Source organism: Bacillus sp. AY2-1 (assembly GCF_008368965.1).
Lineage (GTDB): Bacteria > Bacillota > Bacilli > Bacillales > Bacillaceae_G > Bacillus_A > Bacillus_A thuringiensis_S.
The window spans coordinates 1-46,804 of sequence record NZ_QPEL01000037.1 but is presented as its reverse complement, the minus strand read 5'-3'; the positions used below and the strand labels follow the sequence as shown (position 1 = coordinate 46,804).

Genomic DNA, 46,804 nt, shown 5'->3' with positions numbered 1-46,804 from the left:
ATTTCACACTGTATTGCACGAAAAAAATCTCATGAATATGTCTAACATTCACATAACAAAAAAACATGCTTTCATGATGAGAGCATGTTTTGTGATATTCTTCACATTGTTTCGTTAAAAAATTATCTTTTTATTTACCATGATGTAACATTAAATCACTAAGTTCTTCTTCAATGTGATTTAATTTCGCAACGCTTTCTTTCCATTTATGAATATAACGTGAAACCCCAACAAAAAACAAAACAATAATTGTGGAAAGAATAATACCATATACGATTGCTACAGTACTCATAGTTACACTTCCTTATAATTAGTAATGTGGTTATTAGTTATATTTTTATTATAAACCTTTTTCTTTTAAAATACTTCAATTTCAACTTTTTGTAACAAAATTGATTTTTCTAATATTTCATTCGTAAAAATGGCATATTTTTCACAAATTATACAAAACTTCACCATATGTACTATTACCATATGAGTTATATTATTAAATAGAATAAAGGGGATGATTACTATGACGACTTGGTTTATTGTAATGTTAGTTGTATTTGGGGCATTTAAAATTATCGTTTCTAGCCTTCCTAACACTGTTATTGAATCCATTATTAGCAAGTACGAAACACATCCAAAACTTGAAGAAGAGAATGTGACTATTACAATTCACGGAAATAACGTAGAAGGCGAACAGAAATCAAAAATTATTCATGATTTTAACGAAGGTTTATTTTTAGATCGCTATTATGCACCACCCCATAATGAAGGCACTCCTTTAATTATCAATGCAAAACGTGGTAAAAAAGATTTCACATTTTATATTTACAGTCATGAAGAGCATGTTGATGTTGTAAAACAATATAAAAAGAAGGTAGTTGCTTATAGTTTACGCTCTAAAAATCTTCAAAATAGTGACATGTTCGTGTCAGCTGATTTGTATAGTGATAATAAAGTTATTGAATTTTGACTAAAAAAGATAAGAGGCTTACTACATTCTATATGCAGCAAGCCTCTTTAAAGTTGTTTCAAATTATATCCATCTGCTTATGTAATGCTTAAAAAATGAATAATACAGTTGTTTACTTCTTATTGAACTAACGCCCCCGTTAGTTTAAGTGTAACTCTTCACAATTATTTCATATTATATAGGTAAATAGAAAGATAAATTAGAATTTAGTTTATAGTTATAAAAATAAGTTATTTATATCCTTATAATTCTTCAAAAAGGAGAGTGTATGAAAAAGACTATTGTTTTTGTATTAACGATATTTATATTATTCCCAGGATTCGCAACACAAAGTTATGCGTTGTCAGATTCGAAATCTGAGGCAATACAAGCATTGCTAGATGATGCCTGTCGTACATCAGGTGTGCCTGGAATGTCAATCTCAATACTTGCTGATGGTGAAGTGTTCTACTTTTCTTCTGGGTATGCAGATCTTGAAAAGGGATTGTCTGCAAGTGAAAATACACTCTATGAGTTGGCCTCGGTGAGTAAAGCATTTACTGGTATGGGGATTTTGCTATTGGAAGAGCAAGGGCTGCTATCAATGACTGACCCTATCCAAAAATATTTACCTTGGTTTACGTTAAAGTATCAAGGTAAACCTGTTGATATGCAAAACCTTACACTAAATAACTTTCTTCACCATACCAGCGGCCTAACAAATATTAGACATATTCAAAATATTCCACAAGGTAATACGCCTGATATGTTGCAAAAGACCGTGGAAACGCTGGTAGATGCAGAATTGGCGTTCTCTCCCGGTGAACAATATAACTATGGAACCGTTAATTATGACGTATTGGGTTTGGTTATTGAGATTGTATCACGACAAAGCTATGAAGACTTTATGAAGGAACAGGTATTTATACCCTTAGGTCTTCACCAGACGTATGTTTATAAAGAAGATGCTCAAGCCACTGGACAGTTAGCACAGGGCTACCGTTCTTCCTTTTTTATAACAACTCCATTTAACGCTCCGGATTATGCTGGGAATAAACCTGCCGGCTATATCATTTCTAATACAAAAGATATGGCGCGTTGGATGGGCATACAGATGGGTATTGTGCAGGACATACCCGAAATATTTCACAGGGCTATCGAAAAATCACATAGGGGTGATATGTCTGTTTCGGCTGTCAATGATATGTATTATGCGGCAGGTTGGTCGGTAAACGCCGAACAAACGTTTATAGAACACACTGGGGGTAATCCAAATTTTAGTACCGAAGTAGCCATACTGCCAAATGAAAGAACAGCCATCTGCTTACTGAGCAACGGCGCAAATACCAATATAAACCTGGTACTAAAAGTTAAAAATATATTAAACGGCAATCTAACTCAGTCATATGAGATAAGCGGTACACAGCTTTTGGACATCATTTTGTCGTCTACCACAATTATTCTTTGCCTATTAGCCGTTCTGTTATTTTTCTTAGGATTAAGAAAAAGGAAAACGAATGAGCAGCAGCCAATGACAAAAAAGAGAACAATCGTAACAATTATTTTCCTAATCGCTACGATTGCCCAGTGTATAATGTTTTTTGCCTTCGATTGGTCAACGATACTTATTTGGCAAACATATAGTGTTCTTACAGCTTTAATTTCGTCAACATTATTAACATCAAGCATTACTTGGTTTGTATATACTCACCGATTAGATGCCTCGGTCCGAAAATAAGTATAATGTTAAGTAAATAAATCCTAATTTATCGATATTTTTAATTTAAAAAACAGAAGACACTTCTCCTAGTTAAACCCACTTGCTATTTCTTCCACTAACCTGCCTCGTTAGTAGAAGAAGGATTTTTAAACAACTATATTATTTTTTAAATGACTTTATTGTAAATTAAACAACTTTATTATCTCTGTACATGATTTAGCTTAACACTCATATATAAAAAGGAATCCATGGCATATGGATTCCTTTTTACTATTTACTGAAAAATAAGCTCTGTCTTCAAACTATCTTTCGGTAACAACCAGCCTTTTTTCTCTAAACTCGCCATTAATAATTCCCTTTGTTTTGTCGCAATACTTTCTTCATTTGTTTTAAATGACACTTCTATTACGAAGTCATCTTCTAATTTTCCGGTATTACTTAATGGCCAAATTTCAATATTTGCTTTTATGTTTTCAAACTCTCCTGTATATCGTTTCATTAATACAGGACCGTAAATACGGGAATTCTTTAACATCTCTTCTCCCCAATTTGTATACAACCATCTGTTCATTTTCCCTGGTAATTTTTCCATTAACATATTTTGAGCAGCTTGTTCATTTGGTAAATCAAGTATTCCATATCCTTTAGCACTGTAACTTTTCTTATTTGAAATGCTTAATGTTTTCTTCTCAAATCCCCAATCTATTTCCGCCTCATAACTATCCGTATTACTATCGAATCCTTCTTTTTTAGCTACTTCTAGTGCATCTTGAATTACACCATTTTGAATAGGATATCTTTTTTTATATGTTAGTTCAAAATCTTTACTAAATTCTTTCTTTCGAATTCTAGCAAACCAACCTTCATCACTTAAACTTTTATTTGCAGTATCTAAAAATTGTACTTGTATTCTTTCATATTTTGTACCAGCCTGGAAATGTTCTAGCACCTCTTGCTTCATCTCTTTGTTATAACCTAATACTTGTTCTGGCTTCAATAATAACTTTACTTCAAAACTAGGTTTCATTGGACTAGCAGCAAACCCTTCCTTAACGTTATAAAGAAAACAACAAAAGAAAATACTTACGAATACAAATACTTTTTTCATATACCTATCCCCTTTACATTTTAAATGACTTCTATACGTTCCATTGCAAGTGAATATACATTTTCATATCCTGCTGTACTTAGCTTTTGTTGTAATCGATCCGTATCCTCTTTCAAAGCATGCACTAGCACCGTATGTTCTGGTAATAATGTATTTAACATCTCTTTAACGTCTTTTATACTTTGGTGAACTTTATACGGAACTCGCTTCACCCTACATGTACTCCTTACATGTTCTTTCATAACTCTTTCTGCAAAACTCCCTTTCGCAATATGCCCAGTAAAAATAACGGAATTACGTTTTTCATTCCGAAGCTGTTCATAGCATAACTGTGCTCGTTTCGTTTGCATATTCGCATCACTCATTACAACTATTCCATAACTATTTTGCATACTAATGTCATTATCCATCACTATTATGTTTCTTTTTAAACTCTCCATAATCCATTTAAGTTCTTCATTATTTTTTATCCAATCTTTATATATGAACATCTCTTCAAATCCAGCCAAAATTTCTTTATCTACTATAAGCGGAAATTCTTTATATCGTTCATATAAATACAATACTATATCTTGCGCCCTACCAAGTTGTGGCAGCGGTAGCAATGCTATTCCTTTATTCTGCATAACTCGCTCAATTTCTGCACATAGATCATCTAATCTTTCATTTTGCGAAACATCATCTGTGTGGTAAGCGGCATCTACAATTGCAACTTTTATATTGTGGCCCAATTTCTCAGGTAAATTAGCTCGTAGTATATTAGACTCTGCTGAATAATCGCCGGAATAGAACACGTATGTATTACACAAATCAACTAAAAACCAAACAGCTCCTAATACATGCCCACTATATCCCCACTGAAACCGCAATGTAGGAGTAATTTGTATCCATTCATTTGGATTACTAATCTCATCAATACATACATAATTTAAATCTTTTATGTGTTGGTCGCTATAAGGTAAATTCCACCCTTGCATCACATTATAGTTTCTCCATTTTTCATAATATAACGGCAGTTGCTCCTTCGTATAACGAGTCGTCCAAATTTTTTTCTTATATCCATACTTCGCTAATAAAGGTAAACCCATCGTATGATCTTCATGAATATGTGATAAAAATACCGCATCTAAAAATGGAACAGCTTCTCTCTCTATTTCTGGATAACTCTTCTCATATGATCGATTAATACCACAATCAAATAATATTTTCGTCTCTTTATTTTTTACAAAATAGCAGGAGCGACCGTATTCTCCTGCCCCACCCCATACTTCTATCCTCATCATGCTACCCCTTTTCGCTTTTGCTCCATATGTTGTAGCAGTAATAAGCACATTGTTGTAAGTCCAACAGAAACAACGGCCATCGCCATGCCTATAGATACTTCACCCTGTTCAAATTGAGCAAAAATAAACGTTGCTGACGTTTCTACTGATGGAGGTAATACGAGAAGCGATGCTACTAACTCTCTTATCGAAATTGTAAATGTCATCGCCCATCCAGCAAGAATGCCTGGGATAATAAGAGGCAATATTATTTTTCTAAAAATATAAATATAATTTCCCGAAAAAACACTTCCTGCCTGCATGAGAGAATCATCAATTTGTCCGAGTGATGATTTTACATATTGCACCGTGTAAGGTAAAAACAGCACAACATACGTTACGATAACCATGACTGGTGTATTGTAAATTGACAGGGGCATATATGGTGAATTCCAAAATAGAATAAGACCTACAACCATAACGATTCCTGGTACCATATTGGGTAACATACCGCACATATCGAGCCATTTTTCAGAGTTTTTTTTCCCCTTTCGAATCATAAGTGCCAAAAAGACTCCAATCATTACCGCAATAATCGCTGTTACGAGTGAAAAAAGAAAACTATTCCATAAAGCCTCTAATCCCGGAGATCCCATTGTAAACAATGCCTCATAATGGCTTGTTGTAAAGTTATTTACATGTAAACCGCCGCCTCTTAATTTTGACAAAGAAGCAATCAGTATAGAAAAGTATGGAATTCCAATTGATACGATTAATAAACCAATTACATACATCCATGCTACAACGCGCGTAAATATAGACAAAGTATATCTTTTAGATTTCACACCTTTTCCACTAACCATTGCATATGAATACTTTCGATTCAATACATTTTGCATATACCAAATGAGCATACAAGCACTAAGTAATAAAGAAGATAATGCTGTTGCACTACTAAAATCAATTGGCCAACTCGAAATAAATTTATGGATTTCTGATGTTAACACGTGGAATCCTATTCTACGTCCGAATGTAGCCGGTGTTCCAAATTCAGCAATCGTCTTTACGAAAATGAGTAAAGCACCCATTACATAACTTGATACTAATAACGGCAATATTATTTTTCTTAAACGATAGAGAAAACTTCCGCCATGAACTGCTGCAGCTTCTTCTTTACTACTCCCAATCTGAAGTAACGTGTTTTTCAGCATGAAATAAAGGAATGGGAATAAATGCAGACTCATAATTAAGACCATACCTCCTAAACTAAAAAACGATGATGAAACTGTCTTTAGCATCGGAAAAAATTGTTCAAAATAGCCGTTAGGTTGCATGAACAAAATCCAGCCCATTGATCCAATATACGGCGGTGTCATAAATGGAATCATAAAAACAATATCTAACTTACTATACTTTCCTACATCTGTTTTGCTCATAATAAACGCCAATGGAAATGCAAATATTGTAGCTCCTATTGCAACGAGTACACCTAGAAGCATCGAGTTTAGAAAAATCCCAGCTAATCCACCACTCTGCATCACTTCAAAAGGCTTTAAAAAGTTCCAGCTGCTATTTTCATATATACTAGAAAATAAAATGAGAAAAAGCGGAATGACGATTAACATCGCCACAAGTAATAACGCTACCGTCATTCCAACTTGTCTTACTGATATGAATCGATTTACCATGGAATCACCATCTTATTGAAATACTTTCTTAAATTGTTTTCCTATTTCATCTTGCTCTTTCTCAACTGTTTTCCAATCAATATTTAATACTGGAATCTCTTCTACATTCGGTCTATTTTCAGCTTTTATATCTGTTCTACCTGGCAATAAATACGCTTTAGCAACTTGTTTTTGCACATCATCTGATAATAAATAATCAATAAACTCTTTTGCACCCTCTACATTTTTACTATCCTTCATAATCCCCGCTGCACGTGGGCTAATAACTGTTCCGCTTTTTGGATATACAATATCAACAGGTTCACCCTTTGCTTTTGCGCTATACGTCATATAATCAACACCCGCAATGACCATATCTTTCGCACCTGTTACAACTGGGTCTAACGCTTCCTGATTTGCTCCTGCTACTGTAACTTCATTTTTCTTAAGCTGCTCAAATAAATTCCATCCATCTTGTCCATTCTTTTTCACGTATCCTGTTACAAAGTCTAAAGCTGAACCTGAAAGTGCTGGATCTGGAAGATTCACTTTTCCTTTCCATTCCCCTTTCGTTATATCGCTCCAATCTTCAGGCGCTGTCTTCACATTTTTTGTATTGTACACAATCCCTAATGCTGAAGCACTATACCCGAAATAATGTCCTTTATCATCTGACCATTCAGAACGCAGCTTATCAGCTTGTTTCGCTTCTTTATAAGCTAACGTTTGACCCTCTTTCTTTAATCCTTCCATCGCTGGTAATGATGCAAGTACGACTACATCAACGACTGGATTTTTCTTTTCAGCTTCCATTCTCGCTAAAATCTTACCTGTTGTTCCTTGAAACATTTCTACTTTTATACCTGTTTTCTTTTCAAAGTCTTTTTGAATTTTTTCTGCTAACCCTTTTGGCCCTGCACTATATACAACAATTTTCTTTTCATTCGTATTTTTACTTTTTGCATCTGCATTGCCTGTCTTTGAACTACACCCTGTTACTACAGCCGAAAATAATAAAGTACATACAAATAAAGACTTAAGCGAACTGAATTTCTTCATACGATTCTCCCCCTATATGATGAATACATTTTTTTGGCACATATAACGATACTGGTTTACCGATGCTTAATTTACTATTGTGATAAGCTGTCCATATTCCGAGTGCCCCCATGTTTACTTTTATTTCATACCGTTCTCCTACATATGTAACGTGCTTAATTTCACCTGTATACATTTCGCACACTTCATTTTTCGTCCAGTTCACATGCTCTGGACGAACCATTTTTTTACCCTCTACAAGCCAATTCGCCTTACCAACAAATTTGGCAACAAATTCATGAGACGGTTTCACATAAATATCTTCCGGTGTTCCTTTTTGTAATACTTCTCCTTGTTTCATGACAATAATTTGGTCTGACATTGACATTGCTTCTGTTTGATCGTGAGTGACATACAGTGCAGTTAAACCAATGGAATGAACGATATCCATAAGCTCTATTCTCATTTCTTCTCGCAAAATTGCATCGAGTGCACTTAGCGGTTCATCAAATAAAATAAAATGAGGTTTTGTTACAATTGCTCTAGCGAATGCGACACGTTGTTGCTGTCCACCAGAAAGTTCGTGTGGATATCTTTTCTCCATACCTTGCAGGCGAACTCGCTTTATCGCATCTTCTACTTTTTCTCGTAAATGATTTGTTTGCTTTGTAGCCCTTAAACCAAATGCAACATTGTCAAAAACAGTCATGTGCGGCCATAAAGCAAAATCTTGAAATACCATACCGATATTCCGTTCATGAGGAGATGTCTTTATCTTTTTTGCAGCAGAATACATGCACTGGTCTCCAAAATATATTTCTCCCTTATCCGGTTCTTCAAGCCCTGCTATCATTCTAAGTAAAGTCGTTTTCCCACACCCCGAAGGTCCTAAAAGTGTAGTGAATTCACCTTGTTTCATTACAATCTGCAACGGCTTTAACGCCTGTGTTTTTCCAAATGTCTTTTCTAATCCACTAATTGTAATATCCATTGCTTCACCTCTCTCCCCTCATTCTTAACCTGCTTTCATTCTATATGGAAGATTTATACTGAATGTTAATGTACTGTAAAGATTAAATTAAAAAACTTCTAATAAACTATTTATTTCTATAGATTTTTTCTATAGTTAAAATAAAAAAGGCGGCAATTCATAATGAATCTCTTAAAATTAGAAATTGTAGTACTTATTAAGAAATACAAAAAGCTTACAATTGTTGCAGAAAAACTTGGCGTTAAACAACCAACTATTACATTTCATATAAAAAGCTTAGAAGAAGAACTCGGTGTGTCTTTATTCGAATTACGTTCTGGAAGGTATTTCTTAACAGAGGCTGGTGAGGCTTTGCACCATTATGCTTCTAAAATAGATGCACTTATGAAAGAAGCTAGACGTGTCACGCAAGAGTTTAAAGATTTTAATAAAGGTGCTATAACAATCGGCGCTAGTTATGTACCAGCGACTTATCTTTTGCCAGAAGTCGTTCATGAATTTCAATGTGAATTTCCCAATATAAAAATAACGCTACTAGTTAAAACAGCCCCTGAAATTCGAATGATGCTACAAAATCACGAAATCGATCTTGGGATAATTTCCGCTGCTCCATTTGATGAACCACTTTTAAAACAAACGAATATAATACCTGATACACTTGTTCTTGCCTTTTCCAAAGAACATCATTTTTCAAAGAAAGAAAATGTATCGTTACAAAATATCGAAAAGGAACGCATACTATTGCATCGTAATCCATCTACAACGAGAGATTTACTTACAAAATGGATGTCAGTTCATAACATTACATTCCAATCAGAAATTGAATTAGACTCATTAGAAACAATGAAACAAATTTTAAAATATGGTAATGGAATTGCCTTTATTTCTAAACTTGCTATTGAGCAAGAAATACAACGAAATGAGCTATGCTATATACCAATCCCAGAATTTGAATTTCAGCGTAATATTTATACGATTCATCATGAGGACAGATGGAATTCTAAAATCATTTCTTTTTTACTACAGAGCATCCATTCATTTGCAACAAAAAATTAAAAGGCTGTCGTTATGCACGACAGCCTTTTACACTATAAATCTATTTATTTTTCTTTGCCTCAATTTTTGCTTGCGCCTCTTCAGCCTTATCTAATGCTTCTGATACTTTCTTCTCTTTTTCTTTCACTTCATCTATACTATCGACAGCTTTAATAATTTTATCGATTCCTTCTTCTTCTACCTTTCTACGCTTTGCTACTCTTTCATTCACTTTCTCTTCTACATCTTTTGCTTTTTGAAGCATATTCTCTGCATTTGATGTTACAGCTTTTTCAAGTGCATCATCTTTTTTCTTTTGTAACACTTCATTTGCAATGTCTTTCGCTTCTAAATACTTACCGTCTTTTAATACTGTTGCCCCGTGATCCATTTTCTCAGCAACTTCTTTATATGATTTCGCTTCATTTCCTGATTTCTCTTTTTCTGCTTTTTCGAACCACATTGTTGCATCACTATACTTTTCATCTTTCAATGATTGCATACCTGTTTCAATATATGTGTCATAATTGCTACATCCAGCCATTACGATTAATAGAAAAAGCATAACAAAACTTAATTTTTTCATGCTGTTGTCTCCTTTTCTTTGCAAGCTCACTTTACTTTAACATACATGAAAAAGAGTTTCAAAAACTAAAATACTAATTTAGTCATTTTTATAATGATAAGTCAAATTTTTATTATTTTTAAGCGGACACATCTACTTGTTTTTTCGCCATATGTTGCTTTACTCCAACTAATACAACTAACAATAACCCTCCGCCTATTGTCATCATAACAATGCTAGTTGGCAACATATCTAATAGTAGTCCATATACAATCATACCAAGTGGTGCGATTGCAGTCGCAATTGTTTCAAGTAGGCCAAACACACGCCCTAGGTAGCTCGGACCTGTCGTTTTTTGCATATGTACTTGCATTGGAATGTTTACAATCATAATTGCTATACCAGTTAACATCATAAAAGCAATATAGTAAATAAAACTTGCTACTTTTGGAATGACAACTAACAACGGAAAGACTGTACATAAACTTAAACCTGCAAACAAAAACAGTCCAGTATAAATAGAACGAAACGGATTATTCAATTCTTTACGCACTGATAAAGCAATCGCTCCCATTAGCATCCCGACTGCTAACATTCCCTCTACAGTACCGAGTTGCTTTGAAGATAAATGCAATGTATGGACGATAATGTACGGAAGTGCAACTGTTAGACCACACGCAAAAAAGTTTACCCACAATGCTATTTTCATTAAACCATATATTTCACGTTGTCTTTTTACATATAAAAAACCTTCTTTTATACTCGTCAAGAAATGCTCTGTACTTTCAGCCACTTCTTTTTTATATAAATCAAATACGATAAATAATTGCAAAATAACCGCTAAAAAGAACGTAATGCTATTTAATAGGAAAAACGATTTAATTGAAAAGAAACCATATACAACTCCGCCAATAATCGGTCCTAAAATATTTGATAAAGAAGCCGCCGTTTGATTTAAAGCACTCGCTTTTTGAATACGTCCTTCATCTACTAAACTCGGAATAGACGAAGTTAATGCAACAGAATAAAAACTTGCACAAATTGATAATAATGCTGCTGAAATATAAATAAAAAGAAGTGATGACCCAAATATAGTAGCAAGAATAAACATACTAAGCATCGTTAAACTACTTAATAAATCAGTACCAATGACAAGCCATTTTCGATTCACACGGTCTGCTACAGCACCAGCAATTGGGCCACAGATCATCCTTGGAAGTGATCCGCAAACGAGCGTAATTGCAAACCCCATCCCTGAACCAGTAGTCTTTAATACATATAACCCCATTGCGAACGTATAAATACCTGCGCCTAATAAAGACGTCATTTTTCCAATCATCATTAAAATGATATTTCTAGTTGCAATCTTCATTCTTGAATCATGTTGTCCTATACTTATATCTCCCATTTTTGACTCTCTCCCCTTAAAAGTTAAATTGTGTTAAACTTATTATATAATCAACTTTCCAATTTTCACAACAAAAAGTTAAATACAATTAAACTTTTTAAATATAAAGGAGCAATTATATGGCAACTCTCGGTGAAAAAATTAAAGCATTACGAAAAGAAAAAAAGCTTACGCAAACAGCACTGGCAGGTTCGGAACTGACAAAAAGTATGCTTAGTCAAATTGAAAATGGAAAAGCTACACCTTCTATGAAAACATTACAATATATTGCGGAAAAACTTGAATGTGAAACGAGCTTTTTATTAGAAGAAGATGAAGAAGAAATTGTGGAACTCATTCAAAAAATGGAGCCATTAATAAAATCAAATAAATGCGATGAAGTATACAAGACTTTACTACCTATCGTTCAAAAAGAACTACCCCTTACTTTAAACACAGCACGTTTATATAAACAGTTCATAACTGGAGCGGCCATTATGAACGATTACAATATTGAATATTACGTTGAAACAGCTGTTTCTATATTTGAAAAATATACTTTGTATCGTGAAAGTACTGAAACGAAACTACTGTTTTACTATATGCTCTACAAACGGAAAAAATATAAAGAATGTTTACAGTTGATTAGCAGAATTCGCGATGAATATAAAACGAAGAATTTAGAAATGGATCTTATTACACATATACAATTATATTTAAAAGAAGCAATTATTTTACTCGCATATGGTAATTATGAAAAATGTGAAAAAATCATTTTAGATGCACTTGCATTTTCAAAAAAACATCAAGTGTATTATAAAACAGATGAATTTTACCGTATTTTATCTTATCAAAAAATCATTACAACCGATAAAGAACGATATTTATATTACATAAAAAAATCGGAGCAATTTGCCATTTTTACAGAAGATACTTTATCCGCTGCAAATATAGATATATTAAAAGCTTATTACTACAATACCGTTACGAATGAATATACAATTGCATTAGAACATTTAGAACAATTCCGAGAAAAACTAAAAGATGTACCGATTTTTCAAGACGATGGATTGTATTATCTTGAAAAAGGAAAATCTCTGTATGGTTTAAAACGTTACGAGGAAGCTTTGGAAACATTAAAACGTGCTAACATTCCAGATTATATGAGTCATCCACTTGATCAGTCATGGTTATTAACAGCTGGATCATATCGTGCCCTGTGTCATATAGAACTTCAAGATAAAACGGCTGCTCTGAAAGAAGCAAAAGAAGCAGTTCAAACGATGGATGGTTATCCTAATTCCATCTTTTCTTCATTTATTAAAGAAACATTACAAATAATACAAAAACTTTAAGAATGTCTCAAAATGGTATATTATTCCTCTTTTTTAGCAAAGATAATAATGATGGGAGGAATATAAATGAATATACAACGTGCAATAGAGCTTTCTGTGTCAGCGGAACAAGCCAATGTCAGTTTTCAAGGCATGCCTGTTATGATTCAACACGTCGATGAAAGCAATGAAACCGCCCGCATATATGAAGTAAAAAACCCAGGACGCGAATTAACTGTTCCAGTTAATAGCTTAGAGGAAATATAAGAAATGCCACTTCTCTTTTGAAGTGGCATTTTTCTTATGAATCAAAAATACAACTATTATTTCTTCTAATTTTTTAAGCTTATAATAAGAAAATGTAAATTTTATACTCTAACCCTATATTTTGTGATATTTTATACTCTGGAAATAATTAAATCTTTATAGATGAATAATATAAATTTTTTTCTATTTCCCACTCTATACATAAAGGAGGAATTGTATGAGCCTCTCTATATACGAAGGTTTAGGTATTATTTTTTTCGTAATCATTATTACTTACGCCCTTGCACACAAATATTTATGGTCAAAAAAATTACTTATTATTCTATTTCTCATTTGTAATGCTATTTATCTTATTTGGCGAACTTTTTATTCGTTACCAACTATTAATCTCATAAGTATTATCGCTGGTATTATATTGTTAATTACAGAATGGGCTGGTTACTTACAATCTATCGTTTTTAGCATTGTTTCATGGAAACCATATAAACGGAAAGAAGTACCATTATCCACTTTTGAAAAACTACCTACTGTCGACATATTTATTGCCACTTACAATGAACCGATCGATTTGTTAAAACGTACTGTAGCTGGTTGTACGTTGATTACTTATCCGAAAGAGTTACTAAACATTTATATTTGTGACGACGGGCGCCGTGAAAGTGTAAAGCAACTTGCGGCAGATTTTTCTGTTCATCACATAACTCGCACCGAAAACAAGCATGCAAAAGCTGGAAATTTAAATCATGCGATGCTTCATTCAAAAGGTGATATTATCGTAACAATGGATGCCGATATGATACCACGAGCTAACTTTTTAGAGCGAACGATTGGATATTTTTCTAAAAATAATGTTGTATTCGTTCAAGCACCACAAGTTTTTTATAATGCTGATCCTTTCCAATATAATTTGTTTTTTGAAGATAACATCGCCAATGAACAAGATTTCTTTATGCGCCAGTTAGAAGAAGGGAAAGATCGCTTTAATGCTACGATGTATGTTGGTAGTAACGCCCTATTTCGCCGCACCGCGCTTGAAGAAATTGGAGGATTTGCGACTGGAGTTATTACTGAAGATATGGCAACTGGTATGCTACTACAAGCTAACAAATGGGAGACTATATTTGTCAATGAAACACTAGCTGTTGGATTATCCCCAGAAACATTTAGTGATTTATTAAAACAACGGGACCGCTGGTGTAGAGGGAACATTCAAGTCGTAAAAAAATGGAATCCTTTCACTATAAAAGGATTATCTTTTATGCAGCGTCTTTTATATGCAGATGGAATTCATTATTGGTTTTTCGGTGTTTATAAAATGATATTTTTATTAGCACCGCTATTATTTTTAGTATTTGATATTTATAGTTTAGAAATTAATTTCATGCACTTATTTATGTTCTGGGCACCTGCCTTTTTAACATCACAGCTTATTTTCAAAGCTGTTTCTAATAAAAAACGAACAACTACGTGGAGTCATGTGTACGAAGTTGCTATGGCTCCTTATATGGGATTTGCTATTTTATCAGAAATTTTCTTACGTAAAAAGTTTCAATTTCATGTGACAAGAAAGGGAGTTCAAAATAATACAAGGCATTTTTTATGGATTGCAAGCATCCCTCATCTCATATTACTCATTTTAACAATTATTGCACTTATTCGAGCAACACTTATGCTCTTATACCCTGAGCAATATTATATTGAAAGAGAGAGCTTATATATTAACATTTTCTGGTTACTATACAACGGGATAGCTATTGTCACTTCACTATTTGTAGCATTTGAAAGACCGCGTTTTCGAAATTCAGAACGTTTCGTAGTAAATTTACCAGGTACTTTATATGCCGAAGATATGATCATTTCTTGCAATATCCTTGATATTAGTGAAACGGGGGCACGTTTTGAATTAGATTCCTCCATTCCATTTGAAACTTTATCAAGTCTATCTTCCTATATGCTATCTTTTGGCGAGGTAGAAAAGATTTATAGTACAAAAAAATGGATTCGGAGACAAGAAAGTTCTGTACAAGTTGGTGTATCATTTGATGATGTATCCCATGAGCAATATTGTAAACTCATTCTTCATCTATTTAGTAAACCGGTTAATGACCGGGTGGAAAAGGTGTACGATAAAGCATTTCTTACACTAGCAATTGCATCTTTCATAAAAAACACAAAAAAAGCACCAAGACAATTTCGCAGGCAACATATACGTGAGCAACTGATGTCTCCTGGAACATTGCATATGAATGGGATGCCGATTGAAGCGACCATTATCGACTATAGTACAGGTGGGTGCCAAGTACAAACGAACATCCCTCTTGTGATTGACCAAATTATACAAGTAACAATGGAAGAACGTAATATTCAAAAGAAAAAGGCACAAGTGTGTTGGATTCAAAAAAAGGGTCGTAAAATATATGCTGGATTAAAATTCACAGCGTAAAAAAGAAAAGAAGCGTCGTGCTTCTTTTCTTTTTTACATGCTAAAATACTTATTAAAGGGGGGAATGTATATGAAAAATACTTCACAAAAAATGAGTCATTATTATGCCGTGATATTCACTTCTAATTTATCAAATGATACAACAGACTATAATACCGTTGCCGAAACAATGGAGGAACTTGCAAAGCAACAACCTGGATTTTTAGGTGTAGAAAGTGCACGAGGTAATTCTGGGCTCGGAATAACAATTTCTTATTGGGAATCACTTGATGCAATTGAAAATTGGAAGAAGAACGCCTTACATAAAGAAGCGAAAAAAAGAGGTCGTGAGCAATGGTATGAAAACTTCCATCTGCGTATTTGCCTTGTTGAGAAAGAATTTAAGTTTCAAAGAGGCACAATATAACTATGAAGGAAAAATTAGCTCTCGTTATTGTTCATGAAATATATGGTGTGAACGACCATATGCATCACGTTACCGAGCAATTTACTTCATCTCATATTGACGTATTCTGTCCTAATCTTCTGCACTTACAACACGCATTTCATTATCGTGATGAAGAAAAAGCATATGAACATTTTGTAAATCATATTGGATTTAATGATGGAAAAGACCAAATTGAAGCATTCATCAATACCCTTTCAAGCAATTATACACATATTGGACTTATCGGCTTTAGTGTTGGAGCTACCATCTCATGGCTATGTAGTAACAATCCGAAAATAGATTTTATCATCGGATGTTACGGTTCTCGTATACGCGACTATGTTCACATAAAGCCTACATGCGCTACACTACTTATATTTCCTGAAAAAGAAGCTAGTTTTTCAGTATCCTCTTTAATTCAAACATTGCAGCAACAAAAAAATCCTTTACTAGAAATACAACAACTACACGGTGAACATGGATTTCTAAATCCGTACACTGAAAAATATAACGGGCACTCTACAAAACAAGCATACAATGTAATAGATTCATTTCTTGTAAAGTGAAACTTTATTAGTTCTTTATTTGGGTTATTGTTGTTAGTTATTTCGGGGATGTAATAGAAGAAGGAAGAAAAGCCAACATTCAACTTTTCTTCCTTCTATCTTTACCTTTAGCTTTCACTGTCACTGATTCACAAGGTGTATAATATATTTGAGGTGTCGCCTTATCAACAAACATCATAAACGTAATAAAGCCGATAATAAAGAAAATAAACAACGTTAACAAAATTGCTCCTATCGTTAAAAGTATCATAACACCACCCCTATATTTTTCATGTTATTACACCTTTCGCTATTATATGAGCGTAATCCTTTTTAGAAAAAGAAACGTAACAAAATAATCACAACCACTCCCGTTAATACTGTACCTAATAAACTACGAGTATATATCGCTACAAGAAATGTGGGAATTGCTGCGATAAGGTAATCCCACTGCATCGTCTCATGCATAAATAAAACTTGTGCTAAAAGCGCTGCTAATATCGCAATTGGTATGTAATTTAACCATTTTAAACCCCAGTCAGGAATTTGTAGTTTGCTAAATACGAGTAGAGGTAAAATACGTGGCACGAGTGTAACAGCTCCTGCTGCTAGTAAAAGTAATAATACATCTAATCTCATTTCCATTTTTCAATCACCACTCCAATCGTCGCAGCTAGTAAGGTTGCGATAATAACCGCTATACTATCTGGCATAAATAGGTGTGAAACGTATGCGATGATAATCGCTACAATTGCAACACTTAAATGAATTGCTAGTTTTGGTTTACTACTTATGAGCTGAAGAACAAATAATCCAATAAACATCGCTGGTAATGCATAATCCATCCCGTATGTATGTGGATCTGGTATCCACTCACCAAACAGTCCACCAATAATAGTAGCAAGAATCCAATTTAAATACGCTGTTACGTTAAGCCCGATCATCCATCTTTCACCTAAATATCCTTTTTGCGCCGCGTGTTGCACTGCAACGCCGAAAGTTTCATCTGTAATTTGCGAACCGATGATTAAGTTTTTAAATAGAGGAATTTTCGTAAAGTACGGCGCGAGTGCAGCACTCATAAGAAGGTGGCGCAAGTTAACAAAAAATACAGTAAAAATAATTGCGGAAGCAGGAGCACCGGCTGCATACATACCAGCTAATATAAATTGGGCAGAACCTGCATAAATTAAAGTGGACATAAATGCAATTTCAATGATAGAAAAACCTGCTGTTTTTGCAATTACACCAGCTGCTATACCGATGCTCAAGTAACCAAATACAGTTGGTAAACAATCTTTTACTCCTTGCTGAAATGTATCATCGCTCTGCAAAGCTACATGTGCCTGAGCTTTACTCATCTCTATCATCCTCCATTCCTTCTAAAGTTCGTTTTCCTGTTACGACATGAACTAAATCTATATTTTCACGCCATAACGTATCTAACTTATCAGCTCCAAATTCCTTCGTGATTTCTTCAACCATAATATCGTGCCGCACATACTCTGTAGCAACGAGAACTAGCGCTGGGTCATACGTTGTAACGGCCCATGAAGTGCTATCATTTGAGAAGTTCGCAATTAATACTTCCTCTCCATCACGCGCAATAACAGTTAAATGACCACCCATTCTCTTTTCAACAACGTGAGGCGTCATATAATTATGGTGAAACGTCGCTCCTATTTTTGTTTCTGGAGCTCCAAATAAGATTGAAAATATATGTACGCCTTCCTCTTCCTTTTGATAAATGTATGGCTCAATTTCATGCACTTGATCTTCCCATACAGAAATCCATAATTCTTCCTTTGCCCTATTAATTATATTGCATATTTCTTTTAAAACACGATCATTTGAGCGAATATGCGAAATTACATCTATTTGTCGCTCTTGTTCTAAACAATTTAATTTCTCATCTAAAAATTCAAAGGACTTTTCAAAGTCTTTTCGCATTCGATTCATTAATTCGGTAGCTGGTACTGGTACATATTTAACTGGTTCAGAAGGTACAATATGCACTGCTCCTTTATCCATTAACTTACCGAGTACCTCGTAAATCATAGAACGAGGTACTCCTGTTTGTTTACTCACTTCATAGCCAGTTACTGGGGAATGTTTTAACAATCCAATATACGCTTTACATTCATATTGGGAAAATCCTAACTTTTGTAATTCCTTTATAATTTCATCCATCGGTAACCCCTCACAATCTAAATCGCTCTTACTTCAAAACGGCGATTTTGCTTCCCTTTACTTTTTACTTTATCAATAACAAGTGTTCCTATTTCACTCGTATTTTTCACATGTGTGCCTCCACAAGCTTGTTCGTCTAAGTTTTCAATTGTAACAATGCGGATTTCTTGGATAGTAGTTGGCAGGAGATTTATTGCTGTTTTAATCATTCCTACAGCATTTTCTGCTTCTTCGCGGCTCATATAACGAGTGGAAATTTCTTTATTTTGCTTAATAAGTTTATTCACTTCCTCAACAATTTCTTCTACTTCCACGCTCGATAACTCTTGTAACTCATTAAAATCGATACGTGCTTTATCAGGATAAATTTGATTTCCGGTGCATAGAGCTCCATACTTTTCATAAACTACAGCTCCGATAAGATGCAGTAAAGAGTGATGACGCATTAAATTATGACGTCTTTCCCAATTAATCTCTAATTTAACTGGACCTAATTTTACTTGAGCTTCATCTTTTATATAGTGAACTATTTCTCCCTGCTCCTTCTTTACTTTTTCAACTTCAAATACAGACCCATCTTGTACAATGACACCCGTATCACATTCCTGTCCTCCACCAGTTGGATAAAAAACTGTTTCTTTTACAAATACTTTATTCCCTTCCACTCTTATCACTTCTGTCTCGCAACTCGTTTTGTATGCATCTTCTAAATATAATGCCGTTTTCATACTCTCACCTCTTTAGTAGTTATAGTTATACCTACTAATATAAAAAATAATATTCATACAGTCAACTTATATTTCAGAATTTTTAATTTTAAATAAAAAAAGCCTTTTATAATAAGGCTTTTTTCTACATGCTATTATTTATTTTAACTGTAAAGTATTTAACATGTTTCCCGCCAAATGCTCCCGTAAAGTAGAACCTGTATACTCTTCCCTAAATACTCCCGCCTTCACAAATAAAGGAATGACTTCACTAAAGAATAGATTTAGTGACTTGGGAGGTCCTCCTGGAATAGCAATAAATCCATCTAACGCTCCGGCCTCAAACCTATCCATAATTTGCTTCGCAACGTCTTTTGGTGTACCAACCGCAACCCAATGAGCCGATCCAACAACTTCTGGTCGCTCTAGTATTTGTTCAACTGTTGGTTCATTTTTAATAATGAAATGCCGTAATAATTCTGCATGTGTTTTACTACGTACAGTTTGATCCCGACTTGGCAGCATCTCTTCGGTAATTTTACTTTCTAGCGGAATCCCTCTCGCATCTAATCCGAGAACCATTTCAAGTAACGCATATCTCTTCTCTTTTGTGAGATGTTGATGAGCTTGTCTATGCATTTCTAGCGCCTCTTCATATGTATCACCTATAAAGAAATATAATCCAGGTAATACGCGTATAGCATCTTGCTTCCGGCCATGCTGTTCTGCTCTTCTTCTTAAATCTTGACGAAGTTCAATACCTGACTCTACATCTGGCGTTGCAGCAAAAATTGCATCTGCAACAGAAGCAGCAAAATTCCGACCAGACTCTGAAGCACCGGCTTGAAATAATGGCATTTCTCCTGATATATGCTGTGGGATATTCAGCGGACCTTTTACCTCAAAATATTCACCACTATGTTCAATTGGCTTGGCCATCTCTCTAATAACTTCAGTGTTATCTATTTTCAACACTTCATAAGGATGACTCCTCCAAAGTTTTCTTACTAACTCTGTACATTCTGCTGCTTTCGCATATCTCTCCTCAGATGATGGCATCCCTTCCTCACCAAAGTTTTCAGCACCGTCAATTGATGTAACAATATTCCACCCTACTCGGCCGTTACTAATCCAGTGTAACGATTGTAATTGCCTTGCTAATATATATGGTGGATAAAATGAAGTTGAAGCGGTTGTAACGACTCCAATTTTTTCAGTTGCGTACGCAATAGCAGTAAACAATAATGTTGGGTCTAAAATTACATTCCCTTTATTTCTAGCAATTAAATCTGGGTGGGCCACTAAATAATCGGCTTTAAAAACAAAATCTAACTTAGCCTTTTCTGCCTGTAGTGCCAACTCTACTTGCTCATCAATTCCGGAATTAAACTCATTCTCTTGTTCTTTCTTTCTAGAAATTAAACATAATCCAATGCAAAGTTGATTCTTTTTAGACATCTTCACACCATCCCCTTATTTTTAATTCACTTAGTTAAACAAATGTTGCTGTCATTATGAAATTCTATTCTTATGAAAATAGATAAAATGATATTGATAATCATTATCATTTTATGATGTAACTGTAATAAAAGCAATAACAAAAAAGACTCCCACTTTTGGAAGTCTTTTATCTCAATATTTCATTCGCTTCTTTTTCATAAATTTTATCAAATGACGTCATAACACGCTGTGATGCTTGAATCATTTTTTGATCCGTCATAAGATCTGCCATCTCTTTCGTCATATCAACATTTGAATTTTCTAGCATATGATTTTTTACTATTCCTGTTCCGTTCGGTAAATTAGCAATGTTTCCTTCTGCTAGTGTAAAGCTTTTGTTCTCACGTTGCACGAGACGAGCATTCGTTTCGGCATCTACTGTTTTTGTTTGTAAACGAGCAATATTATTTTGTGTTACTTCATCATATAATGTACCGTCTGCTTGTACAGCAACCTTTGCTCCTTCTGGAATACGAATACGCTCATTATTCTCTCCCATTACGAAAGCACCTGAAGATGTTTGTAAATAACGATCACTATTTAATGTGAAACTACCATCTCTCGTTAAAAACGTTTCATCATTTTTAGAAGTAACGAAAAATGATGTTGTGCCGGCCGCGCCGTCATCTAAAAAGAAATCTGTAGCACTATTTGTCATTTGTATATTTCCTTGTACTAAATTCACATGTGTTGCAGCTGGTACTACAGCGTAATCGACCGAACCGATATTTGTTACCGCCCCATCTCCTCGGCGATATGTGTCTTGTACATCAAATACTTTAGACGTCATATTTTCTGCTTTAAATCCTGTCGTTTGAGCATTTGCAACGTTATTCGAATGAACATTAATACGCTGCATGTAATTCATCATACCCATAGAACCTATATAAAGACCGTTCATATTCGTTTGAATAAGGCAAGCGCCTTATTCTTCACCTCTTTTCTACGATGTTTGTAACATTTGTTTCGCTAAATGTTCAGCTGTAGCGATATGTATATTTTTCCTTATGTCTTGGCCATCTGTCATTAATACAATAGGAGCTGATGATACTGCTGGAATTTTCAACAATTCGCCACTACTTGCTGTTTCATCAAATTTTGTAAACACAATACCATCTATATGAATATCTTTAAAGTTTGTAATGATTTCAATCATATCTTTACTTTTCATCGAAGCTGATAACGTTAAACAAATATAATCTGGTTCTACTTGTCCCATCGTTTCAATCATTTCTTCCACTGTTTCTGACGTACGATAATTTTTTCCGGCTGTATCAATTAAAATATAATCGACGCGTGCTTCTTCTTTAAAATACGTAAGCGCTCTTGTCATTGCAGCTTCATCACGCACAGCAATTACTTCCGATCCAATTGTCTTTACGTTATCTTGCAATTGCTGCACTGTCCCTATGCGAGAATGATCTGTCGTTATAAAACCAACTGTTTTGTTCTTACCGTGAAATTGCCATGCCATTTTCGCGAGTGTCGTCGTTTTACCAACGCCAGTTGGACCGATTAATGCGATTGTTTGTACTTCTTTTTCAAAGACGTTTTCCGTATTAAAATGAGATTTCATATCTTCCAATATGTACCTGATAACTTCTTCTTCTGTAATCATCGTTGCATTTTCAAACTTTATTTTTAACTTTTCAGCATATGCATAAATGAAATATTGTTCTACATCGTTTTGTTCTAGCATCCGAATTACTTTTTGAATAATAAACGGTACAGATTCTTGATTTTCTTTCTTTGGAACTACTTCTTCTTTCTTTACCGGAACGACTTGTTTCACAACTTTTTTCTTTTTCGGTACTTCCGTTTCTTTCGTCTGTTTCACAACGACAATTCCTTTTTCAAACAGCTTTAATAGTTTTTCTTTTTTTCTTGCCCATTCTTCACTATTTCCTGTTTGCATCGCCGCGTATGACATAGAAGTCGTTACGTTTTCTAAATTGTGCAGTACTGATTGAATTCCATTCGCCTTCACAATTTGTTCTGAAGGATCATTCACAACATCCATTAACTGTTCATGAAATTGAGCTGTACCTTCATTCACTTCTTCCTGTTTTTCTTCTGGAAAAGCAACTAACATTTCATAATCCTTTTTCCAGAAAAACGGTATATTTCGTTTTACACTTTCATCGACAACGTAATAATAATCTGTACCATATTGGTCAAATAACTTTCGATACAATTCATTTTTCGAAGCTGCTTTTATTCGCATTAACGCTTCTTTCTTTTCTGTACTTTCCATTACTTCACCCCCTACTATTCAATATAGGCAATTTGATCCACAACAATTTCTGGTGCTAATTCGCTAATACAAAGTACTTGTGCTTCCACTTGATAACGTTCTAGCAGTCTTACGATCGCAAATCTAAAATCTTTTCTACGTGTTAATAACACTGGTTCTCTTCCCATTAAACGTGCTTGCTTAAAGACGCGCTGCACTTGCTCAACGACACGTGTTTCTAAATCTAAATCCCAGTTTAATAAGTAACCTTGATATGAATTATTCACAACATCCGCATCTAACTCAATTGAATCAGAGAAGAGCGCTGCATATATTTTTCCGTCCGGATTTTTCGCATTTTCACAAATAACTTTTGAAATACATTCACGAACAAATGATGTCACACCGTCAACGTGGTTTTGATAAATTTCTTTGCCGTCAATAATACCTTCAATAATTGTTGGTAAATCACGAATAGAAATACCTTCTTTTAGAAGTTGTTTAATAACATTTTGAACGAGTGATAAATCAATTTCTTTCTTCTTAATCTCTTCTAATAGAACGCCATTATCATTTTCAAGCGAGTTAATTAAGTCTTTTACATGTTGACGCTGAATTAATTCATGAAGATTACGTCTAACGACAACATCTAAATGTGTAATTAATATGCTAAGTGGCTCTAACACTTGATAGCCTTTCATTTGTGCATCTTGCACCATATGCTCTAAAATCCAATATCCATCTTCACCGAAAATTGGATCTTTAGCTGGCTCTGCATCTAAATCAGCCATTACGTTCGGTGTTTTCAATGCTAATAAATAACCTGATTTTAAAACACCTTCAGCTGCCTTAGCACCTTTAATTCGAATAATGTAACGTCCGCGTGGTCTAAAGCTCGTATTATCTTTAAAGTTAATTCCAGGAACGTTAATACCAAGGTCAGTAATAATCGACTTCCGCATAAGAACAACTTTATCACGAGCTGTTTCCCCGTTAATTTTCTGCTTTACAAGTGCTGCTAAATCTAAACCGAGTTCTACAATAATCGGATATTTATCCGTAAATACTCCGAATGAATCTTCCACTTGTTGCAGTTGCTCATCTTCGCCTTGAATCATTTCTAATTCTTTTTGAAGCTCGTCTTCTTTTTCTTTCTTTATTCGATTTTTATTACGAATGCCTAAGAAGATAATCGTTCCACCAACGAGTGCGAATGGTAGAAACGGTAGCGGAGTAAAAATACCCATTGAGATAAATAAACCACCTAGTGCATATACAACGACTTCATGCGCTAATAACTCTTTAAAGATACCTTCTGTTACTGTATCCGGTGAGCCGTCAAATACACGCGTTACGATAATACCTGTTGAAATTGCAAGCATTAATGAACCGATTTGGTTTACGATTCCGTCACCGACAGTTAACTGTGTATAATGAAGAGCTGCATCTGCAAAGCTCATTCCTTGCTGCATCATGCCGACAATTAAACCGAAAATAATGTTTACGAATAAAATGACAATCCCGAAAATAACGTCCCCTTTAATGAACTTTCCGGCACCATCCATCGCCCCGTAAAACTCTGTTTCCATATTTAATTTTTTTCGTTTTGCCTGTGCATCTTTTTCTGAAATAATACGCTGGTTTAAATCAGCATCGATAGACATTTGTTTCCCCGGTAAAGAATCAAGTGTAAAACGAGCTGCTACTTCAGCTGTACGAGATGCACCGTTTGCAACGATAAACTGGAATATGATTAATACTGTAAAAATAACGATACCAATTAATAAGTTTCCGCCAATTACGAACTGGCCGAACTCTTCAATAACATGACCTGCATTTCCATCTGTCAAAATCGCTCGCGTCGTCGAAACGTTAATCGATACGCGGAAAATCCCGATTAATAACAACATCGTTGGAAATGACTTTAATTCATCCCACTCGTTAATACTTGTCGCTCGCATATAAATAAGCACTGACATACTTAGTAGAAAAACGATAATGATATCAAGTATAAATGGTGGAAGTGGAATTAAGAGCGCCACTACGAATGACGCTGCTAAAAAGATAGAAAAATAGGTTCTTGCAGACTCTATCTTAAACAAAGAGATCTCCTCCAAACGCGCTATTACACTTCAAGTTCGTTCGTCTGAATTAAATAGCGCATAACTTCAATTACAGCTACGTATAAATCTTCTGGAATCGTCTCATCTTCCTCGACCTGATAATATAAAGAACGAGCAAGCGGACGGTTTTCCACCATTGGTATTTCTTGTTCACGGGCAAGCGTTCGTATATATAATGCGAGCTCATCTTCCCCTTTTGCAACGACAATTGGTGCTGCATCAACGTGTTTATTGTAACGAAGTACAACCGAAATATGCGTCGGGTTGTTCACAATAAACGTTGCACCATCCATCTTCTTCGCGATTGTCCCTTGCAAGATGGCATGCATAAAGTTTTTTCGTTTCCCCTTTACTTGCGGGTCCCCTTCATTATCTTTATGCTCCCTTTTTACTTCTTCTTTTTTCATCTTAATATCTTGCTCGTACTCCCATCTTTGATAAATGAAATCGATAATAGAAAGAACGATTAAAATAATTAAAATGGCTAAAAAGATAAATTTAATTTGGCTAATAATTTCAGTAAGTGACGCTGTCCAGTTAAATCCAATCATACTAACAATCTTCTCTAAATTCTTTTTAAAGAGAACGTACGAAACGTAACCGATTAATCCCATATAAAACAGTGATTTCAAAATATCTACTAAACTTTTACGACTAAACAATCTCGTAAAATAGTTTTTCGGATTAATACGTGACGCTTTCGGTTTAATGACTTTAGAAGAAAATAGGAAGCCGACTTGAATCATATAATTGAATAAATGAAAAGCATATACGAGTATTAATATCGGAGCTGATACTTTTAGTAGTAGCATCCCCATTAAATAAAAATACTCGGTTGAATCTGTATTTTTTCCAATTTGATCAAACAGCACCGCTACGGAATTTGCAATCTCATAACCTAGCCAATCTCCGAAGAAATAAACGACAACTGCTAATACGAGAATGGAAAATAAATTATTTAAATCTTTACTCCGGGCAATATTCCCTTCTTCACGCGATTTTTTACGCTTCTGCGGGGTGGCCTTTTCTGTTTTATTATCCTTTGCCATGCGCGTCCCCCTACTTCGTTAAGAAAAAGTTAAATAGTTTCGTATATTCTTCAAGTAATACATCCGTCATATTTTTAAACACATAACCGAGCATCGGTACACTCATCGCAATAAACAAAATACCACATGTAATTTTAATTACGTATGCATTCATAAAAACGTTTAATTGCGGAGCATTTTTTGCAATTAAAATTAGAACAAAGTTAATGATGAATAAACTTCCCATAAGCGGCAGAGCAATTTCAACCGCTGATGTGATCGCAAATAATAACGTTGCGAGTAGACTATCTAAAAAACTAGTCGTCAACAATTTTGAAATCGCCTCTGTATATTGAAACGACTTTAAAATAGTGGCAACGAAATAGTTAATGCCGCCAAGTGAAATAAAAATAATAAGAAAAAATATATCAAAAATTGTTGATAGCAAAGTGGACTGTGACCCTGCATTTACATCAAACAAACTTGCTTGTGATAAACCAATATCAAAGTCTAAAATATGCCCTGCCATTTTCGGAATGTTCCACAGCATTTCTACAATTTTTGAAAGTGATAATCCAATTACAATTTGCGTTCCTGCATAAGCTGCAACGTCCCAAACTGTCTTGATGTGAGAGACATCCACTTGATCGGCCATTGTAATTGAAAGAGCAAGTCCAAATGTAACCTTTGCCATCGCTGGAATGGATCGGCCTGAGAAAAACGGTAAAAAATATAAAAATGAAGTAATGCGGCAAAACGCAAAAAACGTCGCCGCCCATAATTCCATATTCATTTCAGTTCACCTATCTTAGTACGAACGCAATAGCGATGGGATTTTATCAAATAAATCTAAAATAAGCATCGTTAACTCTTGAAACATCCACGGACCTAAAATGATAATAACGAGCACAATACTCGCCATTTTCGGTAAAAACGTCAGCGTTTGCTCTTGAATTTGCATCATTGCCATAATAACCGCGATAATAATAACGACAATCAGACTTACAACGGCAATCGGCATTAAAATCATAACCCCTTTATAAAAAAAGGTTTGGAAAATATCTATAATTGGTGACGTATTCATTTATATGACTCCTATCACATAGCATCAAACGCTTCAGGCGACCGTCTTAAACATAATATCGACAATTTTTGTATATCCACCTAAATATACGAAAACGAGTATTTTAAACGGTAAACTTAAAATCATCGGCGGTACCATCATCATCCCGAGGTACATTAAAAGTGTACTAATAATCAAATCTATAAATACAAACGCTAAATAAATGAACATCCCTGTTAGTAAACCTTTTTGAATTTGCGTTAACGTAAAGGATGGTACAAGTGTAAATAAGGAAAGATCTTTCAAATCTTTCGGCAACTCTTCTCCGCGTACTTTCAGCATCATTTTCAAATCATGCTTATACGTATGCTTTGACATATATTCTTTCATAATAGGAGCTGTCGTTTCCGCAGCTTGGCTTACTGTTATTTTCTCTTTCGTCATCGGATCCCACACATCGCTCTTCAGTTGCCCGAGTACAGGCTGCATCGTAAAGAGTGATAAAAATAATGCAAGTCCAACAAGCACTTGGTTTGGTGGTAAATTCATTACCCCAAGTCCTTGACGTGTAATCCCAAGAACGATCATAAAATAAGTAAAATGTGTAAATAATAGAACGATAGAAGAAGATAATGATAAAAGGGTAACGAGCGCAAATAGTTGTACACTTGAATTACTCGTAAACTCTTTTCCATTTTCGAAATTAATAAAACCGTTCGGGGCCGCATACGCTGGATTTACAAAAATAATTGAAAAAACGATAGAAAATACGAAAATAACGGCTAATAATGATAACTGTTTCTTTATTCTCATGATGGATCCTCTACTTTTTTCGTTTCAGTCTTCACCGCGTCTTCTAGTGCTTGTTGAAACTGATTTCCTGTTCCGGTTAATTGCACAGACTGCACACCGTTATTACTAATAACAGTGAACACTTGCTTTCCGTCCACTTCAAATAAAAAGGCACTCGTTTGATGATTTAAATACACGCCGTCTTTTACTTGAATATGGCCATTTTCACCCTGCTTAAAAAACTGCTGTTTGCGCGTCTTTTTTGTCATATAATATGCACCGTAACCGAGCGCACCAAACAGTAAAACGACTTGAAATAAGGTCGTCATATACGACATATGACTCCTCCTCTACTCTTTATCTTGCATTTGACTTTGCGCTTTCATAAGCGCCGCTTGTTTCTTGTCAGCTTCAATTTCAGAAATGATAATACCGAATTTCTCGTCCATTACGATTGCTTCACCGATGCCGACTTTCATATTACTTAAATACACATCTACTTTATGTCCTAAGTTTTTCTCTACTTCAAGAACATCGCCAACTTTTAACTGCTTTACATCACCAAGCGTAATAGATGACTTTCCAAGCTTTACACCAAGTTCAATCGAAATATCTGAAACAGTATCGATATGTGCTTTGCCTGCTTCATTTCGCTTTCCTGCAAAATCTTCTAATCCCATTAATGACACAGGAGATACTTCATGCTTCATATGGATCCTCCTACTCTACAAAACTTTTAAATAGGAGCGCCTTACGCGTTCCATCTTTTCCAATAAAACAATTAAATTTATGCTTTCCATCTACATAACCAAGTAATTCATCCGAAACTTTCGTATGAAGCGGAATAATATCGCCTTCTTCAATTTGTTCAATCTCACTCATTGTCATTTTCTGCTCACCAATCGCAACGTGAACAGGTTTGTACACTTGATTTACTTTCACTTCCACTTCAGACGTGTACTTCCTACGTTTATCCGAAGAATGTTCGACAATATTTTCAGACGTTAACTTATCCATAATTTCTTCAACAGATAAGAACGGAATCCCGATACGCACCGTCGTATTCCAAAAATCTGTTTTCATATTTACATTAAGTAATGAAATGATATCGCTCGCTGTCGTAATCTTTAGTGCATTCGGATCTGTTTCCGTCGTTACAAATTTCGGTTCAATCGCAACAACACTTTCGAATGATTGCTCCAAATTTTTACAAAGAAGCAAGAATATATTATCAAGCGTTAAAAACTCAAATGCTGTTAACGGTCTGCGCATCGTAAAGTTACGCTTACTATCTCCGCCAAGCCAACATTCATGAATATAAATAACGAATGCTAAATCAATCTCAATAACAATTTCTCCAAGCTCTGGTAAACCGAGATCAATTACGCAATATAAATAATAATCTTTCGGCATTTTCTCCACATACTCACTCGTAAATGGAACTTGCTCAACTGTTGAAGGCTCTAGTTCAATTGGAATACGCATACGCGCTGATAACGTCTGTGACGTCTGTTTTCCAAACGTAGAAGCAATCGCTTGCAAACTACGTAAATGCTCAACACCGAACTTCTCTGGTCTATTAAAATCATACTCTTGAAATTTCTCTTGCTTTCCTGCTTCTTGTGCGAAAGCTGGCATTTCCTCGCCTTCATTTACCGCCTTCAGCAGGGCATCAATTTGCTCTTGGCTTAATTTTTCGCCACTCATGACAATCCCCTTCCCTACCTTTTCAATTCAACGATTTCAACGTACATCTTCCCATTCTTCGTCAAAATCTTTCCGGTTCCAATCTCTTCATTCTCAAGCATAAGACGCACCGTATTTTTCGTTGAATTTTCAAGACGATACAATGTACCTTTCGTAATATGAAGCAGATCTTCAATTTTCTTTTTCGTATTTCCGATTTCAAAATAAATTGTTAACGGAATATCATCTTGTAATTTCAAATCTAGCCAACTCCCATATCATGTTCACGAAAATTTCATGTTCTCTCTATATGAAACTTCTTATTTTGAAACGTCGATATTTAATATTTTTTTAATATATCCTTGCGTTTCTTTAAATGGCGGTACGCCTCCGTACTTTCTCACATTGCCAGGACCAGCATTATAAGAAGCAAGTGCCAATACTAAGTCGCCGTTATTTTTCTTTAAATAACCGCTTAACTCTTTCACGCCACCTTCAATACTTTCAGCTGGTGAAAAGGGATTCTTCACACCCATCTCCTTCACATTCGCTGGCATAAGCTGCATAAGACCCATCGCACCGGCATGTGACACCGTTTTCGGATTAAAATTAGACTCTACTTCAATCATTTTTTGAATTAACGTTTTTGGAATTCCATATGTACGACTTACGCGATCAATAATATCCTCATACTTCCCTTCATTGGAAGAACGTATTTTTTGAATATTATACTTCTTCGTTAATTCCCACGTATCAGCAGCCTCATTTTTCGTTTCTGGGAAACGTCGTTCAAACTCTTTTTGCGCAACTTGCACTTCATCTGCTTTCTTCGTTTCAGCCTTTTCTTCAGGCTTACTCGCTTCCTCTACTTTATTAATAGTTTCTACGGGTTTATTAACAACCGCTTCTATTTTCGTAGATTGTACCGGCTGACTCATATCTTCTACTTTTGCCGGCTGCGTAGTTTCTTTCGTCTCCTTCGCAGGCTCACTCTGCAACTTCTCTTGAAAACGACTACTAACAAATGCTTGTGGACTACTTAGCTTTTGCTGAATTTGTCCTTTCTTATATGCAAGCACTTCTTTTACTATATTTCCAACTATCATAATATCACCTTTTCGGTAAACAAAGATAATCTAATATTAGAGTTTTTTTTTAAAGTTTGCAATAATCCTTTTAATAATTATGTAATAAAAAAATGAATATATTGTTAAACTGTTATTTTTTTATATTTATTAATTCGAATTTTTAGTTGACACCCGTTGTAGCAAGGATTACAATAAATCTCGAAATTGATTTTTTCGCATATTACCGTTTTTCAATTTGCAGAAAAGTCAATATAAAAAAATGGGGGTTTCTTAACATGAGAATTAATACAAACATTAACAGCATGCGTACTCAAGAGTACATGCGCCAAAACCAAGCTAAAATGAGCAACGCTATGGACCGTTTATCAAGCGGTAAACGTATCAACAACGCTTCTGACGATGCAGCAGGTCTTGCAATCGCAACTCGTATGCGTGCACGTGAAAGCGGATTAGGTGTTGCAGCTAACAACACACAAGACGGTATGTCTTTAATCCGTACAGCTGACTCAGCTTTAAACTCTGTATCTAACATCTTACTTCGTATGCGTGACATCGCTAACCAATCTGCGAACGGTACGAACACTGGCGATAACCAAAAAGCATTAGATAAAGAATTTTCTGCATTAAAAGAACAAATCGATTACATTTCTAAAAACACAGAGTTTAACGATAAGAAATTATTAAATGGTGATAACAAATCTATTGCTATTCAAACTCTAGATAACGCTGATACAGCTAAACAAATCAATATCAATCTAGCTGATTCATCTACTAAAGCTTTAAATATTGATACATTATCAATTGCAGGAACTACTGATAAAACAATCACTATTACAGCAAAAGACCTTACTGACAATAAAGCAACCCTTGATGCTTTAAAAACAGCTAAAGCTGACTTAGCTAAATTAGATGATAAATCTGATCAAGCTACTATTGACAAAGCGGTTGATGCGTTTAAAACAGCATTTAATAACGTTGATAAAAACTTACTGTCTGACAAGGCAATCGAAGGTATTACAGACAAAATGACTGCTTTTGATGGTACACATACAGCGGCTGCGGCAATCGGAACTGCTTATACTGAACCCACTGCAGGTGATATTACAAAATCTGCACCAAACGCTTCTGGCGCAATCAAATCAATTGATGCTGCATTAGAAACAATCGCTTCTAACCGTGCAACTCTAGGTGCTACATTAAACCGTCTTGACTTTAACGTAAACAACCTGAAGAGCCAATCTTCTTCTATGGCTTCAGCTGCTTCTCAAATCGAAGACGCTGACATGGCGAAAGAAATGTCTGAAATGACTAAGTTCAAAATCTTGAACGAAGCTGGTATCAGCATGCTTTCTCAAGCAAACCAAACTCCACAAATGGTTTCTAAATTATTACAATAAGCCATTTGAGTTAGTTTCCTGAATAAACCTCTCTGCTTGCGGAGAGGTTTATTTTTTTCTATATAGATGAATTATTATTTGTAAGATCTTTCTTTTTTAGGTAGGAGAGAGCATCCGCGTGGCGTAGAAGCGGTTAGTGCTTATCTTGATCCCCTCTTATTCTAAAACACAAATAGCAAATAAGCATAAGTCTTTTTTTCTTTTCATAACCGTTTATTAGCTTTAGAACACTAACTATATTAATCTATAAGGAGTGTCTATTATGCGTATTGGTACGTATGTTTTAAGTATAAATGCTAGGCAGTCGTTGTATGAGAATGAGAGGCATATGAATGTTGCAGTGAAGCATTTGGCGACTGGTACGAAGTTGAACAACGCTTCGGATAATCCCGCTAATATTGCAATTGTGACTCGTATGCATGCGAGAGAAAGTGGTATGCGCGTGGCGATTCGTAATAATGAGGATGCAATATCGATGCTTCGCACAGCCGAAGCTGCACTTCAAACTGTGATGAATATTTTGCAGCGCATGCGTGATTTAGCCATTCAATCCGCAAACAGTACAAATTCAAATAAAAACCGTGATTCACTGAATAAAGAGTTTCAATCTTTAACAGAACAAATTAGCTATATTGGCGAGACGACTGAGTTTAATGATTTATCCGTATTTGACGGTCAAAACCGCCCTGTTACATTAGACGATATCGGTCATACGGTACATATATCAAAGTCTATTCCACCACCTTCCCCTACACAACACGACATCAAGATTTCAACAGAACAAGAAGCAAGAGCGGCAATTCTTAAAATTGAAGAGGCTTTGCAAAGTGTGTCACTTCATCGTGCTGATCTTGGAGCTATGATAAATCGTTTACATTTCAATATTGAAAATTTAAATAGCCAAAGTATGGCGTTAACAGATGCTGCATCTCGAATTGAAGATGCAGACATGGCGCAGGAGATGAGTGATTTTTTAAAGTTTAAATTATTGACTGAAGTTGCACTTAGTATGGTTTCACAAGCGAATCAAATTCCGCAAATGGTTTCTAAGTTACTACAATCGTAAAAATTCATCTTCCATCTTTGGAACGATTCCATACAAAACAAAAGGGAAATACATATAAACTATGTATCTCCCTTTTATTTTGTACCCAAATTTTATTACTGTGTTACCGTCATAACTTGTCCGCTACGGTCAACCATTATTTTCATTTTTCCGTCTTGTGCATTATATAGCCCAAGTTTATGTAATTCCATTTTACAATCTTGTACGAAAGTTGGTAATTTACGAATTTGATCAATATCAGAACTTGTAATGAAATGAATTAAAAGCTGCGTCATACCTTTAATATCTTGTACAAGCTCTTCTTTCTCTCGTTTTAGCCTTTCATTTTCTAGTTGTAACGACTGCAATTCACCTTCTAGACTACGTGTATTCTTTGCTTCTCTAGAACGCCCTGCTGCCATGCTAGAAAGCTTATAAATACCTTCCATAAACTGATGTAGTTCGTCTTCTTTCCTTTCACTACATTGATTAATTGTTTCAAAGTTATCAACGATACCAGATATAACTGTTACAAGATTTTTTTCATCCTCTTTATGCTGGATTTCTTCTTTTAATTCGTACTCGTTTTCTTGCTTTCTTGCAACGATTGTCTCTTTTACTGGTATATATTTTCGCTTTCGTCCTGGTTTTTGTTTTTCAATATTTTCAAACGGTATTTCACGTTTTTTCAATTTATAATACGTATTTTGCAATTGACTTTCTGTTTTCGGAAAAAGATTTAGTTCATTTTTACTTACGTATTTTGAAATATTTAAAATGTTTAAACCGTGACGTTGACAAAATTGATACACTTCATAAAGTAGCTCTAGTTCAGACTTCAGCCATGTAATTGCTGATTTTTCATATGCTCGCATCCCGCCATTTTTTTCTATATCTATTTGAAATAATACCATTCTATTATGTAAATCAACTAACTCTTCATACTTTACTTGGAATTCTTTTTCTATTTTTTTTAATTCCACCTCTAGTTGCATATCGTTCATTTTATTATTTGACATGTTTTGTAAAAGACCTAATACATTAATTGCTGTGTGGTGATACATAATCTGTGCCACTCCCCCTCATCCTTTCACAATTCTCATCTGACTCCCATGTCTTTTAAGAAAATAGCAATTTTTACATATCCATATTATAACAGTTCGAAATTATCTGTCAAATAATAAACATACAAAAATGTATAGAAAGTATAAAAATTTGGAAAATGTTTTTTATTAATATGTAAAATTGCATATTAATTACATTTAATTATATTATATGGTATTTTGAATATTTTTTCACCGAAAAAATTTGCGTTACCACGAAATATAACTAAAATAATCCCAAAAATACGTTCGCTTATATTTTTAAATCAAAAATCTTCAAATGAAGATTTTACTTACATACAGCGACAAACACCTCAGAAACCTTTCATTTTTTTGCCAGCTTAAAGTATAGAATACTAAAAAGGAACTAACCAATGCTTACACATGGCTAATTCCTTCCTCTCTCTAACAGAATAGAGTTATAAACCCAGTCTTCAAATCCTCAATCGAAGTCTCGCTTCTTCTTACCTAAAACTACTTCATACCTCTGAACTCACATCGCATAAGACTCTATTAAGCACTGAAAACTTCCTTACATAAGTAGTTCCTCTATTCCTACTAAATAGAAACATGTTATACACCAGCTCTTCTACTTACCTATAACCATTCCATATCTCTGGTCTCAACATCGCATAGGACTCTATTAAGCACTGACCCGCTCAACACTTGGCTAGAGCTTCTATTCCGGCTAAATAGAAGCTTTTAAAGTACTAACTTATCAACTAAACCAATTAGCTCTTGAATATCTGGCTTACTTACTTGAGCATTTGCTCCTACAGCTTCACCTTTATGGAATAATTCATTTGTAATTAATGAAGAGAAAATAATAACTGGTAAACGATTCATTACTTCACTATCCTTAACCACTTTCGTTAAATGATGTCCATCCATTTTTGGCATTTCAATATCCGTAATTAGCAAGTGAATATGTTCAAACATTTTCTCGCCTTGCTCTTTCGCTAATTTTTCAATTTGCGCTAACGCTTCTGCACCATTGCTGAAGAAGTTCATTTTCGTATATCCAGCTGATGATAATGTTTCTTCTAATATTTGGCGAAGCATCGCTGAATCTTCTGCAATATAAATTACTTTTTCAGCTCGGTCTGTTTTTTGTTCTAACCCTGCAATTGATTTATTGTCATAACCAGTACCGCTAATTTCACATACAATTTTTTCATAATCTAATAGCAAGATGATTTTTCCATCTAGTTTTACAATACCAGATGTCGTTTCTTCTAGTCCCATAGATAATGAAGCTGGTTCATCAATTTGTTCCCACGAAATACGTTGAATACGATGCACTTCATCAACGCGGAAAATAACTTTCATTTGGTTTAATTCTGAGATGATAAATTTCGTTTGATCAAGCGGCTTTGTTGACTTTAAATTAAGAGCCATTGCCAAGTTAATAACAGGTAAAATTTCACCGCGTACTTGAACAACACCTTCAACTGCATGATGAGATTCTGGCACAGTTGTAACAGGGAATGGATTAATGATTTCACGTACTTTCATTACATTAATACTAAATAGGTTTTCACCAACAGTGTACGTAACAATCTCTAATTCATTTGTTCCGCTTTCTAATAAAATACTTTGTGCTTGTGACATAAAGGTGTCGCTCCCCTTCCATTAATTCCGTATATCTAATTATTAAGCTTTATAAAAGCGAAAAAGTCAACTACCTATATAAAAAATATAGATAGTCGAACGATTCATTTTATTAAAAAACAATTAATCTTGTATAAACGAAGCAAGTGCCTCTAATAACACTTCTTGTGCTCCTACAATTTCCGTCGGCATTGCTTCCCATTTTTTCGAAAGCTCCGTCTCTACTCTTATTCTCAGCTCAGAATTCATTTCTGCTAGCACATATTCTTTCGTTGCTATATCAACATCAAGTAGCGCGAGTGCATATAATTCCGGGTCATTTATTTTTTCGAATAATCGTTTTAATACCACCGGTGCTATATGTTTTAATTTTTCAATATGAATTTCCTTATCCGAAAATAGTAACTCATATTGAATAAACGTAACATTTTCTTTAATCACTTTAAAATAGCAATTATTTTTTTTATCATTCACAAAATAACCGTTTGGATCGGCAATAACACTCTCTACTTTACGGATTAAATCTGGCAAACTATTCGCCGCCATTACAGTCCGCTGCTCAACCTCACTCGGCGAAATGAATGTAACGCGATACTTATTTTGCGCCATCCTCCTCACCTCTCCTTTTATAGAAATTCAGTCTAATTGTATACTACAACTACCTTAAATTAACTTAAAACTATTTCATATTACCACTTCTTACACTACCACATTACTCTAGTAACGCTACATATCTCTGGTCTTACACATAGGTCGGGACTCTATTAGGCACTAACCGCTCCAAAACATCGACAGGTCCTCTCTCAAAACCTAAAAAGTACTTCTAAGAACTTTTCAATAACTCTATGTTATTAAACCAAAACGCTATTTGCTGATCCGTAATATTTGGCAACATAACAAAAAACTCACGACACTTCATCTCATCCTTAAACAGTTGATACTTCCAAACGCTATCGCTACCAACACTTATGAAATAAAACTCATGGATACGGCCAATGATTGCTTGTTTTTCGCCAAATGAATACGGAGGCACTTGCTTAATTTCAAATTGATCTGGTAAATATACATGCTCTTCTCGTTCTATTTTTAATACTTGCTCGGCAAGTTCACGTTTATTTTCGAAAAAAGGCAATTGTAAAATTCGCTCTTGTCTTGTCATACGAATAAAAAACCCTTTCTACTCCATTACATTTTTTCCATGCGATATATTATCGAATTAAGTTTACAACTTCATTTAATACTTCATCTGAAACTTTAATTACTTTCGCATTTCCTTGGAATCCGCGTTGGTATAACATTAAGTCAACGAACTCTACAGATAAATCTACGTTTGCACCTTCTTGTGCACCACCGCGTACTTTACCTGCACCATTTTGACCAGATGCACCAAGTGCTAAAATACCTGTTGTATTCGTCGCTGTATAGTTACCATTACCTGTTTTCATTAGTCCGCCTTCGTTCGGGAACATCGCAACAGCTAATTGACCAGCTGATTTCATACTTCCATCAGAATATTTTACCATTACATATCCACCGTCAGCAATGAAGCAATCTTTAACCGTCGCTGCTGCTCTACCATCTACGTCTGTTACTGATAATGTTTTATCTGTTGGATGATTTGTTAAATGACTTAAGTCTAATTTTATAGAGCCGCCATCAAATGGAATATTGGCTCCTTGCTCTTTCGGATTTGGATTTCCAACAGCATCAAATGTCATATTACCACCTGCACCTTGAACATCTTTAAACTCTGTTTCTTTTTTCGAGTCATTGCGCATTTGTACTTTATATGTATAATTATGTTCACTTGTTTGTTTAAACTCTACACGCATTGTCCATGTATTCCCCGCATTATCATATACTGGTAAATCTTGTGTGATTTGTTTTTCACCAGTTGGAATATTACCTTTAATTGTCCCTTTCGATGTTCGAATACCACCAATTGCTGTTCCCATTGGAATTTGCAACGGTCCTGGAATTCCAGATAAATCAACCTCACCAGTTGCCTCATTCGCAGGGTATGCAAACACGTATTGACCTTCAGTATTCGTAATATAGTAATCTGAAGATATCCCAAACGTACCTTTACGAGTAAATTCCATATTTCCGCCTTTTGAATCACCTACAACGAAGAAACCATTACCTTCCATTGCTGCTTGTGTTTTGCCACCTGTTAACGTAATTGTACCATCACTATAATCCGTAACCGTACCACTCATTTTCACACCGTTACCAATACTTTTCGGATTCGTTCCTGCGTATTTACCGTCACCTTTTGCACCAATCGAATTGTTATATAGTAAATCATCAAACATTGCTTTTTGTTTTTTATAACCTACTGTTTGTGCATTGGCAATATTATTTGAAGTTACACTTAATGCATTTTGTGTTGCATTCATTCCTGTAATACTTGTATATAACGCTTTAATCATAACGTATGGACACTCCTTATGAATTTGTAGTTTTTACTTCTTCAGTTACTTTTTGATCGTCTTTCTTTGCGTCTTCTGGGTTCGTTTCCCCAATTGGTTTATCAGACACTCTCTCAACGAAACGAAGAGATACAACCTTATTATTAATAACGAGCTGTACATCGTTATTTTCCGCAAGGCGAACCGTTTCTACTTGACCGGTTACTTTGTTTCCGTCACCGTCAACACCTCTTACGTATTTACCTAAAAACTTCATTCCACCATCAAGTGCTGTTGAATACATCGTTGATTGCAGCTTATCTACTGCTTTCGTCATATTCTGTACTTGTTCCATAAGAGATAACTGTGCTGTCTGATTCATCATTTGATTCATATCCATCGCATTAAATGGATCTTGATGTTGGAAACTTGATAAAAACAATTTTAGGAAATCATCTTTCCCCATTACCCCAGGAGTCTTTTGCGCTCCTGCAGAAACTCCATTACTTTGTTGCACTGGCGATTGTACACCATTAACAGGTACATTACTTTTTTGCGCTCCTGTTTGTAACGGAATATGATTTGTACTCGTTGTATTTAATCCAACTGTTGGCACACTTTATTCCTCCAATAATCCCGCAAATTCTGTTGATTGTTGTTTTTCATGATTTGTATTTGCTAATTTCTGTTTTTGCCTTTGCTCTTGTTCTCGCTGTTCTTTACGATTTTCATCTTTATCTGAATAGCTAATTTGAATATTGATTTCTTTTTCTTTTAACTTTAATTTCAATTCATCAAAAATGATTTCAACACGTTTTTTCGCATCGTGTTTTTCCATTTCTACGTGAACGTCAATTTGATCTCCGTGTTTTTTCATAAACACTGTTAATGTACCAAGTTTTTCTGGATTTAACTGGAATAAAACACGTTCTTGTTTCACTACAAATTTTTGCAGCGCTTCTACTTGCGCTTCCATTTTCTTTCCTAAGTCAGGTAATGACACTTTCTCAGCACCACTATTTGATTTCCCTACTTGTTCGGTACTCGTCGTTTTATTTAATAACTCTGCACCTGTAGAGCTCGAATCATTTAATGCATCAACCTCTGGCAACTCTACCTTTGCATCATCGCTCTCACCTTTCGGAAGATCTACGTCTTTAAACTCTTCTTGTTTCTTTGCAATATTACAAGTTTCTGTTTCTACAACCTTCAATGCTTGCATCATTTGCTCCGGCATCTTCATTTTGTCTAATACCATTTGCATTGTATCTTCTAAACATATAGCATTTTTGATATTCATATTTGAAAGAAGTTCTTGTAATTGTTGTAATTCAGCTGCAGGTAATTCATTAAGTTTAATATTGCCGTATTCTTTATATAGCTCTTGTATTTTTTGTATGTATTGATATAACAATTCCGGCTGCACATGTAATTGCTCAATTGCAACCATTTGCTCAGATACAGCTAATAACAACTGTTCTGTCTCTTTTTTTTCTTCTTTCTTTACAATTGGTTCTTCTTTCGTTACCGATGGTTTAGAAAGGTTATATTCTTTTTTCTCTTCTTTTGGTGCTTCTTCTCGTTTCGTTTTCTCCGTTTTCGGCTGCTTTTTATTTTCGATTCTCATCGTACGATCGAATGAAGAATCTTCATTTTTTGATTGTATTTCTAGCCCTTTTTCTTTTTGCGAAGGTAAACTTTGTTGCACCGGTAATACAGACTGTATCACTACATTCACCTCATCCATTCATACACATTTTCAAATCCAGAAGCATTTTTTCTTCCAGCTTTTCTTGTGCTTTCGCAAGCTTTTTGCAATCTTCTTGATACATCTCATCAATGACACGTTCTTTTTCTTTTACTTGCTCTAAAAGGCTTTCATTTTTTTGAATAAAACCTTCTGTTTTTTTAATTTTTCGATTCCATTCTTCTATTCTTTCAGGTGAAAACGTATGTGAAGAAAGCATGCCAGCCATAATACGTTGCCCAGTTTGTACGACTTTACTACGCGATTTCACAACATATAAATCATATTCTTTTTTTTGTTCTATTTTTCTTTTTTCAGCTGTTAATTCATACACTTCTTTTAAAATATGTTCTTTTTCTTGATTTATTTGCAATTTTATTGTGTCGTACTGCTGTTTATCCACCTGTTTTCATAGCCCCTTCCTATTATAACGTTCTCTTTTTCTATTATATAGTTTTTTTCCAAAAAAATCTGTGAAATATTAAAAAACAAAAAAATAAGACCTCTTGGGCAGAGGCCTTATACTATATGGTGTATCGCTTCAACGATATCATCAAATTGGAAACTATCCGATCGGCCTTGCTTTAAAAATGTATTTATGCCTTCTACTTTATTTTTACATTCAAAAATATAAGCATTTTCTTCATTTTCTTGAATCGTTCCTAACTTAAAATACAATTCATTTTCTTTATAAATTGATAAAATTTTCCTCATTTCATTTGCAAGTTGCCAATGATGTGGCGACACGATTTCTTCCATAATCCTACTTACTGAATCTAATACTGAAATTGCAGGGTAATGACTAAGCGTTGCAAGCTCACGCTTTAATACAATATGTCCATCTAAAATACCACGTGCTAAATCTGGTACAGGACCATTTAAATCGTCCCCATCAACAAGCACCGTATAAATACCTGTTATAGATCCCTTTTGCGTTTTTCCGGACCGCTCTAACAGCTTCTTCATATAACTTTCCATTAACAGTGTTTTACCACCAATCGGTAGCTCTTTTACAGCAATATCCACGCTTCTACGGGCATCGGCAAAACGAGTAACAGAGTCCATCATAAGTAATACGTTATTGCCTTGATCACGGAAGTATTCAGCAATAGACGTTGCGAGTTTCGCTGCACGAAGTTGCATAAGGTGACTTTCATCTGACGTCGCTACAACAACGACGCTTTTTCGCATCCCTTCCTCGCCTAACTCTTTTCGAATAAAGTCTTTTACTTCCCGGCCACGTTCTCCTACTAAACTAATAACGTTTATATCAGCTTTTGCATTTTTTGCTATCATTCCAAGTAAAGTAGATTTACCAACACCTGACCCAGCAAAAATACCAATCTTTTGACCGATACCAATTGTTAGCATAGAATCAATTGATTTTATTCCTGTTTCAAATACATCGGTAATCTCTTCACGTTCAAATGCATGTATAGGCGGTGCATCTAGTTTTATTTTCTGTAATGGAATGTTTTCAGCTTCCTCATTTAATACTTCACCATTTGCACTTAACACTTTTCCGAGTAAGTGATTACCACGTGGTACAACAACATCTTCTGAAATTAAAGTCACTGAATCTCCATAACATACTTTTTCTGTCTGTTCAAATGGAAGTAGCATATTATTTTCTTTTTCAATGGCAATCACTTCACATAAGACCTTATGTTCTCCAACGAAGCAAACATCTCCAATCTTCGCTTTCGGCCCTTTTGCTACGAAAAACTGTTCTTGTACACTATGAACTTTGCCTACTTTCGTATACAGTGGTGTTTCAATGAACTTATTCCATTTTTCGTTCTCATTCATTAACAGACGGCTCATACATTTTGCTCCTCAAATAACTTCTCTTCTTCCCATTTCTGACGAAGTTTCGCAAATATAGGTGCAAATTTAAATTCAAAGAACTCTTTCTCTTCTTCCAGAACAAATTCACCAAACTGCAAGGAGAAATCATATTTCCATTCTACTAATTGTAGTAACCAATATTCTTTCGTATTTTCCTTCTCTTCTTGAATACGTTCAAACGTTTCTGGATGTACTGTAATGATTAATTTTTCAAATGAAGTTGGCAATGTTTGCACGATGCCAGTTAAAATAGGTAACACATCAAGCGATCGTGAATCTACCGCTTGATTCACGATTTTTTCTGCTAGATGAAAAGATTGATCCCATAATAACTCTGTCCATTCATATGCTGTTTCTTGTTGTTCTTTTTGAAACTGCACACGCGCTGCTTCCATCTGTTCCATTTGTTCATGAATATGCATTTGAAATTGTTCTTTATCTTGTAATAACTGCTGCCGCTCTCGTTCTAGCATTTGCTTCTCTTGCCTTAGCTGATTCATTTCCATATGTAATGACTCTTGCTGGGCGCGAAGCTCTGCATGATCAGCTTGTAATTCTTCCTCTTCTATTTGAACTGAAGCTGGTTTTGGAAATTGTAATTCATACGTTTCTTCAGAAAAAGAAACAGAATTCTTCGGAATTCTGTTTTTAAATAAGGACATCCTCTTCACCTCTTTGAACGATAATTCTTCCTTCTTTCTCTAGCTTTTTCACTGTACCAGTGATCGTTTGCTGTGCTTTTTCAGCATCCGTCATCTTAAGCGGTCCTAAGCCATCTAATTCTTCTAGAATCATCTCTTTACGGTTTGAAGACATACATGTAAATAGTTTCTCTTTAATTTCTTCTTTTGCAATTTTAAGTGCTTTCGCAAGAACACCGTTATCTGTAATTTCTTCTAATACACGGCGAAGCGCAAGATCTTCAAGACCAAGTAAGTCTTCAAAGACAAACATATTTTCTTTAATTTTCTCAGATAACTCATAATCGACTTCATCCAGCTTTTGAAAGACTGTTTTTTCAACACCACGTGAAACATTATTTAAAATGTTTACGATTGTTTTCAAGCCATCAGTTTTATTAATTGCACTGAATGCCATATTATTTAATTTCGATTTTAACAACTCACCAATTTGATTAATTAATTCACCATCAACTTGTTCTAACTTCGCAATACCCATTACCGTCTCTACTCGTTTATGATCTGGCAATCTCTCAATTAATTGAGAAGCAAGCTGCGGTTTAATATAAGAAGCGATAATTGCAATTGTTTGTGGTGATTCATCATTAAGCACTGTAAGAAGTGGCTCTAAATCTGTAAGTGAATTTAAGAATTCAAATGGATTATCTTTGTTATACCAAAGGTCTTCCAATAATTTTTCCAGTTCGTCTTCTGGCATGTTTTTAAATATGCGACGAATGTATTCTTTATCTGGAGTGACTAAGTTCAATTCTTTTACATTTAGTTCATATAAGAACTCTCCCAGTACATTTTCTAACGTTTCTGGTTTATATACACGAAACTTCGCGATTTCACGAAGTAATACTTCTTTTTCCTCAGCTGTCATATATTCAATGACTTTTGCTGCCACCCCTTCTTCTAATGTACGAATAAGGATGGCAGCTTTTTCTTTGGAGGAGATTTCATCTAACATCGTTGTTCCTCCCTTACTGTCCGTTTAGCCATTTTTTAATTACTTTTGCAGTACCTTCTACATGTTCTTTCGTAGCATCCTGCACTTGTTCATCTAACGTTGGTTCTTTCGGTTCTTCTGGTTCAGGTTTTGGCTCTGGCACTATTTTTTCTTCAGGAATTTCCAAGATACTTTCATTACTTGCAGCAACTTCATCTTCTGCTAAGTATTCTTCATATTCCTCTTCTTCTTCTTTCTTTCTCTTACGTCTTGCTAATAAGAACCATACTAGACCACCGATCGCTAATAAGCCAGCTGTAATTCCACCGAATAACCACCAGTTCATGCCACTTTTTTCTGGCTCTTTCTCTTTTTCGACTTTCGGCTGATCGAACTGAACAGTTACAACGTTAACTTGACCATTTATAAAGTTACCGTTCGGATCAGCTTGAAGTCCTGCCGCTGTTCCGATTGCTTCTTTAAAAGTTGTCATATCCATTCTACGTTTTACTAGCGTATCATTATCTACCCATACAACAACATTTGTTTTCGTTAATTCTGGGTGTTTCTTAATTGTTTCAACTGTTTTATCTATTTCATAGTTTTCGATTTTGTTACCATTTTTATTATCATAGACAACTTTACCATTTTGATTATTGTTCGTACCGTAGTTTGGCACTTCACCGTTCGCTGTAATACCAGCACCTTGCTTCGGATCTGCCCCTTCTTGCGCAGTAGAGCTTTCCTCTTGCTCTTGTTTACTACGAAGTACACCTTTATCACCATATTTCTCTGACTGACGTGTAACTTCATCGTAGTTTACAGATACTTTCGTATTCACTTTATATTCATTCGGTTTAAACATCGTCATTAACGTTGCATCAATATCTTGTTTTAATTTACCTTCAAGTTGGTGCTGCATCTCTACTTCTTTCTCATAAGAAGAAGAACTACTAGAATGTGCTTCATCTGTCCCTTTTGAGATAACACCTTTTTTACTATCAATAACGCTTACTTCTTCTGCCTTTACACCAGGAACTGCTGCACTTATCATTTGCTGTATACCTGCAACTTGATCAGCTGTTAACAATTGGCCACGCTTCACCCCAATTGTAATCGCCGCTGTTCCTTTTGCTTTTTCTTCATCAAAAATTGTCTCTTTTTCAGGCAATGTAATTTGAACATTTGCCGTTTCAACTGTCGCAAAGTTTCTTACAATATCTTGCTCCAATTGCTTCTTCGTACCGACAATTTGCTTCATTTTTTTATCTTGCTCACTTGAACCGAGCGAGCTTTCTAATAAAATTTCCTCACCGCTTTTAGAATTAAACGGTAAGCCCATCCCATTCATTTCTTTTCGAACCCATGGAGCATCATTCTTTTGCACACGAATCGAACCATCGGTCGCTAATTGATAATCGACACCTAACTTCGATAATTCTGCTGTAATCTCTTGTTTATCTGTATCATTTAAATTTTGATATACAACAACATATTTATCTGGCAAGGTGAAGTATAAAAGTGCTCCTGTTACAATCGCTAAAAGCGCAGCACCAATTACTAACTTATGCCACGTTTTTAACGATCGGATAACATTTTTCATCTTTTCCATTTAAACACACCCGTCCACTTTCCTAAATTTGCATATTAATTAGTGACTTATAATTTTCAATAAGATTATCACGTACGAGAGCAGCTGTTTTCATTTGAGACTCAGCTTTCTTTTGCTGAATTAAAACGTCATGTGTTTCTCCTACCCCTTTAGTTAGTAAATCATATACTGCTGTTTGCGCATTGTTTTGCGTTTGATTCATATCTTCCAATAAATCAATAAACTTTTTCCCCTCAACTACAGATGTTTGAGAAGTTTTCGGTGCACCAATTGACTGAATTGCTCCAAATGGTTGTGTATGTAACATTGGTTGGATTTTCATATTACTATCTTCCCCCTTATCCTCGGCCGATTTCTAAATCTTTATCAAGCATTTTTTTATTCGCATTTAATACACTCGTATTTGCTTCATACATTTTTTGAGCAACCATAACATTCGTCATTTCAGCAGTTACATCAATATTTGGATAACGTACATATCCTTCTTCATTTGCGTGCGGATGCGTCGGATCATACACTAAATTTTCCGTTTTGTCTGCTTCAATACTTTTTATCTTTACTCCGTTAGTAGGAGCCCCATCTAACATACTTGCAAAACTATTGTTTGATTCTAGCACCACACTACGACGCTCATATAAATCTGTCCCCGGAGCCGCCGTCGTATTTGCATTTACAATATTGTTAGAAGTAACTTCCATCCACTTTCTCGCTGTCGTTAGCCCTGAGCCACTTGCATTTATTGCCTGAAACATCCGTTGTCTCTCCTTCTACCTTTAACGTCCGCGTGCCGCTTGGTTAATTGCATATTGTGTATTAATTGCGTTAATTGAAATACCGTATAACTGATTTGTTTTCATTAAATCTAGCATTTCTGTCGTTACATCCACACTATTTCCGTCTTTATTCGTTTGCATTGATTTTGTTTGAATCTTTGCATATGTATTTTTCGTATTTACTGTCGGCAAGTGCATTTCATTCGTTTGATATAAATCTGGATTACTCTTTAAATCAGCCGCATTGTTTTTATATAATGCACTACTTTTATTCATCTGCTCAGCAAATGTTACATCTTGTGCTTTATAGCCAGGTGTATTTGCATTTGCAATATTACTAGAAACAGTATTTCGTTTCGTCACTAAATAATTCATATAATGGCTTACATCACTCACTAAATCTGGCATATTCCACACCCTTTCTTTTCTAAATTAATAATCCACTGATAGAAGTTTCACTTCATTATTTATTTTCTTATATGCATT

At 35.0% G+C, this 46,804-nt stretch carries 52 protein-coding genes; 10 read left to right on the top strand and 42 right to left on the bottom strand.

Features of this window, described 5'->3' with window-relative positions:
* Positions 1–130: 130 nt before the first annotated feature.
* Entirely contained in the window at positions 131–292 is a 162-nt protein-coding gene (locus DN403_RS09975) for a hypothetical protein (RefSeq protein WP_000108702.1), read from the bottom strand.
* A gap of 65 nt (positions 293–357) precedes the next feature.
* Positions 358–474, bottom strand: a complete 117-nt coding sequence (locus tag DN403_RS09970; RefSeq protein ID WP_002011946.1) for a hypothetical protein — start codon at positions 472–474, stop codon at positions 358–360.
* Positions 475–514: 40 nt separating this feature from the next.
* Between DN403_RS09970 and DN403_RS09965 the strand changes: the two genes are divergently transcribed.
* Positions 515–961 carry a YfmQ family protein gene (locus tag DN403_RS09965; RefSeq protein ID WP_000214590.1) on the top strand — a complete coding sequence of 149 codons (447 nt, stop codon included), beginning with the start codon at positions 515–517 and terminating at the stop codon, positions 959–961.
* A gap of 268 nt (positions 962–1,229) precedes the next feature.
* Entirely contained in the window at positions 1,230–2,678 is a 1,449-nt protein-coding gene (locus DN403_RS09960; protein WP_149185433.1) for a serine hydrolase domain-containing protein, read from the top strand.
* Between the two features lie 256 nt (positions 2,679–2,934).
* Here the strand turns inward: DN403_RS09960 and DN403_RS09955 are convergent, their stop codons facing one another.
* The 5 genes from DN403_RS09955 to DN403_RS09935 are packed head-to-tail and all read right to left on the bottom strand — an operon-like array spanning position 2,935 to position 8,726.
* A complete protein-coding gene (locus DN403_RS09955) occupies positions 2,935–3,768 on the bottom strand; it encodes a hypothetical protein (RefSeq protein ID WP_000755319.1) in 834 nt (277 codons plus the stop codon).
* A 20-nt stretch (positions 3,769–3,788) separates the two neighbouring features.
* A complete protein-coding gene (locus DN403_RS09950; protein WP_033668886.1) occupies positions 3,789–5,051 on the bottom strand; it encodes an MBL fold metallo-hydrolase in 1,263 nt (420 codons plus the stop codon).
* Entirely contained in the window at positions 5,048–6,718 is a 1,671-nt protein-coding gene (locus DN403_RS09945; RefSeq protein WP_149185432.1) for an ABC transporter permease, read from the bottom strand. Before DN403_RS09945 ends, DN403_RS09950 begins: the two co-directional genes overlap by 4 nt.
* Before the next feature lie 12 nt (positions 6,719–6,730).
* Entirely contained in the window at positions 6,731–7,756 is a 1,026-nt protein-coding gene (locus tag DN403_RS09940; RefSeq protein WP_016077894.1) for an ABC transporter substrate-binding protein, read from the bottom strand.
* On the bottom strand, positions 7,734–8,726 hold the full coding sequence (locus DN403_RS09935; protein ID WP_016077895.1) for an ABC transporter ATP-binding protein: 993 nt from the start codon (positions 8,724–8,726) through the stop codon (positions 7,734–7,736). Before DN403_RS09935 ends, DN403_RS09940 begins: the two co-directional genes overlap by 23 nt.
* A gap of 162 nt (positions 8,727–8,888) precedes the next feature.
* Between DN403_RS09935 and DN403_RS09930 the strand changes: the two genes are divergently transcribed.
* Positions 8,889–9,782 carry a LysR family transcriptional regulator gene (locus DN403_RS09930; protein WP_001050622.1) on the top strand — a complete coding sequence of 298 codons (894 nt, stop codon included), beginning with the start codon at positions 8,889–8,891 and terminating at the stop codon, positions 9,780–9,782.
* Between the two features lie 40 nt (positions 9,783–9,822).
* On the opposite strand, the gene DN403_RS09925 is transcribed toward DN403_RS09930, so the two are convergent.
* On the bottom strand, positions 9,823–10,347 hold the full coding sequence (locus tag DN403_RS09925; RefSeq protein ID WP_000736418.1) for a DUF4398 domain-containing protein: 525 nt from the start codon (positions 10,345–10,347) through the stop codon (positions 9,823–9,825).
* A gap of 118 nt (positions 10,348–10,465) precedes the next feature.
* Positions 10,466–11,734, bottom strand: coding sequence for an MFS transporter (locus tag DN403_RS09920; RefSeq protein ID WP_000502474.1), 1,269 nt, complete (start codon positions 11,732–11,734; stop codon positions 10,466–10,468).
* A gap of 119 nt (positions 11,735–11,853) precedes the next feature.
* Here DN403_RS09920 and DN403_RS09915 point away from each other — a divergent pair, with 119 nt between their 5' ends.
* The 5 genes from DN403_RS09915 to DN403_RS09895 all read left to right on the top strand — a co-directional run bounded on the left by DN403_RS09915 (position 11,854) and on the right by DN403_RS09895 (position 16,750).
* Complete coding sequence (locus DN403_RS09915) at positions 11,854–13,068, top strand: helix-turn-helix domain-containing protein (RefSeq protein WP_000212346.1); 1,215 nt, start codon at positions 11,854–11,856, stop codon at positions 13,066–13,068.
* Positions 13,069–13,134: 66 nt separating this feature from the next.
* Positions 13,135–13,314 (top strand): H-type small acid-soluble spore protein, encoded by a 180-nt coding sequence (locus DN403_RS09910; RefSeq protein WP_001025734.1) that lies wholly within the window; start codon positions 13,135–13,137, stop codon positions 13,312–13,314.
* 217 nt (positions 13,315–13,531) lie between these two features.
* Positions 13,532–15,757: a glycosyltransferase gene (locus tag DN403_RS09905; RefSeq protein ID WP_149185431.1), complete on the top strand. Its 2,226-nt coding sequence runs from the start codon at positions 13,532–13,534 to the stop codon at positions 15,755–15,757.
* A gap of 70 nt (positions 15,758–15,827) precedes the next feature.
* Positions 15,828–16,163, top strand: a complete 336-nt coding sequence (locus DN403_RS09900; RefSeq protein ID WP_000799455.1) for an antibiotic biosynthesis monooxygenase family protein — start codon at positions 15,828–15,830, stop codon at positions 16,161–16,163.
* Between the two features lie 2 nt (positions 16,164–16,165).
* Entirely contained in the window at positions 16,166–16,750 is a 585-nt protein-coding gene (locus tag DN403_RS09895) for a dienelactone hydrolase family protein (protein ID WP_000660112.1), read from the top strand.
* Positions 16,751–16,829: 79 nt separating this feature from the next.
* On the opposite strand, the gene DN403_RS09890 is transcribed toward DN403_RS09895, so the two are convergent.
* The 18 genes from DN403_RS09890 to DN403_RS09805 all read right to left on the bottom strand — a co-directional run bounded on the left by DN403_RS09890 (position 16,830) and on the right by DN403_RS09805 (position 31,157).
* The gene (locus DN403_RS09890) at positions 16,830–17,000 is read right to left on the bottom strand and encodes a DUF3951 domain-containing protein (RefSeq protein ID WP_000602229.1); all 171 of its coding nucleotides are present in this window, start codon (positions 16,998–17,000) and stop codon (positions 16,830–16,832) included.
* A gap of 62 nt (positions 17,001–17,062) precedes the next feature.
* Complete coding sequence (locus tag DN403_RS09885) at positions 17,063–17,374, bottom strand: AzlD domain-containing protein (RefSeq protein WP_000425944.1); 312 nt, start codon at positions 17,372–17,374, stop codon at positions 17,063–17,065.
* Positions 17,365–18,090: an AzlC family ABC transporter permease gene (locus DN403_RS09880; protein WP_000030479.1), complete on the bottom strand. Its 726-nt coding sequence runs from the start codon at positions 18,088–18,090 to the stop codon at positions 17,365–17,367. The genes DN403_RS09885 and DN403_RS09880 overlap by 10 nt, the downstream gene beginning before the upstream one ends.
* Positions 18,083–18,919, bottom strand: coding sequence for a TrmB family transcriptional regulator (locus tag DN403_RS09875; protein ID WP_000343356.1), 837 nt, complete (start codon positions 18,917–18,919; stop codon positions 18,083–18,085). The genes DN403_RS09880 and DN403_RS09875 overlap by 8 nt, the downstream gene beginning before the upstream one ends.
* 17 nt (positions 18,920–18,936) lie before the next feature.
* Entirely contained in the window at positions 18,937–19,647 is a 711-nt protein-coding gene (locus DN403_RS09870; protein ID WP_000844967.1) for an alanyl-tRNA editing protein, read from the bottom strand.
* 138 nt (positions 19,648–19,785) lie between these two features.
* Positions 19,786–21,084 (bottom strand): NtaA/DmoA family FMN-dependent monooxygenase, encoded by a 1,299-nt coding sequence (locus DN403_RS09865; protein WP_000038859.1) that lies wholly within the window; start codon positions 21,082–21,084, stop codon positions 19,786–19,788.
* 169 nt (positions 21,085–21,253) lie between these two features.
* Positions 21,254–22,027: a flagellar basal-body rod protein FlgG gene (locus DN403_RS09860; protein WP_001013934.1), complete on the bottom strand. Its 774-nt coding sequence runs from the start codon at positions 22,025–22,027 to the stop codon at positions 21,254–21,256.
* 42 nt (positions 22,028–22,069) lie between these two features.
* Positions 22,070–23,380: a flagellar biosynthesis GTPase FlhF gene (gene flhF / locus DN403_RS09855; protein ID WP_000446181.1), complete on the bottom strand. Its 1,311-nt coding sequence runs from the start codon at positions 23,378–23,380 to the stop codon at positions 22,070–22,072.
* A gap of 14 nt (positions 23,381–23,394) precedes the next feature.
* Entirely contained in the window at positions 23,395–25,461 is a 2,067-nt protein-coding gene (gene flhA, locus DN403_RS09850) for a flagellar biosynthesis protein FlhA (RefSeq protein WP_016077898.1), read from the bottom strand.
* 23 nt (positions 25,462–25,484) lie between these two features.
* Positions 25,485–26,531, bottom strand: a complete 1,047-nt coding sequence (gene flhB, locus DN403_RS09845) for a flagellar type III secretion system protein FlhB (protein WP_149185430.1) — start codon at positions 26,529–26,531, stop codon at positions 25,485–25,487.
* Between the two features lie 10 nt (positions 26,532–26,541).
* Positions 26,542–27,303 (bottom strand): flagellar biosynthetic protein FliR, encoded by a 762-nt coding sequence (locus DN403_RS09840; RefSeq protein WP_149185429.1) that lies wholly within the window; start codon positions 27,301–27,303, stop codon positions 26,542–26,544.
* Between the two features lie 15 nt (positions 27,304–27,318).
* The gene (locus DN403_RS09835; RefSeq protein ID WP_001098080.1) at positions 27,319–27,594 is read right to left on the bottom strand and encodes a flagellar biosynthetic protein FliQ; all 276 of its coding nucleotides are present in this window, start codon (positions 27,592–27,594) and stop codon (positions 27,319–27,321) included.
* Positions 27,595–27,627: 33 nt separating this feature from the next.
* Positions 27,628–28,386 (bottom strand): flagellar type III secretion system pore protein FliP, encoded by a 759-nt coding sequence (locus DN403_RS09830; protein ID WP_001220582.1) that lies wholly within the window; start codon positions 28,384–28,386, stop codon positions 27,628–27,630.
* Positions 28,383–28,703, bottom strand: coding sequence for a hypothetical protein (locus tag DN403_RS09825; RefSeq protein WP_000121178.1), 321 nt, complete (start codon positions 28,701–28,703; stop codon positions 28,383–28,385). The genes DN403_RS09830 and DN403_RS09825 overlap by 4 nt, the downstream gene beginning before the upstream one ends.
* 12 nt (positions 28,704–28,715) lie before the next feature.
* Positions 28,716–29,075, bottom strand: a complete 360-nt coding sequence (fliN, locus tag DN403_RS09820) for a flagellar motor switch protein FliN (protein ID WP_000680010.1) — start codon at positions 29,073–29,075, stop codon at positions 28,716–28,718.
* Between the two features lie 10 nt (positions 29,076–29,085).
* Positions 29,086–30,072 (bottom strand): flagellar motor switch protein FliM, encoded by a 987-nt coding sequence (gene fliM, locus DN403_RS09815; protein WP_000012361.1) that lies wholly within the window; start codon positions 30,070–30,072, stop codon positions 29,086–29,088.
* Positions 30,073–30,086: 14 nt separating this feature from the next.
* Positions 30,087–30,311: a flagellar motor switch protein FliN gene (locus DN403_RS09810; RefSeq protein ID WP_000775712.1), complete on the bottom strand. Its 225-nt coding sequence runs from the start codon at positions 30,309–30,311 to the stop codon at positions 30,087–30,089.
* A 60-nt stretch (positions 30,312–30,371) separates the two neighbouring features.
* Positions 30,372–31,157: a lytic transglycosylase domain-containing protein gene (locus DN403_RS09805; RefSeq protein WP_016098032.1), complete on the bottom strand. Its 786-nt coding sequence runs from the start codon at positions 31,155–31,157 to the stop codon at positions 30,372–30,374.
* Positions 31,158–31,414: 257 nt separating this feature from the next.
* On the opposite strand from DN403_RS09805, the gene DN403_RS09800 reads away from it, so the two are divergent.
* Both DN403_RS09800 and DN403_RS09795 read left to right on the top strand, forming a co-directional pair.
* A complete protein-coding gene (locus tag DN403_RS09800; protein WP_016077900.1) occupies positions 31,415–32,536 on the top strand; it encodes a flagellin N-terminal helical domain-containing protein in 1,122 nt (373 codons plus the stop codon).
* 262 nt (positions 32,537–32,798) lie between these two features.
* Entirely contained in the window at positions 32,799–33,602 is an 804-nt protein-coding gene (locus DN403_RS09795) for a flagellin N-terminal helical domain-containing protein (protein WP_149185428.1), read from the top strand.
* A 95-nt stretch (positions 33,603–33,697) separates the two neighbouring features.
* Here the strand turns inward: DN403_RS09795 and DN403_RS09790 are convergent, their stop codons facing one another.
* The 15 genes from DN403_RS09790 to flgB all read right to left on the bottom strand — a co-directional run bounded on the left by DN403_RS09790 (position 33,698) and on the right by flgB (position 46,726).
* Positions 33,698–34,645 carry a DNA-binding domain-containing protein gene (locus DN403_RS09790; protein ID WP_136997003.1) on the bottom strand — a complete coding sequence of 316 codons (948 nt, stop codon included), beginning with the start codon at positions 34,643–34,645 and terminating at the stop codon, positions 33,698–33,700.
* Positions 34,646–35,386: 741 nt separating this feature from the next.
* Positions 35,387–36,295, bottom strand: coding sequence for a chemotaxis protein (locus DN403_RS09785; RefSeq protein WP_000075943.1), 909 nt, complete (start codon positions 36,293–36,295; stop codon positions 35,387–35,389).
* Between the two features lie 123 nt (positions 36,296–36,418).
* Positions 36,419–36,904 carry a hypothetical protein gene (locus DN403_RS09780; RefSeq protein WP_016077903.1) on the bottom strand — a complete coding sequence of 162 codons (486 nt, stop codon included), beginning with the start codon at positions 36,902–36,904 and terminating at the stop codon, positions 36,419–36,421.
* 214 nt (positions 36,905–37,118) lie between these two features.
* Positions 37,119–37,454, bottom strand: coding sequence for a DUF3964 family protein (locus DN403_RS09775; RefSeq protein ID WP_000198167.1), 336 nt, complete (start codon positions 37,452–37,454; stop codon positions 37,119–37,121).
* Positions 37,455–37,503: 49 nt separating this feature from the next.
* Positions 37,504–38,727 (bottom strand): flagellar hook protein FlgE, encoded by a 1,224-nt coding sequence (locus tag DN403_RS09770; RefSeq protein WP_000588324.1) that lies wholly within the window; start codon positions 38,725–38,727, stop codon positions 37,504–37,506.
* Between the two features lie 16 nt (positions 38,728–38,743).
* Positions 38,744–39,322 carry a flagellar hook assembly protein FlgD gene (locus tag DN403_RS09765; protein ID WP_001143485.1) on the bottom strand — a complete coding sequence of 193 codons (579 nt, stop codon included), beginning with the start codon at positions 39,320–39,322 and terminating at the stop codon, positions 38,744–38,746.
* 3 nt (positions 39,323–39,325) lie between these two features.
* Complete coding sequence (locus DN403_RS09760) at positions 39,326–40,435, bottom strand: flagellar hook-length control protein FliK (RefSeq protein WP_016098028.1); 1,110 nt, start codon at positions 40,433–40,435, stop codon at positions 39,326–39,328.
* A 10-nt stretch (positions 40,436–40,445) separates the two neighbouring features.
* On the bottom strand, positions 40,446–40,856 hold the full coding sequence (locus DN403_RS09755) for a hypothetical protein (protein ID WP_000360855.1): 411 nt from the start codon (positions 40,854–40,856) through the stop codon (positions 40,446–40,448).
* Positions 40,857–40,972: 116 nt separating this feature from the next.
* The gene (fliI, locus tag DN403_RS09750) at positions 40,973–42,277 is read right to left on the bottom strand and encodes a flagellar protein export ATPase FliI (RefSeq protein WP_016077906.1); all 1,305 of its coding nucleotides are present in this window, start codon (positions 42,275–42,277) and stop codon (positions 40,973–40,975) included.
* Positions 42,274–42,963 (bottom strand): FliH/SctL family protein, encoded by a 690-nt coding sequence (locus DN403_RS09745; protein WP_016082179.1) that lies wholly within the window; start codon positions 42,961–42,963, stop codon positions 42,274–42,276. The genes fliI and DN403_RS09745 overlap by 4 nt, the downstream gene beginning before the upstream one ends.
* Positions 42,950–43,954: a flagellar motor switch protein FliG gene (gene fliG / locus DN403_RS09740; RefSeq protein ID WP_000883364.1), complete on the bottom strand. Its 1,005-nt coding sequence runs from the start codon at positions 43,952–43,954 to the stop codon at positions 42,950–42,952. Before fliG ends, DN403_RS09745 begins: the two co-directional genes overlap by 14 nt.
* A 13-nt stretch (positions 43,955–43,967) precedes the next feature.
* Complete coding sequence (fliF, locus tag DN403_RS09735) at positions 43,968–45,545, bottom strand: flagellar basal-body MS-ring/collar protein FliF (RefSeq protein WP_042597514.1); 1,578 nt, start codon at positions 45,543–45,545, stop codon at positions 43,968–43,970.
* Positions 45,546–45,567: 22 nt separating this feature from the next.
* Entirely contained in the window at positions 45,568–45,867 is a 300-nt protein-coding gene (gene fliE, locus DN403_RS09730; protein WP_000701672.1) for a flagellar hook-basal body complex protein FliE, read from the bottom strand.
* A gap of 16 nt (positions 45,868–45,883) precedes the next feature.
* Positions 45,884–46,297: a flagellar basal body rod protein FlgC gene (gene flgC / locus DN403_RS09725; RefSeq protein WP_000484685.1), complete on the bottom strand. Its 414-nt coding sequence runs from the start codon at positions 46,295–46,297 to the stop codon at positions 45,884–45,886.
* A gap of 21 nt (positions 46,298–46,318) precedes the next feature.
* Positions 46,319–46,726, bottom strand: a complete 408-nt coding sequence (gene flgB, locus DN403_RS09720; protein WP_016077909.1) for a flagellar basal body rod protein FlgB — start codon at positions 46,724–46,726, stop codon at positions 46,319–46,321.
* Positions 46,727–46,804: the final 78 nt, after the last annotated feature.

Bases quoted from the DNA above. Each gene is read 5' to 3' on its own strand.
- DN403_RS09975 (WP_000108702.1), bottom strand. From the start codon at position 292: ATGAGTACTGTAGCAATCGTATATGGTATTATTCTTTCCACAATTATT.
- DN403_RS09970 (WP_002011946.1), bottom strand. From the start codon at position 474: ATGGTAATAGTACATATGGTGAAGTTTTGTATAATTTGTGAAAAATAT.
- DN403_RS09965 (WP_000214590.1), top strand. From the start codon at position 515: ATGACGACTTGGTTTATTGTAATGTTAGTTGTATTTGGGGCATTTAAA.
- DN403_RS09960 (WP_149185433.1), top strand. From the start codon at position 1,230: ATGAAAAAGACTATTGTTTTTGTATTAACGATATTTATATTATTCCCA.
- DN403_RS09955 (WP_000755319.1), bottom strand. From the start codon at position 3,768: ATGAAAAAAGTATTTGTATTCGTAAGTATTTTCTTTTGTTGTTTTCTT.
- DN403_RS09950 (WP_033668886.1), bottom strand. From the start codon at position 5,051: ATGATGAGGATAGAAGTATGGGGTGGGGCAGGAGAATACGGTCGCTCC.
- DN403_RS09945 (WP_149185432.1), bottom strand. From the start codon at position 6,718: ATGGTAAATCGATTCATATCAGTAAGACAAGTTGGAATGACGGTAGCG.
- DN403_RS09940 (WP_016077894.1), bottom strand. From the start codon at position 7,756: ATGAAGAAATTCAGTTCGCTTAAGTCTTTATTTGTATGTACTTTATTA.
- DN403_RS09935 (WP_016077895.1), bottom strand. From the start codon at position 8,726: ATGGATATTACAATTAGTGGATTAGAAAAGACATTTGGAAAAACACAG.
- DN403_RS09930 (WP_001050622.1), top strand. From the start codon at position 8,889: ATGAATCTCTTAAAATTAGAAATTGTAGTACTTATTAAGAAATACAAA.
- DN403_RS09925 (WP_000736418.1), bottom strand. From the start codon at position 10,347: ATGAAAAAATTAAGTTTTGTTATGCTTTTTCTATTAATCGTAATGGCT.
- DN403_RS09920 (WP_000502474.1), bottom strand. From the start codon at position 11,734: ATGGGAGATATAAGTATAGGACAACATGATTCAAGAATGAAGATTGCA.
- DN403_RS09915 (WP_000212346.1), top strand. From the start codon at position 11,854: ATGGCAACTCTCGGTGAAAAAATTAAAGCATTACGAAAAGAAAAAAAG.
- DN403_RS09910 (WP_001025734.1), top strand. From the start codon at position 13,135: ATGAATATACAACGTGCAATAGAGCTTTCTGTGTCAGCGGAACAAGCC.
- DN403_RS09905 (WP_149185431.1), top strand. From the start codon at position 13,532: ATGAGCCTCTCTATATACGAAGGTTTAGGTATTATTTTTTTCGTAATC.
- DN403_RS09900 (WP_000799455.1), top strand. From the start codon at position 15,828: ATGAAAAATACTTCACAAAAAATGAGTCATTATTATGCCGTGATATTC.
- DN403_RS09895 (WP_000660112.1), top strand. From the start codon at position 16,166: ATGAAGGAAAAATTAGCTCTCGTTATTGTTCATGAAATATATGGTGTG.
- DN403_RS09890 (WP_000602229.1), bottom strand. From the start codon at position 17,000: ATGATACTTTTAACGATAGGAGCAATTTTGTTAACGTTGTTTATTTTC.
- DN403_RS09885 (WP_000425944.1), bottom strand. From the start codon at position 17,374: ATGGAAATGAGATTAGATGTATTATTACTTTTACTAGCAGCAGGAGCT.
- DN403_RS09880 (WP_000030479.1), bottom strand. From the start codon at position 18,090: ATGAGTAAAGCTCAGGCACATGTAGCTTTGCAGAGCGATGATACATTT.
- DN403_RS09875 (WP_000343356.1), bottom strand. From the start codon at position 18,919: ATGGATGAAATTATAAAGGAATTACAAAAGTTAGGATTTTCCCAATAT.
- DN403_RS09870 (WP_000844967.1), bottom strand. From the start codon at position 19,647: ATGAAAACGGCATTATATTTAGAAGATGCATACAAAACGAGTTGCGAG.
- DN403_RS09865 (WP_000038859.1), bottom strand. From the start codon at position 21,084: ATGTCTAAAAAGAATCAACTTTGCATTGGATTATGTTTAATTTCTAGA.
- DN403_RS09860 (WP_001013934.1), bottom strand. From the start codon at position 22,027: ATGAACGGTCTTTATATAGGTTCTATGGGTATGATGAATTACATGCAG.
- flhF (WP_000446181.1), bottom strand. From the start codon at position 23,380: ATGGAAAGTACAGAAAAGAAAGAAGCGTTAATGCGAATAAAAGCAGCT.
- flhB (WP_149185430.1), bottom strand. From the start codon at position 26,531: ATGGCAAAGGATAATAAAACAGAAAAGGCCACCCCGCAGAAGCGTAAA.
- DN403_RS09840 (WP_149185429.1), bottom strand. From the start codon at position 27,303: ATGAATATGGAATTATGGGCGGCGACGTTTTTTGCGTTTTGCCGCATT.
- DN403_RS09835 (WP_001098080.1), bottom strand. From the start codon at position 27,594: ATGAATACGTCACCAATTATAGATATTTTCCAAACCTTTTTTTATAAA.
- DN403_RS09830 (WP_001220582.1), bottom strand. From the start codon at position 28,386: ATGAGAATAAAGAAACAGTTATCATTATTAGCCGTTATTTTCGTATTT.
- DN403_RS09825 (WP_000121178.1), bottom strand. From the start codon at position 28,703: ATGTCGTATATGACGACCTTATTTCAAGTCGTTTTACTGTTTGGTGCG.
- fliN (WP_000680010.1), bottom strand. From the start codon at position 29,075: ATGAAGCATGAAGTATCTCCTGTGTCATTAATGGGATTAGAAGATTTT.
- fliM (WP_000012361.1), bottom strand. From the start codon at position 30,072: ATGAGTGGCGAAAAATTAAGCCAAGAGCAAATTGATGCCCTGCTGAAG.
- DN403_RS09805 (WP_016098032.1), bottom strand. From the start codon at position 31,157: ATGATAGTTGGAAATATAGTAAAAGAAGTGCTTGCATATAAGAAAGGA.
- DN403_RS09800 (WP_016077900.1), top strand. From the start codon at position 31,415: ATGAGAATTAATACAAACATTAACAGCATGCGTACTCAAGAGTACATG.
- DN403_RS09795 (WP_149185428.1), top strand. From the start codon at position 32,799: ATGCGTATTGGTACGTATGTTTTAAGTATAAATGCTAGGCAGTCGTTG.
- DN403_RS09790 (WP_136997003.1), bottom strand. From the start codon at position 34,645: ATGTATCACCACACAGCAATTAATGTATTAGGTCTTTTACAAAACATG.
- DN403_RS09785 (WP_000075943.1), bottom strand. From the start codon at position 36,295: ATGTCACAAGCACAAAGTATTTTATTAGAAAGCGGAACAAATGAATTA.
- DN403_RS09780 (WP_016077903.1), bottom strand. From the start codon at position 36,904: ATGGCGCAAAATAAGTATCGCGTTACATTCATTTCGCCGAGTGAGGTT.
- DN403_RS09775 (WP_000198167.1), bottom strand. From the start codon at position 37,454: ATGACAAGACAAGAGCGAATTTTACAATTGCCTTTTTTCGAAAATAAA.
- DN403_RS09770 (WP_000588324.1), bottom strand. From the start codon at position 38,727: ATGATTAAAGCGTTATATACAAGTATTACAGGAATGAATGCAACACAA.
- fliI (WP_016077906.1), bottom strand. From the start codon at position 42,277: ATGAGCCGTCTGTTAATGAATGAGAACGAAAAATGGAATAAGTTCATT.
- DN403_RS09745 (WP_016082179.1), bottom strand. From the start codon at position 42,963: ATGTCCTTATTTAAAAACAGAATTCCGAAGAATTCTGTTTCTTTTTCT.
- fliG (WP_000883364.1), bottom strand. From the start codon at position 43,954: ATGTTAGATGAAATCTCCTCCAAAGAAAAAGCTGCCATCCTTATTCGT.
- fliF (WP_042597514.1), bottom strand. From the start codon at position 45,545: ATGGAAAAGATGAAAAATGTTATCCGATCGTTAAAAACGTGGCATAAG.
- fliE (WP_000701672.1), bottom strand. From the start codon at position 45,867: ATGAAAATCCAACCAATGTTACATACACAACCATTTGGAGCAATTCAG.
- flgC (WP_000484685.1), bottom strand. From the start codon at position 46,297: ATGTTTCAGGCAATAAATGCAAGTGGCTCAGGGCTAACGACAGCGAGA.
- flgB (WP_016077909.1), bottom strand. From the start codon at position 46,726: ATGCCAGATTTAGTGAGTGATGTAAGCCATTATATGAATTATTTAGTG.